General features: G+C 61.9%; 55 protein-coding genes (2 of these 55 cut by a window edge). 28 read left to right on the top strand and 27 right to left on the bottom strand.

The genetic code is table 11. The annotated features are described in order from the left end of the window. A protein-coding gene (locus tag GVL52_RS14580; protein ID WP_160008275.1) for a formate--tetrahydrofolate ligase crosses the window boundary here: on the top strand, positions 1-769 show its 3' end. Its footprint begins 911 nt before the window's first position; the window shows 769 of its 1,680 coding nt (coding positions 912-1,680); its start codon lies beyond the left edge, outside the window; the stop codon is at positions 767-769. Positions 770-833: 64 nt separating this feature from the next. On the opposite strand, the gene GVL52_RS14575 is transcribed toward GVL52_RS14580, so the two are convergent. Beyond that, the gene (locus GVL52_RS14575) at positions 834-1,760 is read right to left on the bottom strand and encodes an extensin family protein (protein WP_160008273.1); all 927 of its coding nucleotides are present in this window, start codon (positions 1,758-1,760) and stop codon (positions 834-836) included. Between the two features lie 283 nt (positions 1,761-2,043). Between GVL52_RS14575 and GVL52_RS14570 the strand changes: the two genes are divergently transcribed. The 8 genes from GVL52_RS14570 to queF all read left to right on the top strand — a co-directional run bounded on the left by GVL52_RS14570 (position 2,044) and on the right by queF (position 11,123). Continuing rightward, a complete protein-coding gene (locus tag GVL52_RS14570; protein ID WP_306440362.1) occupies positions 2,044-4,269 on the top strand; it encodes a TonB-dependent hemoglobin/transferrin/lactoferrin family receptor in 2,226 nt (741 codons plus the stop codon). 254 nt (positions 4,270-4,523) lie between these two features. Continuing rightward, positions 4,524-6,713 carry an anthranilate synthase gene (locus tag GVL52_RS14565; RefSeq protein WP_160008269.1) on the top strand — a complete coding sequence of 730 codons (2,190 nt, stop codon included), beginning with the start codon at positions 4,524-4,526 and terminating at the stop codon, positions 6,711-6,713. 151 nt (positions 6,714-6,864) lie between these two features. Beyond that, a complete protein-coding gene (locus tag GVL52_RS14560; RefSeq protein WP_244619175.1) occupies positions 6,865-7,530 on the top strand; it encodes a TIGR02117 family protein in 666 nt (221 codons plus the stop codon). Positions 7,531-7,647: 117 nt separating this feature from the next. After that, a complete protein-coding gene (locus tag GVL52_RS14555; RefSeq protein ID WP_160008267.1) occupies positions 7,648-7,887 on the top strand; it encodes a hypothetical protein in 240 nt (79 codons plus the stop codon). A 12-nt stretch (positions 7,888-7,899) separates the two neighbouring features. Further along, a complete protein-coding gene (locus GVL52_RS14550; RefSeq protein ID WP_160008265.1) occupies positions 7,900-8,586 on the top strand; it encodes a DUF2161 domain-containing phosphodiesterase in 687 nt (228 codons plus the stop codon). 201 nt (positions 8,587-8,787) lie between these two features. Next, entirely contained in the window at positions 8,788-9,507 is a 720-nt protein-coding gene (locus GVL52_RS14545; protein ID WP_160008263.1) for a hypothetical protein, read from the top strand. Between the two features lie 236 nt (positions 9,508-9,743). After that, positions 9,744-10,658 carry a CDF family cation efflux transporter EmfA gene (gene emfA, locus GVL52_RS14540; protein ID WP_160008261.1) on the top strand — a complete coding sequence of 305 codons (915 nt, stop codon included), beginning with the start codon at positions 9,744-9,746 and terminating at the stop codon, positions 10,656-10,658. Beyond that, complete coding sequence (gene queF, locus GVL52_RS14535) at positions 10,659-11,123, top strand: preQ(1) synthase (RefSeq protein WP_160008259.1); 465 nt, start codon at positions 10,659-10,661, stop codon at positions 11,121-11,123. A 59-nt stretch (positions 11,124-11,182) separates the two neighbouring features. Here queF and GVL52_RS14530 read toward each other — a convergent pair whose 3' ends face one another. Next, positions 11,183-11,983 carry a glycosyltransferase family 25 protein gene (locus GVL52_RS14530; protein WP_160008257.1) on the bottom strand — a complete coding sequence of 267 codons (801 nt, stop codon included), beginning with the start codon at positions 11,981-11,983 and terminating at the stop codon, positions 11,183-11,185. Between the two features lie 135 nt (positions 11,984-12,118). Continuing rightward, positions 12,119-12,952 (bottom strand): DUF2076 domain-containing protein, encoded by an 834-nt coding sequence (locus GVL52_RS14525; protein ID WP_160008255.1) that lies wholly within the window; start codon positions 12,950-12,952, stop codon positions 12,119-12,121. Positions 12,953-13,218: 266 nt separating this feature from the next. On the opposite strand from GVL52_RS14525, the gene GVL52_RS14520 reads away from it, so the two are divergent. From GVL52_RS14520 to leuA, 3 genes are all read left to right on the top strand, one after another. Then, positions 13,219-13,803, top strand: coding sequence for an ATP-dependent Clp protease proteolytic subunit (locus GVL52_RS14520; RefSeq protein WP_160008253.1), 585 nt, complete (start codon positions 13,219-13,221; stop codon positions 13,801-13,803). Positions 13,804-13,975: 172 nt separating this feature from the next. Next, positions 13,976-15,160, top strand: a complete 1,185-nt coding sequence (locus tag GVL52_RS14515) for a benzoate/H(+) symporter BenE family transporter (RefSeq protein WP_160008251.1) — start codon at positions 13,976-13,978, stop codon at positions 15,158-15,160. A gap of 323 nt (positions 15,161-15,483) precedes the next feature. Beyond that, the gene (gene leuA, locus GVL52_RS14510; protein ID WP_160008249.1) at positions 15,484-17,193 is read left to right on the top strand and encodes a 2-isopropylmalate synthase; all 1,710 of its coding nucleotides are present in this window, start codon (positions 15,484-15,486) and stop codon (positions 17,191-17,193) included. A gap of 75 nt (positions 17,194-17,268) precedes the next feature. Here the strand turns inward: leuA and GVL52_RS14505 are convergent, their stop codons facing one another. From GVL52_RS14505 to GVL52_RS14490, 4 genes are all read right to left on the bottom strand, one after another. Next, on the bottom strand, positions 17,269-18,111 hold the full coding sequence (locus GVL52_RS14505; protein ID WP_160008247.1) for an anti-sigma factor: 843 nt from the start codon (positions 18,109-18,111) through the stop codon (positions 17,269-17,271). A gap of 1 nt (position 18,112) precedes the next feature. Continuing rightward, complete coding sequence (locus GVL52_RS14500; RefSeq protein ID WP_160008245.1) at positions 18,113-18,619, bottom strand: sigma-70 family RNA polymerase sigma factor; 507 nt, start codon at positions 18,617-18,619, stop codon at positions 18,113-18,115. A 162-nt stretch (positions 18,620-18,781) separates the two neighbouring features. Then, positions 18,782-19,342: a M48 family metallopeptidase gene (locus GVL52_RS14495; RefSeq protein ID WP_160008243.1), complete on the bottom strand. Its 561-nt coding sequence runs from the start codon at positions 19,340-19,342 to the stop codon at positions 18,782-18,784. A 145-nt stretch (positions 19,343-19,487) separates the two neighbouring features. Beyond that, a complete protein-coding gene (locus tag GVL52_RS14490) occupies positions 19,488-20,396 on the bottom strand; it encodes a metallophosphoesterase (RefSeq protein ID WP_160008241.1) in 909 nt (302 codons plus the stop codon). Between the two features lie 116 nt (positions 20,397-20,512). Between GVL52_RS14490 and GVL52_RS14485 the strand changes: the two genes are divergently transcribed. After that, positions 20,513-20,956, top strand: a complete 444-nt coding sequence (locus GVL52_RS14485; protein WP_160008503.1) for an NUDIX domain-containing protein — start codon at positions 20,513-20,515, stop codon at positions 20,954-20,956. A gap of 32 nt (positions 20,957-20,988) precedes the next feature. On the opposite strand, the gene GVL52_RS14480 is transcribed toward GVL52_RS14485, so the two are convergent. Beyond that, a complete protein-coding gene (locus GVL52_RS14480) occupies positions 20,989-21,975 on the bottom strand; it encodes a glutathione S-transferase family protein (protein WP_160008239.1) in 987 nt (328 codons plus the stop codon). A gap of 273 nt (positions 21,976-22,248) precedes the next feature. On the opposite strand from GVL52_RS14480, the gene GVL52_RS14475 reads away from it, so the two are divergent. Together GVL52_RS14475 and GVL52_RS14470 are read left to right on the top strand one after the other, a co-directional pair. Continuing rightward, positions 22,249-22,749, top strand: coding sequence for a GNAT family N-acetyltransferase (locus tag GVL52_RS14475; protein WP_160008237.1), 501 nt, complete (start codon positions 22,249-22,251; stop codon positions 22,747-22,749). Positions 22,750-22,823: 74 nt separating this feature from the next. Beyond that, positions 22,824-24,137, top strand: a complete 1,314-nt coding sequence (locus GVL52_RS14470) for an MFS transporter (RefSeq protein WP_160008235.1) — start codon at positions 22,824-22,826, stop codon at positions 24,135-24,137. 55 nt (positions 24,138-24,192) lie between these two features. On the opposite strand, the gene GVL52_RS14465 is transcribed toward GVL52_RS14470, so the two are convergent. From GVL52_RS14465 to GVL52_RS14445, 5 genes are all read right to left on the bottom strand, one after another. Further along, entirely contained in the window at positions 24,193-24,660 is a 468-nt protein-coding gene (locus GVL52_RS14465; RefSeq protein ID WP_160008233.1) for an N-acetyltransferase, read from the bottom strand. Between the two features lie 102 nt (positions 24,661-24,762). Beyond that, positions 24,763-26,832 carry a hypothetical protein gene (locus tag GVL52_RS14460; RefSeq protein WP_160008231.1) on the bottom strand — a complete coding sequence of 690 codons (2,070 nt, stop codon included), beginning with the start codon at positions 26,830-26,832 and terminating at the stop codon, positions 24,763-24,765. Position 26,833: 1 nt separating this feature from the next. Beyond that, on the bottom strand, positions 26,834-29,644 hold the full coding sequence (locus GVL52_RS14455) for a DUF4159 domain-containing protein (RefSeq protein ID WP_160008229.1): 2,811 nt from the start codon (positions 29,642-29,644) through the stop codon (positions 26,834-26,836). Further along, positions 29,641-30,561, bottom strand: coding sequence for a DUF58 domain-containing protein (locus tag GVL52_RS14450; protein ID WP_160008227.1), 921 nt, complete (start codon positions 30,559-30,561; stop codon positions 29,641-29,643). The genes GVL52_RS14455 and GVL52_RS14450 overlap by 4 nt, the downstream gene beginning before the upstream one ends. A gap of 26 nt (positions 30,562-30,587) precedes the next feature. Then, the gene (locus GVL52_RS14445; RefSeq protein ID WP_160008225.1) at positions 30,588-31,598 is read right to left on the bottom strand and encodes a MoxR family ATPase; all 1,011 of its coding nucleotides are present in this window, start codon (positions 31,596-31,598) and stop codon (positions 30,588-30,590) included. Positions 31,599-31,760: 162 nt separating this feature from the next. Here GVL52_RS14445 and GVL52_RS14440 point away from each other — a divergent pair, with 162 nt between their 5' ends. From GVL52_RS14440 to GVL52_RS14430, 3 genes are read left to right on the top strand one after another with little or no spacing between them, the layout of a single operon-like run. After that, complete coding sequence (locus GVL52_RS14440) at positions 31,761-32,384, top strand: DUF1285 domain-containing protein (RefSeq protein ID WP_160008223.1); 624 nt, start codon at positions 31,761-31,763, stop codon at positions 32,382-32,384. Beyond that, positions 32,381-33,031, top strand: a complete 651-nt coding sequence (locus tag GVL52_RS14435; protein WP_160008221.1) for a CoA pyrophosphatase — start codon at positions 32,381-32,383, stop codon at positions 33,029-33,031. The genes GVL52_RS14440 and GVL52_RS14435 overlap by 4 nt, the downstream gene beginning before the upstream one ends. Beyond that, positions 33,028-34,281, top strand: a complete 1,254-nt coding sequence (locus GVL52_RS14430; protein ID WP_160008219.1) for a CCA tRNA nucleotidyltransferase — start codon at positions 33,028-33,030, stop codon at positions 34,279-34,281. Before GVL52_RS14435 ends, GVL52_RS14430 begins: the two co-directional genes overlap by 4 nt. A gap of 18 nt (positions 34,282-34,299) precedes the next feature. Here GVL52_RS14430 and GVL52_RS14425 read toward each other — a convergent pair whose 3' ends face one another. The 3 genes from GVL52_RS14425 to hemF all read right to left on the bottom strand — a co-directional run bounded on the left by GVL52_RS14425 (position 34,300) and on the right by hemF (position 35,923). Next, positions 34,300-34,485: a DUF1059 domain-containing protein gene (locus tag GVL52_RS14425; RefSeq protein WP_160008217.1), complete on the bottom strand. Its 186-nt coding sequence runs from the start codon at positions 34,483-34,485 to the stop codon at positions 34,300-34,302. Positions 34,486-34,645: 160 nt separating this feature from the next. Next, positions 34,646-34,906 (bottom strand): hypothetical protein, encoded by a 261-nt coding sequence (locus GVL52_RS14420; RefSeq protein WP_160008215.1) that lies wholly within the window; start codon positions 34,904-34,906, stop codon positions 34,646-34,648. Between the two features lie 102 nt (positions 34,907-35,008). Next, complete coding sequence (hemF, locus tag GVL52_RS14415; RefSeq protein WP_160008213.1) at positions 35,009-35,923, bottom strand: oxygen-dependent coproporphyrinogen oxidase; 915 nt, start codon at positions 35,921-35,923, stop codon at positions 35,009-35,011. Positions 35,924-36,105: 182 nt separating this feature from the next. Here hemF and GVL52_RS14410 point away from each other — a divergent pair, with 182 nt between their 5' ends. After that, the gene (locus GVL52_RS14410; protein WP_160008211.1) at positions 36,106-36,366 is read left to right on the top strand and encodes a hypothetical protein; all 261 of its coding nucleotides are present in this window, start codon (positions 36,106-36,108) and stop codon (positions 36,364-36,366) included. Positions 36,367-36,386: 20 nt separating this feature from the next. Here the strand turns inward: GVL52_RS14410 and GVL52_RS14405 are convergent, their stop codons facing one another. Together GVL52_RS14405 and GVL52_RS14400 are read right to left on the bottom strand one after the other, a co-directional pair. Continuing rightward, on the bottom strand, positions 36,387-38,033 hold the full coding sequence (locus GVL52_RS14405; protein WP_160008209.1) for a Na/Pi cotransporter family protein: 1,647 nt from the start codon (positions 38,031-38,033) through the stop codon (positions 36,387-36,389). Positions 38,034-38,239: 206 nt separating this feature from the next. After that, complete coding sequence (locus tag GVL52_RS14400; RefSeq protein WP_160008207.1) at positions 38,240-38,701, bottom strand: tRNA (cytidine(34)-2'-O)-methyltransferase; 462 nt, start codon at positions 38,699-38,701, stop codon at positions 38,240-38,242. Positions 38,702-39,083: 382 nt separating this feature from the next. Between GVL52_RS14400 and GVL52_RS14395 the strand changes: the two genes are divergently transcribed. Both GVL52_RS14395 and GVL52_RS14390 read left to right on the top strand, forming a co-directional pair. After that, positions 39,084-40,952 carry an ABC transporter ATP-binding protein gene (locus tag GVL52_RS14395; RefSeq protein WP_160008205.1) on the top strand — a complete coding sequence of 623 codons (1,869 nt, stop codon included), beginning with the start codon at positions 39,084-39,086 and terminating at the stop codon, positions 40,950-40,952. A 207-nt stretch (positions 40,953-41,159) separates the two neighbouring features. Next, the gene (locus GVL52_RS14390) at positions 41,160-43,037 is read left to right on the top strand and encodes a methyl-accepting chemotaxis protein (protein ID WP_160008203.1); all 1,878 of its coding nucleotides are present in this window, start codon (positions 41,160-41,162) and stop codon (positions 43,035-43,037) included. A gap of 127 nt (positions 43,038-43,164) precedes the next feature. Here the strand turns inward: GVL52_RS14390 and GVL52_RS14385 are convergent, their stop codons facing one another. Next, on the bottom strand, positions 43,165-43,407 hold the full coding sequence (locus tag GVL52_RS14385) for a hypothetical protein (protein WP_200847823.1): 243 nt from the start codon (positions 43,405-43,407) through the stop codon (positions 43,165-43,167). A 162-nt stretch (positions 43,408-43,569) separates the two neighbouring features. Here GVL52_RS14385 and GVL52_RS14380 point away from each other — a divergent pair, with 162 nt between their 5' ends. Next, positions 43,570-45,438: an ABC transporter ATP-binding protein gene (locus GVL52_RS14380; protein WP_160008201.1), complete on the top strand. Its 1,869-nt coding sequence runs from the start codon at positions 43,570-43,572 to the stop codon at positions 45,436-45,438. An 88-nt stretch (positions 45,439-45,526) separates the two neighbouring features. Here GVL52_RS14380 and GVL52_RS14375 read toward each other — a convergent pair whose 3' ends face one another. Beyond that, on the bottom strand, positions 45,527-46,465 hold the full coding sequence (locus tag GVL52_RS14375) for an endonuclease/exonuclease/phosphatase family protein (RefSeq protein ID WP_160008199.1): 939 nt from the start codon (positions 46,463-46,465) through the stop codon (positions 45,527-45,529). 286 nt (positions 46,466-46,751) lie between these two features. Here GVL52_RS14375 and petA point away from each other — a divergent pair, with 286 nt between their 5' ends. Genes petA through GVL52_RS14360 form a run of 3 tightly spaced genes read left to right on the top strand, consistent with a single transcriptional unit; the run spans position 46,752 to position 49,514 of the window. Further along, on the top strand, positions 46,752-47,330 hold the full coding sequence (gene petA, locus GVL52_RS14370) for a ubiquinol-cytochrome c reductase iron-sulfur subunit (RefSeq protein WP_160008197.1): 579 nt from the start codon (positions 46,752-46,754) through the stop codon (positions 47,328-47,330). Between the two features lie 13 nt (positions 47,331-47,343). Continuing rightward, positions 47,344-48,621, top strand: coding sequence for a cytochrome b N-terminal domain-containing protein (locus GVL52_RS14365; RefSeq protein WP_160008195.1), 1,278 nt, complete (start codon positions 47,344-47,346; stop codon positions 48,619-48,621). Between the two features lie 26 nt (positions 48,622-48,647). Continuing rightward, entirely contained in the window at positions 48,648-49,514 is an 867-nt protein-coding gene (locus GVL52_RS14360; protein WP_160008193.1) for a cytochrome c1, read from the top strand. Positions 49,515-49,572: 58 nt separating this feature from the next. On the opposite strand, the gene GVL52_RS14355 is transcribed toward GVL52_RS14360, so the two are convergent. Beyond that, on the bottom strand, positions 49,573-49,974 hold the full coding sequence (locus GVL52_RS14355) for a type II toxin-antitoxin system PemK/MazF family toxin (RefSeq protein ID WP_244619174.1): 402 nt from the start codon (positions 49,972-49,974) through the stop codon (positions 49,573-49,575). Beyond that, positions 49,895-50,248 carry a hypothetical protein gene (locus tag GVL52_RS14350; protein ID WP_160008189.1) on the bottom strand — a complete coding sequence of 118 codons (354 nt, stop codon included), beginning with the start codon at positions 50,246-50,248 and terminating at the stop codon, positions 49,895-49,897. The genes GVL52_RS14355 and GVL52_RS14350 overlap by 80 nt, the downstream gene beginning before the upstream one ends. 183 nt (positions 50,249-50,431) lie before the next feature. Here GVL52_RS14350 and GVL52_RS14345 point away from each other — a divergent pair, with 183 nt between their 5' ends. Then, positions 50,432-50,974, top strand: coding sequence for an adenine phosphoribosyltransferase (locus GVL52_RS14345; protein ID WP_160008187.1), 543 nt, complete (start codon positions 50,432-50,434; stop codon positions 50,972-50,974). A 15-nt stretch (positions 50,975-50,989) separates the two neighbouring features. Here the strand turns inward: GVL52_RS14345 and GVL52_RS14340 are convergent, their stop codons facing one another. Continuing rightward, a complete protein-coding gene (locus GVL52_RS14340) occupies positions 50,990-51,454 on the bottom strand; it encodes a MaoC/PaaZ C-terminal domain-containing protein (RefSeq protein ID WP_160008186.1) in 465 nt (154 codons plus the stop codon). Further along, positions 51,451-51,921, bottom strand: coding sequence for a MaoC family dehydratase (locus GVL52_RS14335; protein WP_200847822.1), 471 nt, complete (start codon positions 51,919-51,921; stop codon positions 51,451-51,453). Before GVL52_RS14335 ends, GVL52_RS14340 begins: the two co-directional genes overlap by 4 nt. A gap of 81 nt (positions 51,922-52,002) precedes the next feature. On the opposite strand from GVL52_RS14335, the gene GVL52_RS14330 reads away from it, so the two are divergent. Next, the gene (locus tag GVL52_RS14330; RefSeq protein WP_160008184.1) at positions 52,003-53,088 is read left to right on the top strand and encodes a hypothetical protein; all 1,086 of its coding nucleotides are present in this window, start codon (positions 52,003-52,005) and stop codon (positions 53,086-53,088) included. 23 nt (positions 53,089-53,111) lie between these two features. Here GVL52_RS14330 and ychF read toward each other — a convergent pair whose 3' ends face one another. Then, complete coding sequence (ychF, locus tag GVL52_RS14325) at positions 53,112-54,215, bottom strand: redox-regulated ATPase YchF (protein ID WP_160008182.1); 1,104 nt, start codon at positions 54,213-54,215, stop codon at positions 53,112-53,114. 193 nt (positions 54,216-54,408) lie between these two features. On the opposite strand from ychF, the gene clpS reads away from it, so the two are divergent. Beyond that, the gene (gene clpS, locus GVL52_RS14320; RefSeq protein WP_160008180.1) at positions 54,409-54,720 is read left to right on the top strand and encodes an ATP-dependent Clp protease adapter ClpS; all 312 of its coding nucleotides are present in this window, start codon (positions 54,409-54,411) and stop codon (positions 54,718-54,720) included. Positions 54,721-54,722: 2 nt separating this feature from the next. Here the strand turns inward: clpS and GVL52_RS14315 are convergent, their stop codons facing one another. Next, the gene (locus tag GVL52_RS14315; RefSeq protein ID WP_160008178.1) at positions 54,723-55,175 is read right to left on the bottom strand and encodes a GNAT family N-acetyltransferase; all 453 of its coding nucleotides are present in this window, start codon (positions 55,173-55,175) and stop codon (positions 54,723-54,725) included. A gap of 2 nt (positions 55,176-55,177) precedes the next feature. Further along, positions 55,178-55,805, bottom strand: partial view of an aminoacyl-tRNA hydrolase gene (gene pth / locus GVL52_RS14310; RefSeq protein ID WP_160008176.1) — the 3' portion only. The gene runs 116 nt beyond the window's last position; 628 of the gene's 744 nt are visible here — the last part of the coding sequence; its start codon lies beyond the right edge, outside the window; the stop codon is at positions 55,178-55,180.

Below are 55,805 nucleotides of genomic sequence, written 5' to 3'. Positions count from 1 at the left end.
CGGGGCCGATCTCGGGGCGGAGAAATTCTTCGACATCAAATGCCGCAAGGCCGGGCTGAAGCCGGATGCCGCGGTGATCGTCGCGACGGTGCGTGCGCTGAAGATGAACGGCGGCGTCGCCAAGGGCGAACTCGGCCGCGAGGACGTCGCGGCATTGACACGCGGCTGCGCCAATCTCGGGCGGCATGTTGCCAATGTGCGCAAATTCGGCGTGCCGGTTGTCGTTGCCATCAACCACTTCGTCTCGGACACCGATGCGGAAGTGCAGGCGGTGAAGGACTACGTGGCGCATCTCGGCGCCGAGGCCATCTTGTGCCGGCACTGGGCGGAAGGCTCTGCCGGTATCGAGGAGCTCTCCAGGAAAGTGGTGGAGATGGCGCAGTCGGGTGCGGCCAAATTCGCGCCGATCTATGCCGATACCATGCCGCTGATGCAGAAGATCGAAGAGGTTGCGGCGCAGATCTACCACGCCGGCGAGGTGACGGCGACCAAAGCGGTGCGCGACCAATTGAAGATCTGGGAAGAGCAGGGCTACGGCCACCTGCCGGTCTGCATCGCCAAGACGCAGTATTCGTTCTCGACCGATCCGAACCTGCGCGGGGCGCCTGAGGGCCATATCGTCTCGGTGCGCGAAGTGCGGCTGTCGGCCGGCGCCGGCTTCGTCGTCGTCATCACCGGCGAGATCATGACCATGCCCGGCCTGCCGAAATCACCCGCTGCCGAGCGGATCCATCTCAATGAGCAGGGTTCTATAGAGGGGCTGTTCTAGGGGGCGGAAGTTGATTCAGCGCGTTCAGAACCTGATTCCGCGACTGGTGACAACGCACTGAAAATCAATGGCAATATCGGTATCCGCCCTTGCGTTCGAGGACATCGAGGTGGAAGTGGGTTTCGTGGGCGGCGTCGCTTTCGGGGTCCAGTACGGTGGTGAAATAGAGGCAGCCGGCTGCGCTGACGGTGCGCTGGAAGGCGCCGACCAAGGTCGAATCCTCGCGCCTCGGCTTGACCGATATGTCCTCACCCTTCTCGAAGCTGAAGCTGGCGATATCGACCGCGTTGCCGCGGGCATGCTCGGAGATCTTGCCGGTTTCGGCGCTGTTGCGCAGCCGGCAGATATAGGAGGAGGCCTGGTTGATGGTGGTGATCCTGCCCTGATCCTTCGCTGCGATCGCGGCGGCCGGAATGACGGTGCCCTGCATCCAGCGGGCCAGCGCCAGCGCGACCGGACAACGGAAAACCGCATCCGGCTTCAGCTTGATACCGGGAAGCGCCTCGGTGACCTTGATCGGCTTGTCGATGCCGCAGCCATTGCCGTCATTGATGCGGGAGAGATCGGTGAAGACAACGCCGAGGCTTTGAAGTTCCTTGACGCATTCGGAGTGATCGGCATCGCTTTCCGGCTCGATGGTCAGGTGCTGGGCCTCGAGTGTCTGCTTCGAGGGCAGGTTCGGTCCCTGCATCTGCGGTTTGGCCGTGTCTGTTTCCTTGTCCTTGTCCTTGTCCTTGCCCTTGTCCAGGTCGGTGTCTGGCTTGTCTTTGGGTGCATCGGCCGGCTCAGCCTTTGCATCCGGGGCGGTGTCCGACGCCGGTTTGGGCTGCGGCTTCGGCGCGACATCGACGTTTGCGGGGTCGGTTACCTGTTGCTCGGCGGGCTTCACCTCCGGCTTCGGACCGGTTTCCGGCAACGCTGCGCCGGTCAGTATGGTCAGGCAGGCAAGCACTGTCGCGACTTGAGAAATCTTCCGCACGCATCCATCCATCGTTTCATTCCAGCGGAAGGACAACGTATGGGAGCAGATTTCGTTGCAATTTCGCAACGTTGATCGTCATCGTCAAAACATGACTAAATAAATCATGATATCTCGCGCAGATATATTGACAACCACACTCATGTTTTTTATGCGGCAGGAAGAAGGCGGAATTTTTCGCCGTGACGCCTAGCCAGCCCCTCCAAACGCAGATGCGTGAAGACCAGCCAGCCCGGTACATTTTTCACATGAGGGGTTGTTTATGGTTATCCGATATTGGCGTTCGGCGCTTCTGGTGAGCGCTGCTTTTATTGCCTGGCCTGTTGCACAGGCGTATTCGCAGAGTGCACCAGCCACAACGACTGCCGCGGCGGCAGCTGATGATGGCGGCACGACGCTGCAGAAAATCGTCGTCAAGGGCAAGCGCGTGATGAATGCCGGGGATGTTGCAAACACGCCGCTTGCAACGGAGACCAGCGAGGCCACGCTGGAAGCAAAACAGGTCCGGAGCATCGAAGATTTTGGTCGAGCGATCGATCCGGGTGTGAATTTCAACCGCTCGACCAACAGCGTCAATATTCGCGGCCTTGAGGGTAATCGTGTTGCAACGCTGGTCGATGGTATCCCGCTGACCTATTTTAGAGACGGCGCGCGTGGAACGAGTGGTGGGACGGACAGCTTTGACTTCTTCTCGCTGACGACGGTTGATGTGGTGAAAGGCGCCGACTCCAGCCGTATTGGCGGCGGTGCGATGGGTGGTGCGCTTCTGTTGCGTACGCTCGAGCCTGCTGACCTGATCGGGGAAGGTAAGGACTGGGGCGGCAAGGTCGGAACTGGTTATGACAGTACCGATAACAGCTGGTTCAACGGCGCAGCCGTGGCCAAGCGTGTCGAGAACACCTCGATCATGTTCCTTGGCAGCTACAAGAAGGGCCATGAACGCGAGAACCAGGGCACCGTCGACACCTACGGCGCGACCCGCACGAAGGCAAATCCTGCGGATTACGACCAGTACAACATGCTGTTCAAGTTGCGCCAGGAAACGGATTCCGGCCACACGTTCGGATTTACCGCAGAGCGCTTTCGCTTCGACAAGGATACCGACCTGATGCAGGGTCAAACGCCGACGGGCAACTACCGTCCCGGCAACTATTCCTCCGGCGAGCTCAACGAACGTACCCGCGTTTCTCTCGATTACGAATATGAGGCTCCGAGCACTGACGGATTGATCGATGCCGCGCAGGCGACGTTCTACTGGCAGAAGCAGGAGCGGATGCTCAGCACCGATGCCTATCGCTATACCAGTGTGCCGGGCGTGTACCTGCGCCAAAACAGCATGGATGAATCCGGCTTCGGCTTCAACGGCTACATCGACAGCGGCTTCAAAACCGGAATGGTCGATCACGTCCTCACACTCGGAGCGACTGCGTTCATCTCGCAAGCGGGCCAGTATTCTGCGGGCGTCGATTCCTGCCCGGCGTCGGCACCTTATACCGGGCTCTATGCAGCTTGCTCCAACCTCCACACCAACCAGTCGGACATGCCCGACGTGGATAGCAAGGATTTGAGCATTTTCGTCCAAGACCGCATGACGCTGGGCGACAGCGGATTTTCGCTGACGCCGGGCCTTCGCTTCGATTGGTATGATCGTAATCCGCAGGATACACCCGCTTACACTGATAGTCCGCTGGGGCCGTCCATGCCGCGCGGATCTCAGGATAGCGCACTCTCGCCCAAGCTCTTGGCGGAATACGAACTCAGCGATAACGTCACTCTCTTTGCGCAATGGGCAATGGCGTTCCGTGCGCCCACGACAAACGAGTTGTACCTCACCTACGGCGGCGTCGGCACTTACCTGACGGTCGGAAATCCTGACCTTGAGCCCGAGACCAGCAACGGTTTCGATGTCGGTGCACGCTTCGGCGATGAGGACCTGGGTGGCTCCGTCAGCCTGTTCTACAATCGCTATCGCAACTTCATCGACACGCGTGCCCTTACCACCGCTGAAGCAATGGCCATCGGTTACGACCCGGCCGACTATGGTAACAATGTCAGCGGTTATCAGAACGTGGCTCGTGCGCAGATCTCGGGTGTGGAGATTGGTGCCCACCAGCAGTTCGCCAATGGCTTCAATGTCCGCGCTGGCCTTGCCTATACCCGCGGCATGAACCTGATTACGAACAAGGAGCTCAACTCCGTCGCGCCGCTTAAGGGAACAATTGGTCTCGGCTACGCTGCGGAACAATGGGGCGTCGATGCCCTGTTTACAGCCGTTGCCGGCGTGTCGGACAAATCGACCGCAACCTTCAAGGCCCCAGGCTACGGCATCGTTGATCTGACGGCATGGTGGGAGCCGGAACAGATGAAGGGTCTGCGCATCAACGCTGGCGTCTACAATGTGTTTGACCGAACCTATTTCGACGCATTGAATCTGAAGACGACAACGGTGTCTGCAGCAACGCGCGACTACTATTCCGAGCCAGGCCGCACGTTCAAGATCTCGCTGAACCAGCGGTTCTGATCCAAAATCAGCGAAAGGGCGGCCAGGTGCCGCCCTTTTTCATTCCCGCATTAGCCTCTTGCGCTCATCCTCATCTCACGCTAACAATTCCGCCCATGAACATGTCCTTGAACATCGCAATCTGGTGGTGGGCTCGCTAAAGCGGCCTCGACCAATCGTGTTTAAAGACGACGATGAGCCGCCCGGAGAAAACCAGGCGGCTTTTTTTGTTTTCAAGGCTGCCTGTCATCCGGGCCCGATAACGGAGTGGAACAATGGTAACGATCCTGCGGGATGACGGAGCTGAGATATACGAGACCAAGGGTGGCATCACGGTCACCCGGCAGCGCCGGGCAATCCCCTATGGCGATGCGGTCTCGTCCTACATCGACAAGCTCGACGAGCGCCGCGGCGCGGTGTTTTCGTCGAACTACGAATATCCGGGCCGCTACACCCGCTGGGATACCGCTGTCGTCGATCCGCCGCTCGGGATTTCCTGCAATGGCCGCGATGTCTGGATCGACGCCTATAACGAGCGCGGCGAGGTGATCCTCGGCTTCGTCATCGAGCGCCTGAAGACGATTTCCGATCTGGTGCTCGGCGCTTCGACACCGCGGCGGCTCGATCTGACCGTGAAGACGCCGGAGCGCGCCTTTACCGAGGAGGAGCGTTCGAAGATCCCGACGGTGTTCACGGTGTTGCGCGCCGTCACCGATCTGTTCTATTCGCAGGCCGATGCCAGCCTCGGGCTCTACGGTGCCTTCGGCTACGATCTGGCCTTCCAGTTCGATGCGATCAATCTGAAGCTGGTGCGCCCCGCCGATCAGCGCGACATGGTGCTCTATCTCCCGGACGAGATCCTTGTGGTCGACAATTATTCGGCCAAGGCCTGGATCGACCGCTACGATTTTGAGAAGGGCGGGATGACCACCGAAGGCAAGGCGGGGGATATTCCGGCCGAACCGTTCCAGCGCACCGACACCATTCCGCCGAAGAGCGATCACCGCCCCGGCGAATATGCCGAACTGGTGACCAAGGCCAAGGAAAGCTTCCGCAAGGGCGACCTGTTCGAGGTGGTGCCCGGGCAGAAGTTCATGGAGCGCTGCGACAGCAAGCCGTCGGATATTTCCAAGCGGCTGAAGGCGATCAACCCGTCGCCCTATTCGTTCTTCATCAACCTCGGCAACCAGGAATATCTGGTCGGCGCGTCGCCGGAGATGTTCGTGCGCGTCTCCGGTCGCCGGATCGAGACCTGCCCGATCTCGGGCACGATCAAGCGTGGCGAAGACCCGATTGCCGATAGCGAGCAGATCTTGAAGCTGCTGAACTCGAAGAAGGACGAGTCGGAGCTGACCATGTGCTCCGACGTCGACCGCAACGACAAGAGCCGCGTCTGCGAGCCCGGCTCGGTGAAGGTCATCGGTCGCCGACAGATCGAGATGTATTCGCGCCTCATCCACACGGTCGATCATATCGAGGGCCGCCTTCGCGACGACATGGATGCGTTCGACGGGTTCCTCAGCCACGCCTGGGCGGTCACTGTCACCGGTGCGCCGAAGCTGTGGGCGATGCGCTTCATCGAGGGCCATGAGAAGAGCCCGCGCGCATGGTATGGCGGGGCGATCGGCATGGTCGGCTTCAATGGCGACATGAACACCGGACTGACGCTTCGCACCGTGCGGATCAAGGACGGGATTGCCGAGGTCAGGGCAGGGGCGACGCTGCTCAACGACAGCATTCCCGATGAAGAAGAAGCCGAAACCGAACTGAAGGCGTCTGCCATGCTTTCCGCCATTCGCGATGCCAAGGCCGGAAATTCCGGCAAGGCAAGCCGCGACGTCGCTGCCGTCGGCAAGGGCGTCAAGATCCTGCTGGTCGATCACGAAGACAGTTTCGTGCACACGCTGGCCAATTATTTCCGCCAGACGGGGGCGACGGTTTCGACCGTTCGCTCGCCAGTGGCCGAGGAGATCTTCGATCGGCTCGATCCGGATCTGGTCGTGCTGTCGCCGGGGCCTGGCAATCCGAAGGATTTCGATTGCAAGGCGACGATCAAGAAGGCGCGGGCGCGCAACCTGCCGATCTTCGGCGTCTGCCTCGGTCTGCAGGCGCTCGCGGAAGCCTATGGCGGCGAACTCCGGCAACTGGCGGTGCCGATGCATGGCAAACCGTCGCGCATCCGCGTGCTGGAGCCCGGCCTGGTGTTTTCAGGTCTCGGCAAGGAGATAACGGTCGGCCGCTATCACTCGATCTTTGCCGATCCTTCGACGCTGCCGCGCGAGTTCATCATCACGGCGGAAAGCGATGACGGCACGATCATGGGTATCGAACATGCCAAGGAGCCGATCGCCGCGGTGCAGTTCCATCCGGAATCGATCATGACGCTCGGTGGCGATGCCGGCATGCGGATGATCGAGAATGTGGTGGCACATCTGGCCCGCAAGGCCAGCACCAAGGCGGCCTGAGGCTGATTGGCCTGGGGCTGGTTGGCTGAAAGGTTTCTCTTCTCCCCACCGGGGAGAAGAGGTCCGTGGGCGCTTTGCGCGACGAGCCGCTTGAGGGGAAGCGAAAGCCCCTTGCCGGAGGATTGGAGCGCGTAACGTCGTGGTCTTGAAAGTGATCAAAGCTATCGCAGGGGCCATTCTGCTCGTCGCTGCGATCGTCATCGCCGGCATCGTCGTGCCGCGACCTTTGTGGCGCTCCGATGCTGCTGATAGCGGAACGACAGCCTACCGGTTTCTGGTGCTCAGCAACCCTATTCACACCGACCTCGCTTTGCCTATCGATGCGGAGACGCTTGCCCGCTTCGCATTCCTGCGCGATGCCGGGCTCGATATCGACAATCCGAATGTGCGCTACATCGTGATCGGCTGGGGCGGGCGCTCGTTCTACACCGAGACGCCGACATGGGCAGATCTGAAGCCGATGCCGGTCCTGAAGAGCTTTACGCTCGACAGTTCGGTGATGCATGTCGGGCTGGCCGGCGATATTCCGCTCGATCATCCGGCCGTGAAGCCGATCAGCGTCAGCAGCGAAGGCCGCGAGCGGTTGATGGGCTTTGTCGAGGGCAGCTTTTCAGGCGCGGCGGGCAAGCCGGTAGCGCTCGGGATATCCTATGGCGAGGATGACGCGTTCTTCGAGGCCGATGGCTATTTCAACGCGCTGGTCGGCTGCAATACGTGGACGGCGGCGGCGCTACGGCAGGCGGGGTTGACGACCGGATGGTGGACGGCATTGCCGCCGATGCTGACGCTTTCACTGCGTCTGCATGGTGAGACGTAAGATTCCGGTGCGATTATGGGCTGCCTTGGTGGCTTCTGGCGGAGCGGTGCAGAGTTCGGTTGACTTCTTGGTGCAAATCAGAACGTTTCAGGAACGATCAATTCGGGAATGCCGCTCGTGTCCAATGGTGAAAAGTTTATCGTGATCCCTTACCGCAAGAACCGCGGCAATCTGGTTCCCGGCGAAATGCGCCAGGCATCGAACCCGATCAGCGCGGAAAAGATCGCGACCTCGATGTCGGAGCGCTTTATCGGCGTTGCCGCCTATGCCGTGATGGTGGACGAGGAAACCGGGGATATGTCGTCGCCGCGGCTGCTGGCGAAATTCGGCGAGATTGCCGAACTCAATCCGACCTGAGCCGTCGTTTTCATGGAGACGTCGCTTTATCTGCCGGTCAAAGCCTTTCTGGAGGCGGCGGGCTTTGTCGTCAAGGGTGAGATCGGCAGCTGCGATGTCGTGGGCCTCAGTGACGGCGATCCGCCCGTGGTGGTGGTCTGCGAACTGAAGCTGTCGTTCAATCTCGAGCTTATCCTGCAGGCGGTCGATCGGGCGGCGATCTGCGACGAGGTGTGGATCGCGGCGCGCGTTTCGGCCAAGGGGCGGGGACGAGAGTCTGACAAGCGCTATCGCGATCTCTGCCGGCGGATGGGCATCGGCATGCTCGGCGTTGCCGATAGCGGCGAAGTCAGCGTCATCGTCAGTGCCGTGTCGCCGATGCCGCGCACCAATCCCAAGCGCCGGACGCGGCTGGTGAAGGAACACAAACGGCGCCAAGGCGATCCTGTTCTCGGCGGCGGCTCACGGGCGCCGATCATGACGGCCTACCGACAACAGGCGCTGGCCTGCGCGGCGCTGCTCGCCCAAGGGCTGGTGCGGCCGCGCGACATGAAGACGGTGGCGCCGCAGGCGGGCAGGATCATGCTCGACAATGTCTATGGCTGGTTCGAGCGGCAGGGCAAGGGTGTCTATGCGTTGAACGAAGCGGGCGAGGCGGCCCTGCTGCGCTGGCCGCAGACGGTGGTGGTTGCTGGCGATGTGGGTGAGAGCGGGGAGTAGGCGCGCGGCTACTTCGACCGCGGGCGAGTTGGTTTCCTGATCATGCCGAAGTCGGGAAAGCGCTGCGCTTTGCGTTTAAATTTGCTGACCACAGGCATTCGGGCCGGTTTCGGCCCTTACGGACATTGATGCCCCTCCACGCGCGTCCACTGGACGTCACCATAAACCCGCGTTAAAGCGCAGTATTTTACAGGGGGTCCTATGCAGCGATCATTGATATTTTCGATTATTTTTTCAGTAAGCGTCACCGTTATCGGCCTTTGGCCATCTTCAGGCAACACTGCCGATCGTGCGACACCGGAGAAAGCGATTTCTGCCCATATCGACGCCATCGCCCATCAAGACTTCAAAGCCGTCATTGCTACCACCACTGTGGACAAAATGAGTGCGCAGTCCGACTTCGTCGCTGCTGCAAGCCGACTTCAGATGCTCAGCGCTTCGTACCCCATGCCACCCACCGACCCGCTCTTTGTTGACATCAACAGAGCAAAGTTTACCAGCCAGATATCTGAGCAGGTTCAGCTGCTGATCTACGGCCTGATGACCACAACTGATTTCGTCAATAGCAGCACCGTTCGAGTTGATGCAGCTGGCATTAACGGTTTCGTCGATTCATTACGTGCCGATCGGCTCAAAGGTCTTTCGCTTTTGAAAATCGGCATTCCCAACCCCAGAATCATGAACAGCAAAATGCATCAGGCCAATATGGCTTTGCTTGCCGGTAACAATGGTGCCGATGAAATGACCGAGCGGGTTGCCCTGCTTTCGTTCGAGGGAAGCCAGTATGCGATTGGCTTCACCGTCCTGCGATATGGCGACGACTGGGCCATACTCTCGCAAACTTCAATCGCGGCCGCCACCAGCAGCTTGGGGAAACCAAGACGCATGTCGTCTGCAGATTTCGATGAAATGCTCCGCTAATCGTAGACCTGACGATCGCTTGTGGTGCAATCTGGCCTGTTTTGCGTTCCAACGCTTGCGTGCCGTCCACGCCCCGCCACTTCCACTTTGACAAATCCCCATTTCTGGCCCATATCCCCCGCAACAGCCGCCTGCGCGATTTTCGCGCGGGCGGTTTTGCGTTTGAATGGCATTGTTTCTGCAATTCGTTCGCATCCGCACTGGCACGACAGACTTGAACTACGCAGGGGGTAGATATGAGCGAACAGGGCAATCTTACGGTTCGGCGGCTGGCATTCTGGGGCATCCCGATGTCGCTCGGCGTCATGGGCCTGAAGATGGTGGCCTGGTGGGTGACCGGTTCAGTGGCGCTGCTTTCGGACGGGCTGGAATCGACGGTCAACGTCGTTGCCGCCTTCATCGCCTTCTTCGTCATCCGCTATGCGCAGAAGCCTGCCGATCACGACCATCCGTTCGGCCACCACAAGGCGGAATATCTGTCGGCGGTCACCGAGGGCGTCCTTATTGTCGTCGCGGCGCTGCTGATCGTCAACGAGGCGGTCGGGCATCTGTCTGATCCGCGCATGCTGGATGCGCCGGTGCTGGGTCTGTCGATCAATTTCGCGGCGGGCGTGATCAATGCGGTGTGGGCCCGGCTTTTGATCAGGACCGGACGCACGTATCGTTCGGCGGCGCTGACGGCCGATGGCCAGCACATCATGTCCGATGTGGTGACGTCGGTTGGCGTGCTGATCGGCCTGCTTTTGGCACTTGCCACCGGCTATGCGATCTTCGACCCGATCCTTGCCATTCTCGTTGCCATCAACATTCTCTACCAGGGCTGGAAGGTGATCTCGCATTCGATCGGCGGGCTGATGGACCAGGCAGTCGAGCCGCATGAGGAGATCGCCATCAAGGATGCGATCGCCACGCATGCGACGGGATCGCTCGGGGTGCACGACCTGAAGACGCGCCGCGCCGGCGCCGTCACTTTCATCGATTTTCATCTTGTCGTGCCAGCTGCGATGTCTGTAAGGCAGGCGCACGATATCTGCGATCGCCTTGAGGATGCCATTCGTGCCGTGCATCCGGGCTCCAGCATCGCCATTCACGTCGAGCCGGAGGGCGAAAAGGCCCACGGCATCCGCGTCAAAGTCATCAAGGAGGCATGAATGCCCAATACCGACGTATCCAGCCTGTCCATGCTGGGCCAGCAGACCGAAGCCCCGACATCGCCCGAGACGGCGGTGCTGGAAAAGGTGCCGTCCAACCATGCCGGGACCGAGTATGTGGTGCGCTTCACCGCACCCGAGTTCACCTCGCTCTGCCCGATGACCGGGCAGCCGGACTTTGCCCATATCGTCATCGATTACATCCCGAACGAATGGTTGGTGGAATCGAAGGCGCTAAAGCTGTTCCTGCATTCGTTCCGCAATCACGGCGCTTTCCACGAGGACTGCTCGATCTATATCGCCAAGCGGCTGGTCGAACTGCTCGATCCGAAGTGGCTGAGGATCGGCGCCTACTGGTATCCGCGCGGCGGCATTCCGATCGATGTGTTCTGGCAGACCGGCAAGCCGCCGGAAGGCGTGTGGCTGCCGGATCAGGGTGTGGCGACCTATCGCGGTCGCGGCTGAGGGCTTGATTTCAGACAACGGCGGCGATGACCTCTTATCGCCGCCGGTTGCCGATCCGATCAGTCTGCTGATCCGGCGGGGTCGAGCGAAAACTTCGCCTTGTCGATCTCGACGGCACGCTTCTCGCTGCGGAATGCACCTCTCAGCAGATTTCGCGCCTTGATGGCTTCGAGCCAGAGCCGCAGCAGATGCTTGCGCTGCCTGCCTTGCGGGCGAAACGTGTCGTCATTGGCCATGCGCAAGAACACCGGCTTGTCGGAATGCTCTTCGAGAAAGCGCTGCTGGATCACAGGTGCCGGTTCGATCTGGTAGGCTTTCAGCCAGGCGCGGTGCCAGAAGAAAGCGTCGATCAGTGAATAGCGCTTGGTATCCTCAAGCATTCTTGCGGCTGCCTCCGGGCCGATGATGTAGGCAGCGAGGCCGAGGCGGTTCTGGAAGACGCGGCTGGCCTTGAAGCCGGCCTTGGCGTCTGCCCAGAATGGCGATTTGCCGAGGATATGTGGCAGCGGCACGAATTCGAGATCGTAGACGCAGTTCCAGTCGTCGTTGCGGGCAGCGATGGTTTCCATCACCTCTGCGATATCGCTCGACAGCACAGCGTCGTCTTCGAGGATCAGCGTCTTTTCCTTGCGCTCGACAACGGCTTTCCACGCCATTCTGTGTGAGGTGAAGCAGGCGATGTCCTGGCGCAGTGTCGGGCTCGGCCAGCCGTTGGCGGCCTGTTGGCAGTCTTCGGCGGAGAGGTCGCGGGCTTCGAAGGCATCGAGGAACTGATAATCCAGCCCGAGCTTCGTCATCTGCTGCGATTGAAAACGCCGTCTCTTGTCTTCGGCTATGCGGCTGATGATGAGGGTCTTCACTGCTGTCTCGCCTGCTCCGGAATTTTGGCGGACCTTATCTGGCAGCCTGGGCCTTATCAATGCGTGCGCAACGGCGCCCACCGAAACCTGGCATGGACAACGATCCGGCGGTCGCCGGATCGTTGGCTGTCGGCATCAGGCGTTGAAGCTGTCGTCGTTGCCGAAATCCGGCTGGTCATCGAAGCCGTCATCGCTGTTGTCGTAGTCCGCCTGCTGCAGACCGGCGTCGTCGTTGGTGTTGTCGTTATTGTCGGCGACCTGCTGGTTGTTGCCTGCGTCTTTGCCAGCGTCATTGTCTGCCTGCTGCTTGTCGCCGTCATTGTTGTAATAGTTGTTGATGACGGTTTCCTCCGTCGGCGCGCTGGCCGGCGTGGCGCCCGAACCGAGGCCGAGCGACGACATGTGGTTGCCGAAGATGCCGCTCAGCGAATTGGCAAGCAGCATGCCGCCGGCAACACCGGCCGCGGTTCCAAGTGCGCCCTGGAGGAAGCTGCCGCCGGCCGATGGTGCCGAGGCCTGCTGGCTCCACGGGCCGGATGGCTGCTGCTGCTGCATGGCGCGCGGGGCGGTATCGAAACCCTGGTTCTGCTGGATCTGCTGGCGCGGTGCTGCGCCCCAGGGGCCGGCATTGTTGCCGGAAGAGGGCGGGGACGGTTGCGGCGGCTGCGGTGGCTGGCTGCTGCCGAAGATCGAAGAGAGGAAGCCGCCGCCCTGTTCGGCCTTGTGATTGTCGCTCTGTTCGGCCTCGAGCTGGTGGACGCGCGCTTCGAGATCCTTGATGTGGCTGGCTGCGGCCTCCAGACCCTTTTCCTGAACGATGACGGCCTGGGCCAGATAATAGGCGGCGTAGGGCTGTTCGCGGGTGCTCTGATCGACCAGCGTCTCGGCATCGCGGTCGCGCGGGGTGGCGGCTGCGGTGCGGACACGGTCGAACAGGGAGGTCAGGAGCTGGCGTTCTTCGGGTGACATGGGCTGTCTCCTTGAATGCATGCCGGGATTGCATGCGTGGATTGTGCAGGGCATCTGCCGTGTGAATGACGTAGGAACGGATTGAGACTTTTCAAAGCCTGGCAAAGTTACATTTCAGTAAGTCCGTGTCAGTAAGTCCATGTCAGTAAGTCCGGGACCCCTAACCATATCTTCACCCGTTCCGTGGCTTGTCTTTTTCTCGCATTGTTTTACGCATTGAGTCGCACTATGTGCGGGGAACCCGAATTTACGTGAGAGAGGTTCGAATGAACGACGAAGACCAGGACGACAAGACGAAGGAACTGCCGCTCGGCAAGGAAACGGAGGCGAACCTTTTCAAGTCGCGTTCCATCTTCATTTATGGACCGATCAACCAGGAACTGGCGCAGAAGGTCTGCTCGCAGCTGGTGGCACTTGCCGCAGCCAGCGATGACGACATCCGCATCTACGTCAACTCGCCAGGCGGTCACGTCGAGTCGGGCGATTCGATCCATGACATGATCAAGTTCATCAAGCCGAAGGTCTGGATGATCGGGACCGGCTGGGTGGCTTCCGCAGGTGCGCTGATTTTCGTCGCAGCACCGAAGGAACGTCGCCTTTGCCTGCCGAACACCCGCTTCCTGCTGCACCAGCCCTCCGGCGGTACGCGCGGCATGGCGTCTGATATCGAGATCCAGGCGCGTGAAATCATCAAGATGAACGAGCGCCTGAACAAGATCATGGCAGCCGCAACCGGCCAGACCTACGAGAAGATCGCAGCCGACACCGACCGCGACTATTGGCTCTCTGCAGAAGAAGCCAAGACCTACGGTCTGGTTTCGCGCATCGTGACGTCGCAGAGCGATATCTGATCGCATGAGATGAAGGCGCCCTTGTCTGCCGGATGGCAGGCGAGGGCGCTTTTTTTGTTTGTGGACCACGGCCCTGCCATCTCTCTGGAAGGCCAGATAGCGCGTCATCTGGCCTTGCGGCCGGCTTTACGATACGGCTCCATGCAGCCTTTCTCGTCGCCAGAGTGCATCCATGCTCAAAGACTTTTCCGTCCAGGCCCTGTTCATGGGCGTTCTCACCGCTTTCGTCGGTTTCGCCAGTTCCTTCGCCGTGGTCTTGCATGGCCTGCAGGCGGTTGGTGCCACCGAGGCGCAGGCTGCGTCCGGGCTGATGGCGCTGTCGATTTCGCTCGGGCTTTGCGCCATCGTGCTGAGCGCCACGACGCGGCTGCCGGTCAGCATGGCGTGGTCGACACCGGGCGGCGCGCTGCTGGCCAGCACCGGGGTGGTCGAGGGCGGGTTCAATGCGGCGGTCGGGGCGTTTATCGTCTGCGCGCTGCTGATCGTCATCGCCGGCCTGTTCAAGCCGCTGGGGCGGGCTGTTGCCGCCATCCCGGCGCCGCTCGCCAATGCGATGCTGGCGGGGGTGTTGATCGGGCTCTGCTTTGCGCCGGTGAAGGCGATCGGGTTCAATCCGCTGCTCGGACTGCCGATCGTGCTCGCCTGGATCGTCGTTGGTGCCTTCAAACGGTTGTGGGCGGTGCCGGCTGCACTGGCGGCCTTCGTGCTGGTGGTGGTGGTCGGCGTCGATGTCCCTGTCGGGGCACTGGCAACGGTGAAGCAGTCGCTGGTGCCGACGGTCGAGTTCGTCATGCCGGTGTTTAATCTTCCAGCCTTCATCTCGATCGCGCTGCCGCTGTTCATCGTCACCATGGCGTCGCAGAATATTCCGGGCATCGCGGTGATGAAGGTCAATGGCTATCAGACCAGACCGGGGCCGCTGTTTGCCTCCACCGGCTTCTTCTCGCTGCTGTCGGCGCCGTTCGGCGGCCATGCCGTCAATCTGGCGGCGATCACTGCGGCGATGTGCGCCGGGCCCGACGCCCATCCCGATCCGAAGCGGCGCTACTGGGCAGTGCTGGTCTGCGGCATCTGCTACCTCATCCTCGGGCCGCTTGCCGGTGCGGTGACCGCCTCGGTGGCGCTGGCGCCGCCGATCCTGATCCAGGCGGTGGCCGGTCTGGCGCTGGTCGGTGCCTTCTCCGGCTCGGCGATGGCGGCGTTCCAGGCGCCCGAATCGCGCGAGGCGGCGGCGATCACGTTTCTGGTGACGGCCTCGGGTGTGTCGTTCGGCGGAATCTCGGGTGCGTTCTGGGGCTTGCTGGCGGGCGGGCTGATGATGGCGCTGTCGCGTTTCGTGCAATTGAGGAAAAAATAGACGGGGACTTGCCAGTTTTCTGCGCTGCGGCTATACACGCTGGCATGAAGAACACGGGCATCATGATTTCTGAGCAGATTGCACGCGGGCGCATCGCGCTCCGTGACAATACGCGCGCCCTGACATCGCTTCTTCTTCTCGGCCTTACACGCGGTTGCCGGGTCCGTTGAGGAGCGCCCGGCGGCCCAAAGCCCGCCCGGCCATAGCTCCTCTCGACTAATCCCAAAAATCGATAACCGGACACTTTGCACCGGATTCGTCATCGCCAACAGGCAGGCCATGCGCTATGACGCGGCTAGATGACGGGAATAGGAAGAGAAGACATGGACACGAAGACCCGCTCCCACGGCATGCCTGATGCAGCGATGAAATATCGCGCTTATCCGCAGGTCAACATTCCCGATCGCACATGGCCGACAAAGACGCTGACCACCGCGCCGATCTGGTGTTCGGTCGACCTGCGCGACGGCAACCAGGCCCTGGTCGACCCGATGGGTCACGACCGCAAGGCGCGGATGTTCCAGTTGCTGCTCGACATGGGTTTCAAGGAAATCGAGATCGGCTTCCCGTCGGCTTCGCAGACCGATTTCGACTTCGCGCGCTGGTGCGTCGAGCAGGGCAATGTGCCTGACGACGTGTCGCTGCAGGTTCTGGTGCAGTGCCGCCCCGAGTTGATCACCCGTACCTTCGAAGCGCTCGAAGGCGCCAACCGTCCGATCGTGCATTTTTATAATTCGACCAGCGAATTGCAGCGCCGCGTGGTGTTTGCCAAGGACGTGCAGGGCATCAAGCAGATTGCCGTCGATGCCGCCAAGATGATCTCCGACATGGCTGCCAAGGCGGGCGGCGGTTATCGCTTCGAATATTCGCCTGAGAGCTTTACCGGCACAGAGCTGGATGTGGCGCTGGAAATCTGCAACGCCGTCATTGCCGAGATGAAGCCGACGCCCGACAACAAGCTGATCATCAACCTGCCGTCGACCGTCGAGATGGCGACGCCGAACGTCTATGCCGACCAGATCGAGTGGATGTGCCGCAATCTCGACAATCGCGAGAACCTGATCATCTCGCTGCATCCGCACAATGACCGCGGCACCGGGATTGCCGCCGCCGAACTGGCCTTGCTGGCCGGCGCCGACCGCGTCGAAGGCACGCTGTTCGGCAATGGCGAGCGCACCGGCAATGTCGATGTCGTCACCATGGCGCTGAACATGTTCACGCAGGGTGTCGATCCGAAGCTCGATTGCTCTGATATCGAGCGGATGAAGGACGTGTTCGAATATTCGAACCAGATGCCGATCGGCGATCGCCATCCTTACGTCGGCGAGCTGGTCTATACCGCCTTCTCCGGCTCGCATCAGGATGCGATCAACAAGGGCATGAAGGCGATCAAGGTCGCCAACCATCCGGTCTGGGAGGTGCCTTACCTGCCGATCGATCCGCAGGATGTGGGGCGTTCCTATGAGGCGATCATCCGCATCAACTCGCAGTCCGGCAAGGGCGGCATCGCCTACATCCTGCAGCAGGATTACGGGCTGAACCTGCCGCGCAACCTGCAGGTCGAATATCGCGAGGAAATTCAGCGGATCACCGACGAAGAGGGCAAGGAATTGCCGTCGAAGCGGATCTACGAGCATTTCATCGAACGCTACGTGACGCAGCCGAAGGGCCGCATCAAGTTCGTCGATCACCACACCTTTGCCGATCCCGAGCACAAGGGCGTTCGCGTCGTTGCCGCCGAGATCACCGACAATGGTGTGACCAAGCAGATCGAGGGCCGGGGCAACGGCCCGATCGACGGCTTCATCAATGCGCTGTCGTCTTATCTCGGCATCGAGATGTCGGTGCAGGATTATTCCGAGCATTCGCTGCAGCATGGCTCGAATGCGGCCGCCATCTCCTATGTCGAGACGGCTTATCCCGGCGGCAAGATTTTTGGCGCCGGCATCAGCACCAATATCGTCGGTGCGTCGCTGGAGGCAATCGTTTCGGCTGCCAACCGCGTGCTCGACATGAAGGCTGACAAGGCCTGATCGTTTGAATGACAAAAGCAGGCGTCGGTTGCGGCGCCTGCTTTTTTGCTGATTTCGAGTATCGTGGTCGCCGGGTCAGATCGCGGTGGCGATCTCCATCGCCAATTGGCTGAGCGAGGCTTCCGACGAGGGGCCGACCAGCACATAGGAGGTTCCGGCATTGTGCCAGGTGACCAGACCGATCTCGTCGCGGATCGTTTCCTTGAAATCCTCGGTATCCTCGGGCTGGTTGTCCTTGCGGAAGGCAATGGTCGCCAGATCGCCATCGGCGCTGGTGTAGATCAGTTGCCCGACCGGACGGCCGTTGGCCAGCACGACGCGCGCACCCTGGAAGGTCCAGCCGTCGGAGACGAGATCGGGCACACGGAAGGCGACGCCGACCGATGTTGTCAGCCAGGTGGATATCTCTTCTGCCTGCGAAGCCGGCACCTCGACGATGTGGCGCGGCTGGCGGGCGAGCAGCCGCTGGATGGAAAGGATGTCACCCAGCCAGTCATTGGCATTGGCCGCTGATGCCGCGTCTGCCGCTTGGGTGGCGAGCGTCGCATTGTGGCTTTCGGATACGAGATAGCCGATGCCGCAGCCGGCGATGAAGAGGAAGACGGCGGCCGCGAATGCCTGTGGTCCCGATGGCGTCAGCTTCAGGGACTGGCGCGACAGCCGCGGTGCGACAGGTGCCTTTGGTGGCTGTACGCTCTTGATTGCGCGCACCAGCGCCAATGGAACCGGTTCCTTCAGGATGTCGTCGAGCCGGCGCTTGCCGAAATCGGTGCCGTGGCGCAGTTTGTCGTAGATCCGCCTCGCACCGTCATCCGTTGCCAGCCGCTGTTCGAGCTCGTGCTTTTGCTCCGGCGTTGCCTCGCCGTCGAGGAGGGCGGTCAGCTGGGCATCGAGCGGCAGTTTCTTGAAATCGAGCAAATCAGTACCTGTTGCTATAGTCGTCCGCGAGGCTGGCGAAGTGCATCCTTGCCTGTGCCAGCTGCGAGACTATGAGGGTGGGGGCGACGCCCATGACATCGGCGGATTGCTGGTAGGAATGGCCCTCGATGACCACCAGCAGGAAGGCGCTGGCAATGCCGTCCGGCATCTGCGCGATCATCTGGTGGATGGCATCGGAGTCCATCACCGTGGACCGGTCGCGCACGGCGTTTCGGATGTCCGTGACGTTGGTGCGCTGGCCCGCGTGCGGCTTGCGCTTGCGGTTGTCCTCGGCCCATTGCTGGCGCAGCAGCGTGTAGACCCAGCTGTCGAGCCGGCCTTCTCCCTGCCATTGATTGCTTCTGGCAATCGCACGCTGACAGGCTGCCTGGACCAGTTCGTCGGCACCGGCTGAATCGCCCGCGAGAGTCATCGCGAACCGGCGCAACCGGGGCAGAAGACCCACTAGGTCACGTCTGATATCGATGCTCGTCACGGGTTGACGCATGGTGTTTCCAAGGTGATTGGCTGGTATCGGGAAGCGGTATCCGGCCGAATGCGATTTTGATCGTCTCTGTGTCCTTTATGAAACAATTAGCCGTTGCTGCGCAAGCAGGACGCCACTTATCTCACGGGTTCCCAAAGCTTTTTTCGGGCGGACCTATCTCTCTCAATAGGTCCGGTAGCCATTCAGGGATTGAAGCAGCGAGCGGTAGGCCCAGCTGTCTTCGCCGCCGCGGTCGCGGATCTCGACCAGCTGGACGCGTGCTGCCTGAACATCACCCTGTTCCATCAAAGCTTGTCCCATGTATGACCGCGCCAGAATATAGTTCTCGTCGGCCTGCAGGGCCTTGCGGTAATAGGACATTCCGAGATCCATCCGGCCCGCCTTGCGGTTTGCGTAGCCGAGATAGTTGAGGATGCGGGGATCGTTCTGGTTGTCGGCGAGGCGCAGAACCGTGATGGCATTGTCATACTGGCCGGCATAGGAGAATTCACGGGCGGCCTTGTAGAGGTCGTCGTCGTTGAAGCTGCTCTTCTTCGGCTTGACGCATTCCTTCTTGGTCTTGTCCCACATCTTGCCGTCGGCGCATTTGGTGGTGGTCTCGGTCTTCGGCGGCGGCTTGGTTTCGTCGCTCTCATCACCGGCGGCAAAGGCGGGGGCAGCAAAGGCGAGGGCGAGACAGCCGGCCAGGGCCAGACTGCGAAACGGAGGAGGCGTGGATCGCATGCGGCAACTCCATGAAAAAAGCGCTAATATACGAAGTGTACGCCTAGATTGAGAAATACCAAGGGGGCGCGGCGCAAGTTTTCGGGTTTTCTGGTGTCTTCGCGCAATGAATCAACGTGTCGCCCAACTGATTCCGCAAACGGGGCTAAAGCCTGAAAATATCGACGCTTTCCGGATTGATGTCATCGCCTGACGGGCTGAGGCTGAAGCGTTCGCCCTTGAGGCTCCATGCGCCCGGCGAACCGTCGATGCTGAAGAGGTTGTAGGCGGCCGCGGGCTTGGAACCACCGGGGCCCTGCGAGCCGGAGGCGATGCCGACGACTGGTACGGGACCGGTCTGGCCACGCAGCCAGTGGACGGTGTTGAGATGGGTGTGGCCATGCAGCACGAGCTCGGCGCCGCCGGTGGAGATGACGGCGGCGAAGCGGCGGATGCCGATCATCCGCTTGTGGAAGGACGTGGCACCGCGGATCGGCGGATGGTGGATCATCACGACACGGAAGAGGCCGGCTTCGCCGGCGGCGCGCAGCATGTTGACGGTCTCGCGGGCCTGCCGTTCGCCGAAGAAGCCGCTGGCGGCAAAGGGGGGCGTGGCGACGGCCGTCGAGCAACCGATGATCGCGACTTTGCCGCGCACGCGCAGATACGGGAAGATGTGCTTGCCTTCCTGCCATTCGGCAGGAGCGAGATCGCCGTGGACGTTGTCGTACCAGGCGCGCATCGATTTTTCATAGGCTCCGGGCACATAAGCGTCGTGATTGCCTGGTACCACCGACGTGTTGGCGGGATCGCCGAATTCGCGCAGCCAGCTTGCCGCGGCGCGGATCTCGATGCCGCTGGCGAGGTTCACGAGATCGCCTGTTATTGCCAGGTGATCCGGCTGTTTGTCGCGGATGTCGTCGAGCAGCAGATCCAGCGTGCCGCCGAAAAGGTGCTTGCGCCGATTTCGATGCCAGTTCACAAAGCCGGTAATACGCTTGGAAAACAGTTCGCGGAACGAAAGATGGGGCAGCGGACCGAGATGGACGTCTGAAATGTGCGCGAGCTTGAACATGGGTGCACACATAGCTCACGACGGCATTAATTCAAACATATCTCGTCGCACATCTGCTTGAACGGATTGATGGAATTGGAAGAAGCTTGAAGGAAATCCGCCACTGGCAGTCGCGCATGCTGATGCGCGTGGTGCATATCTACTTCGCGCTGGCGCGCGGGATGACGATGGGCGTGCGTGCTGCCTGCTTCGATGCAGAGGGGCGCGTTTTCCTGGTGCGGCACAGCTACGTGCCCGGCTGGCATATGCCGGGCGGCGGGCTGGAGCGCAACGAAACCGCCGAAGAAGGGCTGATCAAGGAACTGCACGAGGAAGGCAATCTGAAGGTTATCGGGGTGCCTGAACTGTTCCAGGTCTATTTCAATACCTCCGCCAGCCGCCGCGATCACGTGGTGTTCTATCGCGTCACCGTCGAACAGACGGCGCCGCGGTTGCCGGATCGCGAGATCGTCGAATGCGGCTTCTTTGCACCCGACGCGCTTCCCGAGGGCACGACGGCGGCAACGCACCGCCGGCTTGCCGAGCTTTCCGGAGAGCGGCAGCCCGATCATTTCTGGTAGGGCTTGCCGCTTTCACGCCAATGGCTGCGTTATCAGGCTGCCGCGCGTTCGCCGCGGCCATGCGGGCGATCGAGATCGAGCAGCGGACCATCGGGCACGATGCCGGTCGGATTGATGGTCTTGTGGCTGCGATAATAGTGATCCTTGATGTGCGCGATGCTGACGGTCTCCTTGATCCCCGGCACCTGGTAGAGATCGCGCAAATAGGCCTGCAGGTTCGGATAGTCGGCGATGCGGCGGATGTTGCACTTGAAGTGGCCGACATAGACCGGGTCGAAGCGCACCAGCGTCGTGAACAGCCGCCAGTCGGCTTCCGTTACCCTGCTACCGAAGAGATAGCGGTCCTTGCCGAGGCGCTCTTCCAGCATATCCAGCGTTTCGAACAGCTTGGCGACGCTTTGCGAATAGGCATCCTGGGCCGTTGCGAAGCCGGCCTTGTAGACGCCGTTGTTGACGGTGTCGTAGATCACGGCGTTGAGGTCGTCGATGTCGGTACGCAGCTCCTCCGGATAGAAATCGGCGGTGGACCCCGTCAGGCCGTTGAAGGCGGTATTGAACATCCGGATGATTTCGGAAGATTCGTTGCTGACGATGGTGTTGGTCTTTGTGTCCCAGAGAACCGGTACGGTGACACGGCCGGAATAATGCGGATCGGCCTTCACATAGATGTCGGAGAGCGCCTTGGTGCCGAACAGCAGGTCGCCGGTGGCGCCACCGCCGACCTTGAACTCCCAGCCCTTTTCCAGCATCAGCGGATCGACGACCGAGACCGAGATCAGCTCTTCGAGCTTCTTCAGCTTGCGGAAGATCAGCGTGCGGTGCGCCCAGGGGCAGGCCAGCGAGACGTAGAGGTGATAGCGGCCGGCCTCGGCCTTGAAGCCGCCGCTGCCCGTTGGGCCGGCACTGCCGTCGGCCGTGATCCAGTTGCGGAACTGCGAGGCGGCGCGCTTGAAATGGCCCTTGGTTTCCTTGGTGTCGTACCAGACGTCCTGCCAGACGCCATCAACCAGCATACCCATCGTGTTGATCCTTCAATTCTTTCGTTGGAACTGTAGATATCGCAGTCGGCGGCGTTTTGCAGTGTGGCAAAGATTGAACAGTGCGTCACAACGTTTTCGCGGCATTATTTTTCTGTTGGACGACGGAATTTTTTCCTGCTATCGGCCTTTTCACGATTTCAGGAACCCGATTTGATGTTTGCACCCAGAAACCTGCGACGACGCTGATGCTCACGAACGCCTGAAGGCGCGCTCGCGAACCCATCACTCTGTCTATCCGGTTTCTGTCTCATCATGCACAAGCACGATCTGGTTTATCTCACTGAGGACGCGTCGCACGACGCTGCAATCGAACACATCAACGAAGAAGCATTCGGCCCCGGCCGGCATACACGTGCCGCTGCCCGCATTCGCGAGCAGGGGCCGCACGACCTGTCGCTGTCCTTCATCTGCGCCGATGATGGCGAGACGATCGCATCGGTCAGGATGACGCCTGTGATGGCTGGCGGCGTTCCCGGCCATCTGCTCGGGCCGCTGGCCGTGCGCCCGTCGCACAAGAACCGCGGTATCGGCCGCGAGTTGGTGCGGATTGCGGTGGAGGCTGCCCGGCGCAAGGGGTCCGAGGCCATCATCCTCGTCGGCGATCCGCCCTACTATGGCCCGCTCGGCTTCGAGAAGGTCGCCTACAACGCGCTGACCTTTCCCGGTCCCGTTGATCCCGGTCGGGTTCTGGTCGTGCCACTCGGGGACGAGACGCACGCCCGGCTGAAGGGCACAATCGGCTGGCGCAAATAGGCTGCTTGCTTTACTGAATCTCTGCAGTTTCCTGCGCTTTGCGTGATCTTTCAGAGGCTTGAGGGGAAGTAGGCATGGCTCGTATTTCAATCGACGAGGCTCTGGATCGGGCCGGAACCGGCGCCTTTCAGCGCAGGCTTCTGGGGATTTTCGGTCTCGTCTGGACAGCCGACGCCATGCAGGTGCTGGCCGTCGGCTTCACCGCGGCTTCGATCGCGGCCACCTTCGGGCTGACGGTGCCGCAGGCGCTGCAGACGGGCACACTGTTCTTCCTCGGTATGCTGATCGGCGCCTACGGCTTCGGCCGGCTGGCCGACAAGGTCGGGCGGCGGCGCGTGCTGATCCTGACGGTTGCCTGCGATGCCGTCTTTGGCGTGCTGTCGATCTTCGCACCGAGCTTTGCGGTGCTGCTGGTGCTCCGGTTTCTGACCGGTATCGCCGTCGGCGGCACCTTGCCTGTCGACTATGCGATGATGGCGGAGTTCCTGCCGGCGAAGAGCCGGGGTCGCTGGCTGGTGGCGCTCGAAGGGTTCTGGGCGATCGGGACGCTGATCGTGGCACTTGCCGCCTGGGCTGCGAGCGTTGCCGGTGTGCAGGATTCATGGCGTTATATTTTCGCGGTGACGGCGATCCCGGCGCTTCTGGGGTTGGGGCTGCGCTTCTTCGTGCCGGAATCGCCGCTCTATCTGCTGCGCAGCGGCCGGTTGGAAGAGGCGAAGACGACGGTCAACCGGGTGCTGGCGACCAACGGCAAGCCGGCGCTCGGTTTCGAGGAGGAACTGGTGTCCGCACCGCAGGGCGTATCCGAGGGGCTGTTTTCCGGTGGGCTTCGCCGCCGTAGCCTGCTGATCCTGGCGATCTGGTTTCTTGTTTCGGTGTCCTATTACGGCGTCTTCACCTGGATGCCGGCAAAGCTTGCCGGCGACGGCTTCGGCTTCGTGCGCGGCTATGGCTTCCTGGTGTTCGTGGCGCTGGCGCAGGTGCCGGGCTATGTGCTGGCGGCCTACGGGGTCGAAGCGTGGGGGCGCAAGCCGACGCTGGTGGGGTTCTGCCTGCTTTCGGCGTTGGGGTGCCTGCTATTCGTCGTCTCGACCAGCGATATGATGGTCGGCGCGTCGCTGCTGATCATGAGCTTTGCGCTGCTTGGTACATGGGGCGCGCTGTACGCCTATACGCCGGAGCTCTACCCAACCTCGGTGCGCGCCACCGGCATGGGGACAGCCGGCGCCATGGCGCGGCTCGGCGGGCTTGTCGCGCCATCGCTGATGGCGCTGGTGGTGTCCGAAGGGCTGGGCGTGGCGATCGGGTTGTTTGCGGGGTTCCTGGTGATTGCCGCGATTGCGGCCGTTGTGATCGACTCGGAGACGCGGCAGGTGTCGATCGCCTGATCTTCCGGTCTGATCGATTGCTGTCGCGGGTGCAGAGGTGCCCGGGAGCATGGCGTCAAAAACGCTTCTCCAGCCATGTCATGGAATGATCGCCGGAGAAATCCTTGAGCGAGCCGACCGGGGTAAACCCCTGGCGGATATAGGCACGCAGCGCCTGCGGGTTCATGGTATCGATATAGGCGCCGATGCAGCCGCGGGCACGGGCCTCGCCTTCAGCGAGTTGCAGCAACTTTCCGGCCATCCCCTGACCACGCATTTCGTCGGGCACAAACAGCATTTCAATATAGAGCCAGCCGCGGGCGGTGTAGCCGGTCAATCCGCCTGAGATGTTGCCGTCGGCGTCGCGCAGGCGGATCGCCACGGACTGGCGGCCGCTGGGACCGAAGGTGGCGATGTTGTAGGCGATCAGCTTGTCGGCGATTGCCTTGCGGTCCTTCTTCGACAGGACCGTGGTGACCTTCAATGCTGCGTGTTTGGGCTTCGGCTTGGACGTCTTGGGTCTGGTTGTGTTGGGGTTGGTCATCAGCTGCGCTCGAAACGGCCGCGCAGAGATTGCGCGGCTCGTTCTAGCGGATAGCAGAATCCCGAGTTTCCGTTAAGCCTCGGCCGACCTGTCTCGAACCGCCTACCGCCCCTCGCGCCACCACATGGCGCCGAAGGCGAGCAGCAGGATGCCGACGCCGGCGAAGCCTGCGAACAGCGGCAGGGTGTTGATTCCCTTCAGCACCGTCTCGTTCGTCAGGCGGATCTGCATGCGGTCGTTGTCGGCAACGCGGATCTGGCCACGCACCGGCAGGATCGGCGGGATGGTGATGGCGCCGTCGGCATCCGATACCCGGGTGACCAGACCCCTGGTCTTGTCGGTGATCGGCTTCAGCGCATCCGGTGTCGAGATCATCGCCTTGAACTCCGGCGCATCGACGGCGCCGACGTGAACCAGTGTGGTCATGTCGCCATTACGGATCTCGAACAGGCCGATCTCGTCCATGCGCTTGTCGGCCTTGTAGAGACCGGGCTCGGATTGGGTCAGCGGCAGCGTTTCGGTCTTGCCGGAGGGGTAGCGCACGGTGGCGTTGCCGGGATTGTCGCCGATGGTCTGGCGGGTGATTTCGAGCGTGCGGCCGGAGGCGCGGGCGGTGAGCGCCTCTTCCTCGAGCGCCGGTTCCTTCATCAGCCAGTGGGCGACGCGGCGATAAAGCGAGACGTGCGGCCCGCCGCCTTCGAAGCCGCGAGCCCAGAGCCAGCCCTGATCGGAGAGCAGCATGGCGACGCGGCCCTGTCCGGCGCGGTTCAGCACCAAGAGCGGATTGTTGTCGGCGCCGACCATGACGGTCTCGCCCTGCGGCGGCTCGACGCCGACGCTGCGGAACCAGCGGCCCCAATGGGGCGGCTCGTCGGCGGAGCCGTCGAGGCCGCGGGTGACCGGGTGTTTCTTGCCCTCGTCGGAGAGGCGCGGATAGAAGGCCTTCTCGATCATCTGGCCGGTGGGGGCGGCGGGCAGGACGGATGACAGCGGCGTCAGCGCGATCGAGTCCTGGCCGGCATGTTCGGGGCCGGCGGCAATCAAGAGCGCACCGCCGTTTTCGACATACTGGGCGATGTAATCGTAATAGAGGATCGGCAGGACGCCGCGGTGCTGGTAGCGGTCGAAGATGATCAGGTCGAAATCCTTGATCTTGTCGACGAAAAGCTCGCGGGTCGGGAAGGCGATCAGCGACAGCTCGTTGATCGGCGTGCCGTCCTGCTTTTCCGGCGGACGCAGGATGGTGAAGTGGACGAGATCGACGGAGGCGTCGGATTTCAGCAGGTTGCGCCAGGCGCGCTCGCCGGCATGCGGCTCGCCGGAGACCAGCAGCACGCGCAGGTTCTCGCGGATGCCGTCGATGACGTGGACGGCGCGATTGTTGGCCTGGGTGACTTCGCCGGGCAGGGTTGCGACCGAAAATTCCAGCACGTTGCTGCCGCCGCGCTCGACCTTGAAGGAGAAGGGCGTGTCCTGGCCGGGGGTGGCCTGCAGCGTGGCGATCTCGTTGCCGTTCAGCTTGACGGTGACGTCTGCGGTGCCGCCTGGGCTCGGGCCGTCGTCGAAGACGCGCAGCACCAGCTGCTGCTCCTCGTTGACGATGCCGAAGCGCGGCGCCTTGATGACCTCGATGCGGCGGTCGAATTCCTTGGCCTTGCCGGTGATCAAGCCGTGGATCGGGGCGTCGAAGCCGAGCGCCTGGTTGACGCCGGGAACGTCGTGGACCTGGCCGTCGGTAAGCATGATGGCGCCGCCGATGCGGGCGGGCGGAACGTCGGCGACGGCGGCCGAGAGCGCGTTGAACAGGCGCGTCGAGGGGGCGTCGGAATCCTCTGGCTCGGTGGCATCGACATAGCGCGGCTCGACATTCGGGAAGCGGGCAAGACGATCCTTGAGCGCGGCCAAGGCCTCGTCGGTCATCTTGATGCGCTCGGGCGTCTGCTGGCTCTGGCTGCGATCGACGATGACGGGGACGATGGTCGAGAGCTGCTCGCGGTCCTCCTGCATCAGCAGCGGGTTGGCAAGCGCCGCCAGAAGCGCCAGCGCCGCGATGCTGCGGACCCAAGCGCCACGCACGCCGCGGAAGATGGCGAGCGCTGCAATGGCCAGCACGAGAACCGTCAGGCCGGCAAGCAGCGGCCAGGGAATGAAGGGTGCGAAATCAACCGTCATGTCACTGTCCCAGCCGTTCGAGAAGCGCGGGGATGTGGACCTGGTCGGTCTTGTAGTTGCCGGTGAGCATGTACATCATGATGTTGACGCCGCTGCGATAGGCGTATTCGCGCTGGGCTTCGTCGGGCGGGACGGTCGGCAGCAGAGGCGTGCCGGTCTCGTCCACGGCCCATGCGCCGGCGAAATCATTGCCTGTGATCAGGATCGGCGAAACGCCGTCGGCAGTCGCCGCCGACTTGGCGTTGGTCGAGCGATTGTCCTGCCGTGCCTCGATCCACAGCGGGCTGCCGGCATAGCGGCCGGGGAAGCTGGAGAGCAGGTAGAAGGACTTGGTCAGCACGTGGTCGGAGGGGACCGGTTCGAGCGGCGGAATGTCGAGATTGGCGAGGATCTGCTGCAGCCGTTCGCCATTGGCGCTGCTGGCGCTGCCACCGAGGTCGAGCGAGCTGAACTGGTCGCGGGTATCGAACAGCACGGTGCCGCCGGAGCGCATGTAGGCGTCGATGCGGTTGATCGATGCGGCGGATGGCATCGGTGCGGTGGCCGAAACGGGCCAGTAGATGATCGGGTAGAAGGCGAGCTCGTCCTTGGTGAGGTCGAGGCCAACGGGCTTGCCCGGCTCCAGCGTGGTGCGGAAGGTGAGGAATTCGGTCAGGCCCTCAAGGCCACGCTCGGAGATGCGATCGACCTCCGGCTCGCCGGTGACGACATAGGCGAGGTGGGTGTTGTCGAGGCGCTGGAAGATCTGGTCGTCGCCGGGCTTGCTGTCGTCGGCGCGCGACTGGCCGGGCTGGACGAGGAAGGCGGCGCTAAGGGCGACGGCGATGAGTGCCGCGGTGCGGGCGGCGGGGCGCAGGCGCGAGAAGGCGCCGCCCATGAACATCACGATCAGGCTGTCCGCCAACAGCAGCAGAAAGGCCAGCAGGAACAGCGACGGCTTGGCCGACCATGTCTCGCCGCCGATCAGCCCTTCGCGCACCAGTGTCACGCCAGAGGCGTCGATCGGCTTCAGTTCGGTGTTTGCGGGCAGGACGTTCAAGGCGGTGAACCCTTCCTCGGAGCCGTAGAGGCCCGGTGGATTTTCGAAGCCGGCGACCGGGGTGGCCTTGGCGTTGGGGATCAGCGGCCGGGCAGCGCCGGTCTCGGTGGTCAAGGCGCCCTTGGCCGTCAGCAGGCGGAAGGGGGGAAGAGCCTCGGCCGTGGTGGCGCCGGATTCGGAGGTGACGCCGCCGGAGCGCGACAGCTGCACGAGGCGGCGGAGCATCTCGACGAAATTGCCTGATATCGGCAGGTCGGACCATGTGGCCTCGGCGCTGACGTGGAAGAGGACGATGCGGCCGGCATTCATCGGCTTCATCGTCACCAGCGGCGTGCCGTCGGCAAGGCTGGCCCAGGTGCGTTCAGCAAGGTCGGGGGTTGGTTCGGCCAGCACCTGGCGCTTGATGGTGACATCGGTCGGGCGCGGCATGCCGGCAAAGGGGCCGAAATTCGGGAACTCGGCCAGTTGCTGGGGCTCGGCCCAGGAGAGCGCGCCGCCGAGCGAGCGTTCGCCCTGGCGGAGCGTCACCGGCACCAGCGGATCGTCGGCGGGGGCAGCGGCAAGGCGCGGACCGGCAAAGCGAATCAGCGTGCCGCCATTGTTGATCCAGCGCTGCAGCGGCTCATAGGTCTCCTGCGGCAGGCGGCCGATGTCGGCCATGACGATGACGGAAGGATTTTGCGCCAGAAGATCGGGGATCGAGGTGGCGAGGTCGGGGGCGTTCGGCTCGATCAGGTCGGCGTAGGGCTGAAGCGCGCGCTGGATGTAATAGAGCGGCGACAGCAGCGGCTGGAAGCTGTCGCTGGCCTCGCCCGACAAAAGCACGACGCGGCGGCGCTTGAAGCCGTCGTCGAGCAGGTGGACGGCGCCTGCGGTGGCATGGTTGTCGACGCTGACGCGGGCGAAATCGTTGCGCATCTCGAAGGGGGCGGCAATCGAGCCTGTGGCGACCGACTGGCCGGGTTGGAATGACACCGAGCCCGCGGCAATGGCGCGGCCCTGCGCGTCCTGCGCCGTCAGCGGCAGGGTTGCGGCAAGCGCGCCGTCGAGGCGTGTGGCGGTGACGGTCATCGAATCCGCGGCGTTGTTGGCGGCGGTGATGGCGACGGTCTGCGTGGCGTCGCCTGAGATCAGCCGCAGCTGCGCCGGCAGCAAATCGGAAAGCTGGCGGACGGTGGCGTCGTTGTCCCTGGAGGCTGCACCATCGGTGAGGAAGGCGAGGGTGCCGGGGTGGGCGCCATTCAGTGCGGCGCGCAGGGCTTCGAAGGCGCGCTGGCGATCAGGCACCAGCGGCTGCGGCTCGGCGGCGCGGAGTTTTTCGCGGGCGACGGCGGCGGTGCCGGCGACGGCATCGTTGGTCGAGTCTGCGGTGAAGGCGATGGCGACGGGGGTGCCTGCGGCATCGGCGTCGTCGATCAGGGCGTCTGCGGTCTGGACGCGACGTTCCCAGTCGGGTGCTGTCGCCCAGCCGTTATCGACGAAGAGGACCAGCGGGCCACCCGATGCGATCGAGCTGGTGCGCGGGTTGAACACCGGGTCGGCGATGGCGAGGATGACGGCGGCGGCAAGCAGCATGCGCAGCAGCGTCAGCCACCAGGGGCTTTGCGACGGGGTCTCCTCGCGCTTCAGCACGGTGGCGAGGATGCGCAGCGGCGGGAAGACTTCGGTCTTCGGGCGTGGCGGGGTGAGGCGCAGCAGCCACCAGATGACCGGCAGCGCGACCAGCGCGCCGAGGATGGCGGGGTAGGCGAAGGCGAAAGGTAGGGCGTTCACAGCTGGCCTCCATGGGTGGCCTTGCCCGGCATGCCGGACAGATGCATGTGGACGGCGACCAGCGCCTCGGAGGCGAGGTGATCGGTGCGGTGACTGACGAAGGTCCAGCCGAGATGGCGCAGGCTCTGGCCAAGCGCATCGCGACGGTCGAGATAGGCGCGGGCGTAGGCCTCGCGGATGTTTTCGGCGCGGCCGGAGGTGAGCTTGGCACCTGTCTCCGGGTCGGTGAATTCGGTTCGGCCGCTATAGGGGAACAGCTCTTCGGCGGGATCTGCGACCTCGATCACGTGGCCGCGCATGCCGCGCCGGGCCAATGGGCCGATGCGTGACATGACGGCTTGCGCGTCATCGAGGAAATCGCCGATCAGCACCAGATCGCTCCAGCCGCGGATCATCGAGGTGTCGGGCAGGCCGCCTGTCAGCGGCGCGTGCATCAGTGCGACGGCCAGCCGTTCGGCGGCATTGCGGGCGGAGATCGGCTCCATGACGCCGGGGCAGCCAACGCGTTCGCCGGAGCGGGCAAGGATTTCGGCCAGCGCCAGCATGATCACCAGCGCCCGGCTTTCCTTGGAAACGCTGCCGAAGCTCGATTTGAACATCATCGACGGCGACATGTCGGCCCAGAGCCAGATGGTGTGGGCGGCCTCCCATTCGCGGTCGCGGATATAGGTATGATCGTCGCGGGCGGAGCGGCGCCAGTCGATGCGCGACAGGCTTTCGCCCTCGCTATAGGGCCGGAACTGCCAGAAATTCTCGCCGATGCCGCGCTTGCGGCGACCGTGCCAGCCGGCAATCACGGTGTTGGCGATGCGTTTGGCTTCCACCAGGCAATCCGGCAACAGGCTGGCGCGCTGCCTTGCTCGTGCAAGGGCATCGCTGCCTGGGGTCGGAGTGACGGTCTGTCCGATCGATGCCACGCGTGAGGCTTCCCTAATCTGTTTCGTTAGCCCTTGGCCTGCTTGACCAGCCCGGCGATGACGTCGCGGACCGACATGCCTTCGGCACGTGCCGCAAATGTCAGCGCCATGCGGTGCTGCAGGATGGGTTCGGCTAGTGCGTAGACATCATCCAGAGACGGGGCGAGGCGGCCTTCGTAAAGCGCGCGGGCGCGGGCGCAGAGCATCATTGCCTGGCCGGCGCGCGGGCCGGGGCCCCAGGCGACGTTCTTGTCGGTTGAGACGTTGCCCTGGCCGGGGCGGGCCGAGCGGACGAGGGCGAGGATGCCATCGACCACCTTGTCGCTGACCGGCATCTGGCGGATCAGCGTCTGGATATCGACCAGGCGCTCGGCATTCAGCACGGCTTGCGGCTTGGTTTCGCTGAGGCCAGTCGTATCCAGCAGGATCTGCCGTTCGGCGGCGAGTTCGGGATAGTGGACATCGACCTGCAGCAGGAAGCGGTCGAGCTGGGCTTCGGGCAGCGGATAGGTGCCTTCCTGCTCCAGCGGGTTCTGGGTAGCCAGAACGTGGAACGGTGACGGCAGGTCGTAGCGCTGGCCAGCCACGGTGATGTGGTACTCCTGCATCGCCTGCAGCAGCGCCGACTGGGTGCGCGGCGATGCACGGTTGATTTCGTCGGCCATCAGGAGCTGGGCGAAGACGGGGCCCTTGACGAAGCGGAAGGAGCGGCGGCCGCTTTCGTCCTGGTCCATCACTTCGGAGCCGAGAATATCCGACGGCATCAGGTCCGGGGTGAACTGGATGCGGTTGGCGCCGAGGCCGAGCACTTCGCCGAGGGTGGTGACGAGCTTGGTCTTGGCAAGGCCGGGGACGCCGACGAGCAGCGCATGGCCGCCGGAGAGAACGGCGAGAAGCGTATTCTCGACGACGCTCTCCTGGCCGAAGATCACCTTGGAGACCTCTCCCTTGATCGTGGCGATATCGGCAAGCGCTTTCTCGGCGGCGGCGACGATCGCCTTTTCATCGAGGGGGGCTTCGGTCTTCATCATACCCATCAGGCATCTCTCCAGCGGCTGATATCATTCATCGCGAATCGTCGGACTTTTACACGTGTGCCTCATACCCGATAGAGTTATGAAGATGTTGCGGGCTGACAAGTTCGTTTCGAATGACTATCTCGTGACATTCTTGGGTTAAGTGCAAACCGGGACGGAACAATGGCAGCCGAAGATATCAAGGCGACGACCGATGCGGCAGATCTGGCCGCATTGATTTCGCGCGCCGCTGGTGACACCGGCGACGGAAAACGCGGCCTTCCGCCGGTCGAAAAATGGAATCCGCCGTTCTGTGGCGACATCGACATGGAAATCCGCGCCGACGGGACGTGGTTCTACATGGGAACGCCGATTGGCCGGGCGCCTCTGGTGCGGCTGTTTTCAACGGTGCTGCGCAGGGATGATGACGGCAAGACATATCTCGTAACTCCTGTGGAAAAAGTCGGCATCCGTGTGGTCGATGCGCCTTTCGTGGCCGTGGAGATGAATGCGTCCGTCAGGGACGGGCAGGCACTGCTTACCTTCCGCACCAATGTCGGCGATGTTGTCGAGGCTGGCAAGTCGCATCCGCTGCGCTTCGTCATTCATGGGGATAACAAGGAATTGAAGCCGTACCTGCATGTGCGCGGCGGTCTTGAGGCGCTGGTGTCGCGGGCGGTGATGTACGAACTGGTGGAGCTCGGCGAGACCTTGGACGTCGATGGCGTCGCTATGTTCTGCCTGTGCTCCGATGGCGAGCTATTTCCTGTCATGCCGGCGAGCGAGCTGGACGCATTGTCGCGATGACCGATGGGATGCCAGATCGCCGGGCGCTCTATTCCGCCGCCGAATTCCGCCGGCGGGCACTGCACCAGATGGGTGGCCCTGTGGACGTGTCCTGGCGCGATCATGGCGACCATATCCTCAATCCGGAGATCGTCGCCGAGGTCGAGACCTTCAAGCTGCGCGATGCGGCGGTGCTGGTGCCTGTCATCGACGACGGCGACGAGGCGCATGTGATCTTCACGCTGCGCACTTCGACGCTGCGCAAGCATTCCGGCCAGATCGCCTTTCCCGGCGGCAAGATCGACGGCGAGGAGGAGACGCCGGAGCAGGCGGCGATGCGCGAGGCCGACGAGGAGATCGGGCTGAAGGGTCCTTTCGTCGAGACGGTCGGGCGGTTGCCGGTCTATCTCGCCTCGACGGGTTTTCGGATCACGCCCGTGCTGGCGGTGGTGCAGCGCGGCTTCGATCTCAAGCTCAATCCAGACGAGGTGGACGATGTTTTCGAAGTGCCGCTGTCGTTCCTGATGGCGCCCGGCAATCATATCCGCGACAAGCGGGTGATCGACGGGCTCGACCGGCATTTCTACCGGATGCCCTATGAAACGCGGATGATATGGGGCATCACCGCCGGCATCGTCCGCACGCTTTATGAAAGGCTATACGCATGACCAACCTTGCTCACGCAGCATGGTTCAACGACCCGGCGCTGAAGCGCGTCTTTGCTCTGCTCAACGCCGATGGCGGCGAGGGCCGCGTGGTCGGGGGCGCCGTGCGCAACAGCCTGATGGGACTTGATGTCAGCGATATCGATGTGGCGACGAGCTTGACGCCCGATGTGGTGATCGAGCGGGCAAAGGCTGTCGGCATCAAGGCGGTGCCGACGGGTGTCGAGCATGGTACGGTGACGCTTGTCATCGATCGCAAGCCGTTTGAGGTGACGACGCTGCGCGCCGATGTCGAGACCGATGGGCGCCGCGCCAAGGTGGCGTTCAGCACCGACTGGCAGACGGACGCCGAGCGGCGCGACCTGACGATCAACGCGCTCTATGTCGACGAGCACGGCGAGGTGGTCGATCTGGTTGGTGGGCTGGCTGATCTCGAGAAGCGCAACATCCGCTTCATCGGCGATGCCGCGACGCGAATTTCCGAGGATTATCTCCGCGTCCTGAGGTTCTTCCGCTTCTTTGCCTATTACGGCTCCGGCCGACCGGATGCAGACGGGTTGCGGGCCTGTGCGGCGGCGCGCTCGAAGCTCCAGACATTGTCGGCCGAACGCGTTTGGTCTGAGATGCGCAAGTTGCTGTCTGCCGACGATCCGGGGCGGGCGCTGTTGTGGATGCGGACGGTGGGAACGCTGACCGAGATCCTGCCGGAAACGGAAAAGTGGGGCATCGATGCGATCCCGGCGCTTGTCGCCACCGAGCAGGCGCTCGGCTGGAAACCCGATCCACTGCTGAGGCTGGCATCGATCGTGCCACCGGATGCGGCCCGATTGGCGGCGATGGCGGAACGGCTGAAATTCGCCAATGCCGAGGCGGCGTTCTTCAAGACTTGGGCGAATGCTGCCCCCGTCAACGACGAGATCTCGGCTGCAGCGTTCGAGCGGTTGCTCTATCGGAATGGTGCGGAGGGTATCGTCACGCGCATAAAACTCGCGCTGGCGGTGGCACGCGGCAAGGCGGAAGACGACATGAAGGAAATGGCGCGCTCGGCGCGACTGAACAAGCTGCTCGATCATGCAAAAAGATGGGTCAAGCCGGCATTTCCTGTGAATGGCACCGATGTGATGGCCAAGGGCATTCCATCGGGCCGGCAGGTCGGCGAGACGCTGTCAACGCTGGAAAATCAGTGGGTTGAAGAGAACTTCTCCTCCGACCGGGCGGCACTGCTCGCCCGGCTCGATGGTCTCACCAAATAATCAGGCCGAATCCAACAATCAGGCCGCGTGCGCTTCGTTGCGGATGCGGGCCTTGATGTTATCGACCATGTTTTCGCGGATGACGGTTTCGCCATGCGCGGATTTCATGTGTTCCACGGCGCGGCGGACGACTTCAGCGTCGTCGCTTGCGCGTGTATGCCAGCTGCATCCGGGGACCAGCGATCCACATTCGAAAAGTCTCATCGTCTCCTCCTGACTTGGATTCTTCTCATCACGCCCGGCGCGCATTTTGGCGTCGTCAGGCGTGTCTATGGGAATGCCCGAGCGATCAGAAGGTTCCGGCCGGGCGCCGCACCGGCCGGTTCGATCGAAGCTTTCGCTTCATCCCGGGCCCAGCCTCCGATTATTCGGGCATGGCCCAGGCGCGGAAGCAATCCGTGGGGGCACGGTTGTCCTGGCCATCGGCCAGACGTGCCATCTCCTCGGGAGACCTGCCGCCGGCGAGCTGAAGCTTGACCTGTTCCACAAAGCAGGAAAGGGGCAAGTCCGAGCCGCTTTTCGCTTTTAACGCCTCGGCGAGCCTGTTCAGCAGCTCTGGCGTATCGATGGGGCGGGATGGGTCTTGGACACCTGCCGCTGCTGGTGTTCCACTTTGTATCGTCATTACAATCCTCCTCCGATTGTTACGCGCGTACATCTATAAATTGGTATCGGGTCCGCTGCTTTAAAAGGCTCTCACGCGCATTTTACCGATCTTTCCTCCCGGTTACGGCCAGCGAACGGTAGGGGGCAGTGATGAGAGAATGGACTCGACATTCCCGCCCGTTTTCAAGCCGAAGATCGTGCCTCGGTCATATAGCAGGTTGAACTCGACATATCGCCCGCGACGAATCAATTGTTCGTCGCGATCAGCCTCTGTCCACTGTTTATTGAAATTGGAGCGGACGATCCGTGGATACACCATCGAAAATGCGCGGCCGACGTCGCGAGTGAAGGCGAAATCGGCGTCCCAGCCGCCGGCTTCCTCGCTCGAATGCAGCCAGTCGTAAAAGATGCCGCCGGTGCCGCGTTGCTCGTTGCGGTGCTTCAGGAAGAAATACTCGTCGCACCATTGCTTGTAAGCGGGGTAATGAGCGACGGCGGTATGGCTGCGGCAGGCGATTTCCATCGCCTTGTGGAACAGCCTCGTATCCTCGTCCTCCTGGGTGCGGCGACGGTCGAGCACCGGCGTCAGGTCGGCGCCACCGCCGAACCAGCGGCTGGAGGTGACGACCATGCGGGTGTTCATGTGCACGGCGGGGACGTTCGGGTTCACCGGATGGGCGATCAGCGAAATGCCGGAGGCCCAGAAGCGCGGGTCGTCCTTGGCGCCGGGCATCTGGGCGCGCAGGTCGGCGCTGAACTCGCCGTAGACGGTGGAGGTGTGGACGCCGACCTTCTCGAAAACGCGGCCTTCCATCATCGACATGCGCCCGCCGCCGCCTGCGCCGCTTTCACGGCTCCAGTCCTTGGCGACGAAACGGCCGGGTTCACGGTCGGACAGCGGACCGGTCAGTTCGTCCTCGATGGCTTCGAAGGAGGCGCAGATGGTGTCGCGCAGGCTCTCGAACCAGCTGCGTGCCGCTTCCTTCTTTTGCTCGATATCCGCGGGCAGGCCGATCGGAAGGTCGGGTCGTTCCATGTCTGTCGTCTCCGGTATGCCCGCATCAGGGATGCGACTCTTGTCGTAATGATGATTGCCCCTGATAGCAGGTCGCCCGGCCTCTCGCCAACCGCAGGAAAAGAGGGGCTTGGGGCGCCCTCAGATTCGACTCGCAAATTGAGAATTTCGATACTACCTTTTGGTTTCAGAGGGAGATTTATATGGCAAAGATCCCAGGATCACCGTCGTTTGACGGCTTGAAGCGAAGGATTGCGACACACCGGGCCGAGGGCACGCTGCGCAAGAATGATCGCTTCGTGCGACAGACCTATTGCCTGGCCGTTCTGGATGCCCGCGCCAAGGCACGCGAATGGTTCGACGAATATCCGAAAGCCGCGTACTGGACCGAAGTCGAAAGCTGGAGACAGATCGACAATGACCAGATCGAGTTCACCATGCGCCGGCTTCCCTCGGCCGACTGACGGCTGTTCAGCAGGCCGGTCTATTCAGCCGCTTTGCGCAGGCGGCTTTCGATCAGCAGGCCGCTTTCATCGAGTATGGGATGGGCGACGGAGACGATGTGGGCGTTGATGCGCTTCAGGTCGCGCAACATGTCGAGATGCAGCGAGCTGGTCTGCAGGCTGTCGGCACGGCCGTCGCGCAGGCGCTCCAGATGGCGCTCGGAGGATTGCTTCTCCATGCGGCGCACCTCGACCTTCACCTCCATCAGCTGCCTGGCCAGATTGAAGTCGCGGGTGACGAAGATGGTCTGGGCGATGCGCAGGTTATCCAGCGTCAGGTGGAACAGCTTGCTGAGTTCGCCATAGCCGTCCTCCGAGAATTTTAGCCCGAGCGAGACCTTCTTGGCGACCTGCGGCAGCAGGCCCTTCTCGATGATATCGCCGATGTGCTCGAGATTGATGGCGTAATCGATGATGACGATCGAGCGGCGGCCGTCCTCCTCACTGAGACCACCGCGGCCGAGCTTGGAGAGGTAGATCTTCACCTCCTGCTGCAGGCTATCGACGCGCTGTTCGAGCGCCGGGATCTCCGTCAGCTTCGACATGTTGTTGCGCTCGAAGGCATCGCCGGCGCGCTGCAGCATGCGCTCGATCAGGTCGCCGACGCCGAGCACTTCGCGGGTGGCGCTGGCGAGTGCGACGACGGGCGTCGAGAGTTCCTGCGGGTCGAGATATCTGGGGGCATTGTCGGTCTGGGCATCATCGGGCACCAACTTCAGCATCAGCTTCGAGAGCAGGCGGGAGAAGGGCCAGGCCAGCGCTGCGAGGATCAGGTTGAAGCCGAGATGGGCATCCACGGGGAGCTTGGCCGGTGCCAGCGGTAGTGTCTCGAGCAGATCGGCGCCGTAACCGGCCAGGGGCAGGGCAATCAGGCAGCCGATGCCGCGCACGATCAGATTGCCCATCGTCACGCGCTTGGCGGATGCCGGGCCGGACAGCGAGGCAATCACCGGGGGAATGGCGCCACCTAAATTGGCGCCGAGCACCAGCACGATCACGAGGCCGGCAGACAGGATGCCTGTCGAGGCCAGCGACAGGATCAGCACGACGGCAGCAAGGCTTGATGACGAGATGAAGGCGATGCCGGCGGCAAAGGCCAGCGCTACGGGCCAGGCGTTGTCGAGCAGGCCGATAAAGGCCGACAGCGCCGGCGACTGGCGCATCGGTTCGGTGGCGCTGCTGAGCAGATGCAGCGACAGCAGCATCAGGCCGATGCCGATCAGCGCCTGACCACCACCCTGGCGCGCGGTCGAGGCGCCGCGGTAGAGCACGATGCCCGTGAGAATGACCAGCGGCGACAGCCACTCGATGCCGGTGGCGACGATCCAGGCGGTGACGGCGGTGCCGACATTGGCGCCGAGCAGCACGATCTGCGCCATGCGGGGCTTGACCAGTTCGCGCTCGACGAAGGACGACACCATCATCGCGGTTGCCGTCGAGCTCTGCAGGGCAATGGTGGCGACGAAGCCGGACAGGAAGGAGCGGACGCTGCTCTTGGTTCCTGAGGCCAGCCCGGTCCGCAGCCGGGCGCCAAAGGCTCGCGACACGCCATCCTTCACCTGAGCGAGGCCGAACAGCAGCAGGGCTACGGCACCGAACAGATTGATCATGACGATTGTGGATTCCATGCCGTCTTGTCTTCTTTTATCTTTTGGCACCTTCGCCGAGGCGCAGTTTTTCGAATCTGAAGTGAAGCCAAATCATTGAAATCGTGGCTCTTGGCCTGATTTTTTGATTGCCCGGCTAAAAACTATACGCCGGTCCGGCAATTTCACAACGCCGTTCGCGACATATTGCGCGGCTGAACCGGCATTTGTGCGGCAGATGACAAAAATCAAGCCCAGACGGTCTGCCGCATTGCTTCTCCTGCGATCATCGCGGCTGACACGGCGATGTTGAGCGAGCGCTGGCCTTCGACCATCGGCACCAGAATGCGGGCGTCCGATTTGTCGTGGACATGGTCCGGAACGCCGGCGCTTTCGCGGCCGAACAGCAGGATGTCGTCGGGGCGAAACTGGAAATCGGTGTAGCGGCCGGATGCCTTGGTGGAGGCGAGCACGAGGCGGCGGCCGGTGGTCTGGCGCCAGCTTTCGAATTGGTCGAAGTTGACATGGCGGGTCAGGGCTGCTGCGGCGATGTAGTCCATGCCCGCGCGTTTCAGGTTGCGGTCGGAGATGTCGAAGCCGGCCGGTTCGATAATATCGACGGCAAAGCCGAGGCAGGCGGCGAGCCGCAGAATGGTGCCGGTGTTGCCTGGAATGTCAGGTTGATAGAGCGCTACTCTGAGGTCTGCCATGGTCGATGCCGTGTGATCCGTGTTGTGCAGGCACAGGTATTGCAACTGTGATTTTAGCGCAACAGTCGTGATTTTGGGCCGAATGTTCGGTTTTATGGCAATTCGGGGCTGGAATATTAGTCAATTTCGCGTTATTGGTGCATATCTTCAATCGCCAACAAGGGAGCGCCAAGATGAAAACATTGCTGCATGTGTGCCTCCCGTCCGCAAATATGCGACTTGTGGCGATCCGACGCTCCTGAGGCGTCCTTCTTTCCTGAATTCCCATTTCTAATCCATTGCGCGGCCGGCTTGGCCTCGTCCCTTGAACGTCCGGTTCCCATATGAGCTGTTGCGCCCAGGCGCCGGCCGGGACCGGAACGCTGAAGTTCGGAGCACTTTGATGTTTGGCTGGTTTGAACAGCGTCTCGATCCCTTTCCCAGCGAGGAACCTACGGTTCCGCCGAAGGGGCTGTTTGCCTTCTGCTGGCACTACACCAAGCCCGCGGCACCCTGGCTTGCCGCGATGGCTGTGCTGACGATGCTGATTGCCGTCGGCGAGGTGGCGCTGTTCCAGTTCCTCGGCAATATCGTCGATTGGCTGACGCATGCCGATCCTGCGACCTTCATGCAGACCGAAGGCCACAAGCTGATCTGGATGGGCGCGCTGATCCTGATCGGCCTGCCAATGGCTGCGGTGGCGGATTCCGTCATCATGCACCAGGTGCTGATCGGCAACTATCCGATGAGTGCGCGCTGGCAGATGCACCGGTTCCTGATGCGTCACAGCATGACCTTCTTCGCCAACGAGTTCGCCGGACGCGTGGCTACGAAAGTGATGCAGACATCGCTTGCCGTGCGCGAGACGGTGATGAAGATCCTCGACGTCTTCGTCTACGTCATCAGCTACTTCATCTCGATGATCGTGGTGATTGCGGCTGCCGACTGGCGGCTGATGATCCCGATCCTCGCCTGGCTCGGCGTCTATGTCGCCATCGTTGCCTACTTCGTGCCGCGGCTGCGCAAGATTGCCGCGACGCAGGCGGATGCGCGTTCGCTGATGACCGGCCGCGTCGTTGACAGCTACACCAACATCGCGACGGTGAAGCTGTTTTCGCATGCGGGCAGGGAAGAGACCTATGCCCAGGAGGGCATGGACCAGTTCCTGCAGACCGTGCACCAGCAGATGCGCAAGGTGACGATGTTCCATGCATCGGTCTACATCAACAACTGCGTGGCGCTGGCGGTGATCTCGGGGCTGTCGATCTGGTTCTGGCTGAATGGCGGGATTTCCGTCGGCGCCATTGCCATCGCCATCGGTCTCGCCATGCGCGTCAACGGCATGTCGCAGTGGATCATGTGGGAAGTCTCGGCTTTGTTCGAGAACATCGGCACGGTCTATGACGGCATGGAGATGATGACCAAGCAGCACGACATCCTGGACAAGCCGGGTGCGCTGCCGCTTGCCGCCAAGAAGGGTGCGATCCATTACGACCGGATCGGCTTCCACTACGGCAAGGGCAAGGGGATCATCGACAACCTGTCGCTCGACATCAAGGCGGGCGAGAAGGTTGGCCTGGTCGGCCGCTCCGGCGCCGGCAAGACGACGCTGATGAACCTTTTGCTGCGCTTCTACGATCTGGAAGGCGGTCGCATCACCATCGACGGGCAGGACATCGCGCATGTCTCGCAGGAGAGCCTGCGCGAACTGATCGGGGTGGTGACGCAGGACACGTCGCTGCTGCATCGCTCGATCCGCGACAACATTTCCTATGGCCGTCCGGATGCAACGGACGCCGAGGTGATCGAGGCGGCCAAGCGGGCGAATGCCTGGGAGTTCGTCGAAGGTCTGGTCGACATGCATGGGCGCAAGGCGCTCGATGCGCAGGTCGGCGAGCGCGGGGTGAAGCTCTCGGGTGGCCAGCGGCAGCGTATCGCGATTGCCCGCGTGTTCCTCAAGGACGCGCCGATCCTGGTGCTCGACGAGGCGACCTCGGCGCTCGATTCCGAAGTGGAAGCGGCGATCCAGGAGAACCTGTTTGCGCTGATGGAAGGCAAGACGGTCATCGCCATCGCCCACCGCCTGTCAACGCTGACCGAGATGGACCGGCTGATCGTGCTCGACAAGGGCAAGATCATCGAGGCGGGCTCGCATCCTGATCTGGTGCGGGAGGGTGGCGTCTATGCCGATCTGTGGAACCGGCAGTCGGGCGGCTTCCTTGCCGATCATTCAGAGGACGACGGCACCCACAAAGAGGCTGCGGCAGAATAACGCACGCCGCCCGCCCCGCCATCGGTCGGGGCGGGCTTCGAAAAATGTCGGGAATGCAGGCTTTCGAGCGTTTGACGCGCTTGGACGTCGATGTCGTGGTGCGGAAATGCTGAAGAACACGTCATAGTGGTAAGTTTTTATTTAGTGAGAACTGGCACAAGGGTTTCATCGATTTAATCATTTTTTGAAACATTTCAGGTGTCCCTCATGAACTCTCTCAAGATCAAGGTTTTAATACCAACTCTTTTTGTCTTCATCGTCATCATACTGATCGCCCAGGGCGCGGCCGGCATGCGGTCGGTGTGGCAGCTCAATGGCCAGGCCAACAGCATCAGCGTGCGGATGGACAAGTCGCTGATGATCGCGGAGATGGAGCGCCGGATGTCCGACGTCCGGCGCCTCTACCTTGCGACGTTCGCCGCCACCAGCGATGAGGAGCAGAAGAATCTCCTGGCTCAGATCAAGGCGGCCACCGCGGCCCGTGAAAACGCGATCGCGACGTTTGAACATGCGCAGTCGTCCGGCCCGCGGCCGCGGTTCGAACAGCTCAAGACCATTATTGCGGATTACGACAAGCTCGGCGACCAGTTCGCCGAGCTTGTCGTTGCTGCACGAAGCAACGATGCCAAAGCCGTCATCGAGAAGATGACGCCGAAAGGCAACGATGCCGGCGATATCCTGCAGGGCATGATTGCCGACAACCAGGCCGCTGCCGGCAACGACAAGAAGACTGCGGCCGACACGACGGAGTTCGTGACGATCGCGACCATCGCCGGAGTGATGATCGCCGTCCTTCTGGCGATCGGTGCGGCGGTTCTAAGCCTTGTTCGCGTCACGCGTCCGATCGGGGCGATTACCCAGTCGATGAATGCGCTGGCGGCGGGCGACAACCAGGCTGGCATTCCCTACGCCGGTCGCCGTGACGAGATCGGCGAGATGGCCGCCGCCGTTTCCGTCTTTCGCGAGAACGCGCTGGAGCGCGAACGTCTGGCGCGCGAGACAGAAGCCAATCGCTCGATGAGCGAGCGCGAGCGGATCGCGCGCGAGGAGCAGAAGGCCCGCGATGCGGCAGACGTCTCCTTCGCCGTCGATAATCTGGCGCGCGGGCTGAAGAGCCTTTCGGACGGCGATATGACCTTCCGGCTTGAGCAGGGCTTTGTCGGCAAGCTTGAGCAGTTGCGCACCAACTTCAACGAATCGGTCGGCGGGTTGCAGCGGGTGTTGCGCGCGGTCGGCGAGAATGCCCGGATGATCGATTCCGGCGCCAACGAGATCCGCGCAGCCGCCGATGATCTGTCGAAGCGTACCGAGCAGCAGGCAGCCTCCGTCGAGCAGACGGCGGCGTCTCTGGAGCAGGTGACGACCGCGGTCAGGGATTCGGCTGCCCGGGCCGGGGAGGCCGGGCAACTGGTTGAAAATACCCGCAGCGGCGCTGAACGCTCCGGCGAGATCGTGGGGCAGGCCGTGGCAGCCATGGAGGCCATCGAAACCTCCTCGAACGGGATCTCCAACATCATCGGCGTGATCGATGACATTGCCTTCCAGACCAACCTGCTGGCGCTGAATGCCGGCGTTGAAGCGGCACGCGCCGGTGACGCCGGCAAGGGCTTTGCCGTTGTGGCGCAGGAAGTGCGCGAGCTGGCCCAGCGCTCCGCAAATGCCGCCAAGGAGATCAAGGCGCTGATCACCAAATCGAGCCATCAGGTGCGTCAGGGGGTGGAGCTTGTCGGCGAGACCGGCCGGCAGCTTGCCGTGATCGTCTCCGAGGTCCAGTCAATCAACAGCAACGTCTTGGCCATCGTCAGCACCTCGCGCGAACAATCTACCGGCCTCAGCGAAATCAATGTCGCCGTCAACCAGATGGATCAGGGCACTCAGAAAAATGCGGCGATGGTCGAGCAGACGACGGCTGCCACCCATAGCCTGGCGCGAGAAGCCGCCGCGCTGATCGAACTTCTGGGGCAATTCAGGCTCGGTGAAGGCCAAGATGCTGCGATCCGTGTCGCTTCGGAGGCGCGCCACCAGCCGATCCATTCGGCCGCCCGCGCGCTCGGCGCTCGGGTTGCCCGCGCCTATGGCGGCTGACAGGCGGTGACAACCAGCTGGTCGGAATTCCGGCCGGACACGGATTTGTACGAGACGTAAAACTGAAAACGCCCTCCCTGGGATATCGGGAGGGCGTTTTCTTGTTGGTCGGGCTTCCGGGCACTGCTCAGTGCCGGTCGGCGGAAAGGCTGTCTGCCCAGTCGATGATCCTGTGGCCTTCGACTGCCATGCTGCTGGCGAAGGCGATGGTACGCAATGCCATCAAGCGGCGTTGTTCTTCGCCGTCGATCCATGCGGCAATCGCTTCCGCGACGATCTGATCACATGTTACATCAAGGTGTTCGATGACTGCGTCGAGCTTTTCCGCCAAAGGCAATGGAATACTCGACACGAGTGTCCTGTTTTGCATTGTGGCCGTCTCCCGTGAAATCCCAGGCTACTCCGACATTGTGGCGGGACATGTCCCAATCAACGACGATGCCGCCGAAGTTACCAATCATTACGAAAATATAAGGCTGGTCCGGCGGGAGGATTCCTTTCCCGATCCGGCAGATAAGCCTATATCGCAAATATGCTTCTAAATCGACTCTTTCATGCCTTCGAAACCTGGATCGATCCGTTCCGACCGCGCGACAACATTCAGCCGCCGCGATCGACGCTCGGGTTCATCGCGTTTTATATCGGCCAGGCCAAAGCGCCGTTCATCGCCATGCTCGTTCTGGGCGGGATGTCGGCGGCGATCGAGGCGGCGCTGTTCTGGTTCGTCGGCCGCGTGGTCGATATCCTTGCCAGCATCAAGCCCGATGTCGGCTGGAACGGGCTGCTGGCCGCGCATGGCTTCGAACTGTTCGGGATGCTGATCCTGATCGGCATCGTTCGCTTCATCGTCCAGCTTCTGATTGCGCTGGTCGATCAGCAGGTGATCACGCCGGGCTTCTACAATCTGGCGCGCTGGCAATCCTATCTGCACGTCTCCCGCCAATCGCTGTCGTTCTTCCAGAGCGATTTCTCCGGCCGCATCGTCACCAAGGTCTGGGGCGCGGGGCAGGCGACCGGCGATCTGGTGACGTCGCTGATGGAGAGCGTCTGGTTCGTCGGCATTTATGCGGCGACGACGCTGGTGCTGGTGGCGCGGCTCGATATCTCGCTGGCAATCGTGGTGTTGTGCTGGCTGATCGCTTTCGGCGTGCTGGCCCGCTACTTCGTGCCCCGCATCCGCCGGCATTCGCGCGATACGGCCGAGGCCGGCTCGATGCTCAACGGCCGGATGGTCGATGCGTACAGCAATATCCAGACGCTGAAGCTGTTTGCCCGCGACGAGGAGACCGACCGCTACATGCGGCAGGGGTTCGACGTTTTTCAGGAAACGGTGCTGCTGTTCACCCGGTTCATCACCGGCGTGCGCGCCTCGATGGCGCTGCTGTCGGGCATCATGATCGTGATGATGGCGGGGCTGAGCGTGCATCTGTGGCTGCAGGGGCTGATCAGTGCCGGTGCCGTTGCGTTTTCGCTGGCGCTGGTGCTGCGATTGAACTTCCTGCTCGGCCGGTTGATGACGCAGTTCAACGGCATCATGCGCAATCTCGGCACCATCCAGAATTCGGCCGAGCTGATCTCCAAGCCGCTTGGCCTGGTCGATCGTCCGCATGCGCCGGATCTGGCGATTGTCCATCCCGGTATCCGCTTCGAGGACGTATCGTTCCATTACGGCAAGGGCAGCGGCGTCATCGATCATTTCTCGCTGACGATCCAGCCCGGCGAAAAGGTCGGCATCGTTGGCAGGTCCGGGGCGGGGAAGTCGACGCTCGTCAACCTGCTGTTGCGGCTTTACGATCTCGAGGGCGGGCGGATATTGATCGACGGGCAGGACATCGCCTCCGTACGGCAGGAATCGCTGCGCATGCAGATCGGCGTCGTCAGCCAGGACACGTCGCTGCTGCATCGCTCGGTGCGCGACAACATCCTGTTCGGACGACCGGACGCCGGCGAGGCAGGCCTGATCGAGGCGGCGCGGCGTGCCGAAGCGCTTGGCTTCATCGATCGGCTGGAGGACCAGCAGGGGCGCAAGGGTTTCGACGCGCATGTCGGCGAGCGTGGGGTGAAGCTTTCGGGCGGTCAGCGGCAGCGGATCGCCATTGCCCGCGTGATGCTCAAGGATGCGCCGATCCTGGTGCTCGACGAGGCGACGTCGGCGCTCGATTCGGAGGTGGAGGAGGCGATCCAAGACAATCTCAACCAGATCATGGATGGCAAGACGGTTCTGGCGATTGCACACCGGCTATCGACGATCGCGGCGCTCGACCGGCTGGTTGTCGTCGATAGGGGCCGGATCATTCAGGAGGGCAGCCACGAGGCGCTGCTGCGCGATGGCGGGCTCTATGCGGAGCTGTGGGCGCGGCAGTCGGGCGGATTCCTGGCCGCGGATCTGGAAGAGGCGTAGCCCGATCGCCCTTGTCCTGACAGAAACCTTCTCCGGCAGATTGTCTCAATGACTCTATAGCCCGGGAAGTCTGTCGGCGGGCCGACGTTCAGCGATCGATGGCGATCTCGGCCATGAGGCCGAAGTGGTTGGAGCCGTCGTTGTCTTCGATCTGCGTCACCGCGGTGAGCCGCAGCGGCGGGCGGGCCAGGACGTGATCGATGGCGATGCCGATCTTGCCTGCCTTGATCGGCCAGGTGGAGGGTTCTGGAAAGATCGTGTTCAGGCCGGATGTCCGGACGAAGTCCTGGATATGCGGATCGATGATGGCCGAATTGAAGTCGCCGGCCAGCAACAGCGGTCCGTCGATTGCGGCGACAATATCCTTGAGGTCGCCGAGTTCATCGACCTGGAAATCGTCGAAATAGGGTTTTGCCAGGTGAACTGACACGAAATTCACCCTGGTCCCGGCGAAATCGATCGCCACCTGCACGAGACGGTTCGGCCATAGATCGCCGATGCTCCTGACCGACTGGTCGAGAAACGGCTGTTTGGCAAAGATCAGCGTGTCGCACCCATCGGTGCCGACGCCGCAGCCTATGTGGTAAGGATAGGTTTTGGACAGGCGGGGGATTTCCGACTTCAGCGGCGCCGCCTCGAGGATATTGACCACATCGGCGCCGGACGCGAGCATGGCGTCGGCGATGCGGGCGCCGTTTTCGAAATTGTCGTTTTCGATGTTGAAGGACATCAGCCTGAGGATCGGTCGAGATGTAGCGGCGGCTGCGGCTGGCGCCGCCTCAAACGCCTTCAGCATCAAGATGCCGTGGCCGAGCAGGACGACAGCCACCGTCACCAGCATGTAGGCATACCAGTGGCGCTTGACGAGCAGCAGGATGAGGCTGGCGGCGAGGGCGGCTAGCGCAAAGTGGACCTGAAAGCTATAGATGAGCGCAAGCAGCCAAGTGTGCGTTACATAACGCAAAGAGATCGCCGCAAGCAGCAGTGAGACGAGAACACTTCCCACGCAGAATAAAGTGTGTCTCATTGGCTGGCACCGGGCGTGAGCGAAGAATATCGAGGCGGCGTATCACGGCCCCCGATATGTTGCAACGCAGCACTGTTGCAACGGCGCGATTGTCCTAAAGAATCAACTGTCAAAGCCCGCGACATTGTGCCCACATCCCTTGCCAAGGCTGGACATAATTTGCGATCAATAATAGAACGCGCCTTAGTGGGTGGGGAATCTATGTTCGAATTTTGTCATGACAGATTCGTCGCCTTGGAGGGATTGCGCGGAAATTCCGCGAAATTTGGGCAGAGGATGTTAAGCCGTGAGCGAACACGAAACGACAGGCGGGGTCTCTAGCGAGCCCACACGCCGTGATTTCCTTTATCTAACCACGGGTATGGCAGGCGCCGTCGGCGCCGTTGCGGTCGCCTGGCCGTTTATCGACCAGATGCGCCCCGATGCTTCTACGCTCGCACTGGCTTCCATCGAAGTGGACGTTTCGAGCCTCGAGCCCGGCATGTCGCTGACCGCCAAATGGCGCGGCAAGCCGATCTTCATCCGCAACCGTACACCTGAGGAAGTGAAGGCTGCGGACGAGGTGCCGATGTCCGAACTGAAGGACCCGGTTGCGCGCAATGCCAATCTCACGGCCGACGCTCAGGCAACGGGTGTCGATCGTTCTGCCGGCAAGGACAAGGAAAACTGGATCGTGATGATCGGTTCCTGCACCCATCTCGGTTGTGTTCCGCTCGGCCAGGCCGGCGAGTACAACGGGTGGTTCTGTCCCTGTCATGGGTCGGTCTACGATACGGCCGGCCGCATACGGAAAGGCCCGGCACCGCAGAACCTCGCGATTCCGACCTATTCGTTCGTTTCCGATAAAAAGATCAAGATCGGTTGAGGGGGACTGATTCATGAGTGGCCATTCCAGCTACGAGCCATCAACCGGCCTCGAGAAGTGGATCGATGCACGCTTGCCGTTGCCTCGTCTCGTCTATGACAGCTTCGTTTCCTATCCGGTTCCACGCAACCTGAACTATGCCTACACCTTCGGCGCCATGCTGTCGGTGATGCTGATCCTTCAGATCCTGACAGGCGTCGTGCTTGCCATGCACTATGCGGCGGAAACGACGGTGGCGTTCAACTCCGTCGAAAAGATCATGCGCGACGTCAACCATGGCTGGCTGCTGCGCTACATGCATGCCAACGGCGCATCGTTCTTCTTCGTCGCCGTCTATCTGCACATCGCCCGCGGCCTCTATTACGGTTCGTACAAGGCACCGCGCGAAATCCTCTGGATCCTCGGCGTGCTGATCTACCTCTTGATGATGGCGACCGGCTTCATGGGCTATGTTCTGCCCTGGGGTCAGATGTCCTTCTGGGGTGCTACCGTCATCACCGGCTTCTTCTCGGCGTTCCCGCTGGTCGGCGAATGGGTGCAGCAGTTCCTGCTCGGCGGCTTTGCGGTCGATAATCCGACGCTGAACCGGTTCTTCTCGCTGCACTATCTGCTGCCGTTCGTGATCGCCGGCGTCGTCGTGCTGCATATCTGGGCACTGCATGTCACCGGCCAGACCAACCCGACGGGCGTCGAGGTGAAGACCAAGACCGATACGGTCCGGTTCACGCCCTACGCGACGCTGAAGGATGCGCTCGGCGTCTCGGTGTTCCTGCTGGTTTACGCCTATTTCGTCTTCTACCTGCCGAACTTCCTCGGTCATGCCGACAACTACATTCCGGCCGACCCGTTGAAGACGCCGGCGCATATCGTTCCGGAATGGTACTTCCTGCCGTTCTACGCGATGCTGCGCTCGATCACCTTCAACATCGGCCCGATCGATTCGAAGCTCGCTGGCGTGCTCGTGATGTTCGGCGCGATCATCGTGCTGTTTTTCCTGCCTTGGCTGGATACCTCCAAGGTGCGCTCGGCCGTCTATCGCCCCTGGTACAAGATGGCTTACTGGCTGTTCGTGATCAACGCGATCATCCTCGGCTGGCTCGGTTCGCAGCCGGCGGAAGGCCTCTACACCACCATCTCGCAGATCTGTACGCTGCTTTACTTCGCCTTCTTCCTGGTTGTCATGCCGGTGCTTGGTCTCGTCGAGACGCCGCGCCGGTTGCCGAACTCGATCACGGAAGCGGTGCTGGAAAAGCGCAACAAGTCTGTCGCGGCCGAAGCGGCCAAGGCATGAGCGGGCGGCGAGAGGGAAAACACACGATGAAAAAGCTTGTTGCAAGCATACTGTCACTCGCCGTCGTCAGCTGTCTCGGGACTGCAGCTTTTGCAGAGGACGCAAAGCCGGCAGAACACCACGAGGCGGCAACGCCCCACTATCCGCTGAAGGAGCCGAAGGAGGTCGAGTGGAGCTTCGCCGGTCCGTTCGGTACCTATGACAAGGCACAGCTTCAGCGCGGTCTGAAGGTCTACACGGAAGTCTGTGCGGCCTGTCATTCGATGAATCTGGTGCCGTTCCGCAAGCTCAGCGATCTCGGCTACTCGGATGCCCAGGTCAAGGCGTTCGCGGCCAATTACGAAGTCCAGGATGGCCCGGACGCTGCCGGTGACATGTACACCCGCAAGGCGGTTCCATCCGACTACTTCCCGTCGCCATTCGCCAATGCGCAAGCGGCGGCTGCGTCCAACAACGGCGCTGCCCCGCCCGATTTTTCGCTGATTGCCAAGGCGCGCGAAGTGGAGCGCGGTTTCCCGCAGTTCGTCTTCGACATCTTCACGCAATATCAGGAGGGTGGGCCTGACTATATCCACGCGCTTCTGACCGGTTACGAAGCGCCCCCGGCAGGCTTCCAGATCTCGCAGGGCCAGCATTACAATCCGTACTTCCATGCAGCCGCAGTTCTTGCCATGCCGCCACCGCTGTCCGATGGCCAGGTGACCTATGACGACGGAACGGCCGGTACGGTCGATCAGTATGCCAAGGATGTCGCCTCGTTCCTGATGTGGGCCGCAGAGCCGCATCTGGTCGAGCGCAAGCACACCGGCTTCATGGTCATGGTGTTCCTGCTGATCTTCACGGTGCTGATCTACCTGACGAAGCGGTCGGTGTACTCAAGGAAGGAACACTGAGCGCTGGCTCGGACGTGATGAAAAGGCGGCTCCCGGGCCGCCTTTTTTATGCTGACGGTCAAATCAACATGTTGGCGAATTCCCGTTCGCAGGCGAGGCGATCCAGTGGACCGAGCGCGCCAAGGTGGCGCAGGATGAGATCGTTTGGCACTGTCGTCAGCCGCCATCTGACAACGCAGGCAACGGGAAGGTTTGCGGTCTGGAGATCGCCGAGAAGGATGTCGCTCGGCCAACTGCTTGCCTTGGCGGTTGTGATCATCGCCACGACGGTTGCCTGGTTTGTCACATTGAAGCTTCTGCCCGAGAGGACAACAACTGGCCTGCGTTTGAGGATCGGGATGTCTGCGAAAGGGAAGGGGACAACGACCGTATCGTAGCGCTTACAGATCACGGAAAGCCTCTTCGTCCTCGGGGCTTTGCCATTCGGGGAAGAGTTTGGTGACCGAGGCGAGGTAATCATCGGCAACGACCACCTCGCGGACGTTCAGCAGGTCGCCGCGACGTGCTTTGTACCAGCCATTCCAGACATCCTTCATGCTGCCGTGCGGACGGATGCCGTCGGTGCGACGGCCGTCGGAGCCGGTCTTCATGCGTTTCCACCGGCCGATAACGCCATCGACTTCAAGGCTGACCTCTTCGTCGTCCTTCAGCGTCTGCAAGCGGCCAAGGAGATCAGACCCCTCGATATGTTTAAACCAGATTGCAAAATCGGTTATCTTCACCTTTGGCTGCATGGGTATCCGCCTTTGCCGGTGATATCTTTAATACCCCCATCATACCCCTATGCCTGAGTGGATCAATACCGCAGGCATGCCCATGGAATTGTCGCTGATGCGACGAAACTTGCTATGGACAATCCGGCGTTCGCAGATCAATTTGCGCGCAGAATCTTCAATGAACAAGGCGTTCCTCTGCCAATGGCTTATGTTGAAAACGATCTCGTCAAATCGATCCGCTCCATCCCCGACTATCCCAAACCCGGCATCATCTTTCGCGATATCACGACCTTGCTCGGCGATGCGCGTGCCTTTCGCCGTGCAGTCGATGAGCTGGTGCAGAACTATGCGGGGATGAAGGTCGACAAGGTTGCCGGGATGGAAGCGCGCGGGTTCATTCTCGGCGGTGCCGTGGCACATCAGCTGTCTGCAGGCTTCGTGCCGATCCGCAAGAAGGGCAAGCTGCCGCATGAGACGGTGCGCATCGCCTATAGCCTTGAATATGGCGTGGACGAGATGGAAATGCATGTCGATGCGGTGCAGCCGGGCGAGAAGGTCATTCTCGTCGACGACCTGATTGCCACCGGCGGCACGGCTGTCGGGGCGACCAAGCTGCTGCGGCAGATTGGCGCCGAAGTGGTGTCGGCCTGCTTCGTCATCGACCTGCCGGATCTTGGCGGTCGCGCCAAGCTGGAGGAGCTCGGCGTCGATGTGCGGACGCTGGTCGAATTCTCCGGGCACTGATGATCAGGCCGGTCCCTATTCGAACTCGATGACGCTGCTTTCGAAGCGGATGACCGGGGCACCGGCGACGTAACCTTCGCAAAGGATGGTGTTGAGGATACGCCCCGGCCGCGAGGCAAGCGACCGGCTCTCCAGCAGGGTAACGGCGTAATCGACGGTTTCATCGACAAAAACAGGCCGTATCCACTGCAGGTTCTTGAAGCCGGCGGCGGGGCCGAGCTTCGGGGGGGCGTGCCCTTCGCGGGCCAGCCTTTTGCTTTCGGCGATCCAATAGGCGACGAAGGTCGTCATCCAGCCGGCACACGTATGCCAGCCGGACGCGCAGAGGCCGCCGAACAGGCTTTCCTTGGCTGCCTGCCTGTCGATATGGAAGCGCTGCGGATCGAAGCGGGTGGCGAAGTGGATGATGTTCTCCTCGGTGAAGCCGTAGCTGCCGATGTCGGTCTTTTCGCCGATCGCGTAGCGTTCCACCATTCTCATATTCTTGTCTCCGCCTGCTGCCGCATCCGGAACATGATCGAATTTTCGGAGACGCAGACCAGTTCACCGCGCTGGTTTTCGACCTCGTGGCGGAACTTGACGATGCCGATGCCGGGGCGGGAGCGCATCGGGCGTGCTTCGAGTACGGTCGAATGGCCGGAGATCGTGTCGCCTGCCAGCACAGGCCTTCGCCATTCCATGATATCGATGCCCGGCGCGCCTTCGGATAGCGAAGCGAGCAGATAGCTGTCGGTCATCATCCGCATGAACATGGCCGAGGTGTGCCAGCCGGAGGCCGCGAGGCCGCCGAGAATGCTGGCGCGCCCGGCTGCCTCATCCAGATGCATCGGCTGCGGGTCGAACTCGCGGGCGAACTCGATGATTTCCTCGGCCGGCACTGCCTTCGGGCCAAGCATGAAGCGACGGCCCGGATGGAAATCCTCATAGGCCAGGATCAGATCGGACAAATTCGTCTCCGCGTCATAGGCGTTTCACCACGATTACAATAGCATGCGGCATGACTCAACGATTCCTGCGAGATTTCTGATATGTCCGAACTGAAGTTGATCCTCGATGAGGCCGAGCGGGAAGGGATCATCCCGACCCAGGTGGCCGATCGGCTTCTGCCATTTCTGATTGAGCGCGGCGTCAAGGCCGAGAACAGGTCTGCGGTCCGTCGCGGGGAGATGGAGGCGTTTTCGGATACGGAGACGCCGAGTTTCGTGCGCGGCTTCCACGATGTGCTGATCACTATCGGCATCGTCGTCGCCCTGGCGGGGCTCTGGGGCATTGCCTCGATCTATGCGGTGCTGCCTGCGATCATCGTCCTGGCGGAAATCCTGGTGCGCCGCCAGAGGCTGGCATTGCCGGCGGTGGCGCTGACCATTGCGCTGGCGGTCTGGACGGGTTTCGTCTCGGCGGTCCTGCTGCAGGGCTCGCCACAGATCATCGGGCTTGGCGACAACAATGAGGGGCTGCAGTACACGCTGGCTTTTCCTGTCGTTCTCGGCCTCTTCTACCTGCTCTACCGCATCCCGCTGGCACTGGCGCTGGCGATCATGGGCGCGCTGGTGGTGCTGCTGCAACTGGTGCTGCGCTTGCTCGGATGGCTGACCGGCGACCCGCTGTTTGCGCTCAATCATGCCGGCGTGCTGTCGATGATGGCCGTGGTCTGCGCGGTCGGGCTGTTTGCGCTGGCGATGCGTTTCGATCTCAAGGATCCGCTTCGCCTGACGATCAATGCCGACATTGCCTTCTGGCTGCATCTCGGCGCCGCACCGGCGCTGCTCTACAGCGTCATCTCGCTGTCCGATTTCGGCGGCAGGGGGACGCTGGCCGGGCTGGAAACGGTGTCGATGCGCACGCCTGTGGTGGTGGTGACGGTGGCGGCGCTGATGCTGATCGGCCTGATCATCGACCGGCGCGCATTCGTCACATCAGGGCTGGTATCGTTGGGAGCGGCGCTCTACGGCATCTTTCGCCAGGGCAATGCGCAGGTCGATACCTACGTGTTCATCACGCTTCTGACGGTCGGTATCATCGTGTTGGTGATCGGCACCGGCTGGATGCCGCTCAGGCGCTTCGTGATGCGCCTGCTGCCTGCCACGATGCAGGCGAGACTGCCGCCCGCGTAGGCGACAGTCTTGTTCATTGTGTCTCAGGTGTTGAAGCGGAAGTGGATGACGTCGCCGTCCTGGACGACGTATTCCTTGCCTTCGTCGCGACCCTTGCCGGCTTCCTTGGCGCCGACTTCACCCTTGAAGGCGATGTAGTCGTCGAAGCCGATGGTGAAGGCGCGGATGAAGCCGCGTTCGAAGTCGGTGTGGATGACGCCGGCAGCGGCAGGCGCCTTGGTGCCGCGGACGATGGTCCAGGCGCGGGTCTCCTTGGGACCGACGGTGAAATAGGTGATCAGGTCGAGCAGGTGATAACCGGCACGGATCAGGCGGTCGAGACCGGCTTCTTCAAGGCCGAGAGCCGAGAGGAATTCCTTGGACTCCTCTTCCGGCAGCTGCGCCACTTCGGATTCGATCGCGGCCGAGATGATGACGCATTCGGCGCCCTGTTCCTTGGCCATGACGGCCACGGCCTTGGTATGGTCGTTGCCATCGACAGCATCGCCTTCGGCGACGTTGCAGACGTAGAGAACCGGATGCGACGTGAGCAGATTGAGGCCCTTGAGAACCTCGATGTCCTCGGCTGCCAGCGACTTCAGCAGGATGCGGGCCGGCTTGCCTTCGTTGAGGAGCTTGATGACGGCTTCCATGACCGGCAGCTGGGCCAGCGATTCCTTGTCCTTGGAAGCGGCACGCTTGCGGGTCTGCTCGACGCGGCGTTCCAGGCTTTCGAGGTCGGCGAGCATCAGCTCGGTCTCGATCGTGTCGGCATCGCCGACCGGATTGATCTTGCCTTCGACATGGGTGATGTCGTCGTCTTCGAAGCAGCGCAGCACGTGCACGACGGCATCGACTTCGCGGATATTGGCAAGGAACTTGTTGCCGAGGCCTTCACCCTTGGACGCGCCGCGCACGAGGCCGGCGATATCGACGAAGGAGATGCGGGTCGGGATGATTTCCTTCGAGCCGGCGATCGCTGCAAGCTTCTGCATGCGCGGATCGGGAACGGCGACTTCACCGGTGTTCGGCTCGATCGTGCAGAACGGATAGTTAGCCGCCTGCGCCTGCGCCGTCTTGGTCAGCGCGTTGAAGAGGGTGGACTTGCCGACATTCGGCAGACCGACGATACCGCATTTAAAGCCCATGGCCTGAAACCTGCTGTTCTTGAATTCCTTGGCCGTGCGTATGGGGTAAAAGCCGCCTCCGGGTCAAGCTTTTCGAGCATATCTCTCGTGATCAAAGCCGGTTTCGCTTGAAAGCTGCGCTTGCAGTGCAATATAATCAGCGGGCTGAGCGTACGCTCGCTCATTTCCCTGTCATCAACGGATGGATTGCCCGATGAGTGACAACGACGCTGGCCTGAAGCCAAAAGTGAAGTCGAAACCGAAGCTGGATCGACCGAAGCTCTACAAGGTCATTCTCGTCAATGACGATTTTACGCCGCGCGAATTCGTGACTGCGGTGCTGAAGGCCGTGTTCCGGATGAGCGAAGAGACCGGATACCGGGTGATGCTGACGGCGCACAAGCTCGGCAGTGCCGTGGTCGTCGTCTGCGCGAAAGACATCGCCGAGACCAAGGCCAAGGAAGCGACGGATTTCGGCAAGGAGGCCGGGTTTCCGCTGATGTTCAGGACCGAGCCGGAGGAGTAGGCTCAAGGGCGGCGGATCTGGAAGCCGGTCTTGTCCTGCGTAAAACCGCAATTCTCGTAAAAGCGCAGCGTTGCCGGGTCTTGCGATCCGCTCAGCAGCATCACCTTGTAGCAGCCGGCATCCCATGACGCCTGGATGGCATGTGCGATCAGCGCTCCAGCGTAGCCGCGCTTGCGGTAGTGCGCTGCCGTGATGACGTTTTCGATCAGCGCGTAGGACGCGCCTTGTCTGGTCAGGTTGGGAATGACGACCAACGTGACGGAGGCGGCTGCGGTGCTGCCGGCAAAGCCGATGAAGACCTGCATTCCCGGGTGGCCGAGCATAGCTTCGAAGCGGGCTTCGGCGGATATTGAGTCCATCACGGGATCTGCAGGGTTGAGTTCGCGATAGAGTGCCAGAAGGCCTGCGAGGTCGCGCTGTTCGGCGGGTCGAATGGTGAGGGAATGTTCCGTCACCGTTACTCGCCCTTGTTGCCGAACATCTTCTTCAGCATTTCGGCCATCGGTCCGGTGGTCGGCAGCTTCTTTGGTTGGGCGCTGTTGCGGGCCTGGTGAATGTGCGACTTGCCTGCGGGCTTGTCGGTGGCCTGCTTGGCGGCTGGCTGCGTCTTCTGCGGCTTGTCCTCGTCGGCCTTGCCGCCGACGGCGAGCGCCAGCTTGTTCATCAGCTGCGAATCTTCATTTCTCACCAGCATCTCGGCATTGTCGGCCAGGGCTTCGAGCATCGGCTCAAGCCAGGTCCGATCGACCTTGGCGAAATCGCCGAGCACGTAATGCTGCACCAGATCCTTGTTGCCGGGATGGCCGATGCCGAGGCGCAGGCGGCGGTATTCCTTGCCGCAATGGGCGTCGAGCGACTTGATGCCGTTGTGGCCGCCATGGCCGCCGCCGGTCTTGATGCGGGCCTTGGCGGGCGCAAGATCCAGTTCGTCGTAGACGGCGACGATGTCGGAGGGCTGCAGCTTGTAGAAGCGCATCGCCTCGCCGACGGATTCGCCCGACAGGTTCATGTAGGTCTGCGGCTTGATCAGCAGCACCTTCTCGCCTGCGATCTCGCCTTCGGAGATCACGGCCTTGAACTTCTTC

Source organism: Rhizobium sp. 18055 (assembly GCF_902706285.1).
Taxonomy (GTDB): Bacteria; Pseudomonadota; Alphaproteobacteria; order Rhizobiales; family Rhizobiaceae; genus Rhizobium.
This window is presented reverse-complemented; position numbering and strand designations above follow the sequence as displayed.

Bases quoted from the DNA above. Each gene is read 5' to 3' on its own strand.
- ychF (WP_160008182.1), bottom strand. From the start codon at position 54,215: ATGGGCTTTAAATGCGGTATCGTCGGTCTGCCGAATGTCGGCAAGTCC.
- GVL52_RS14330 (WP_160008184.1), top strand. From the start codon at position 52,003: ATGTCCGAACTGAAGTTGATCCTCGATGAGGCCGAGCGGGAAGGGATC.
- GVL52_RS14395 (WP_160008205.1), top strand. From the start codon at position 39,084: ATGTTTGGCTGGTTTGAACAGCGTCTCGATCCCTTTCCCAGCGAGGAA.
- GVL52_RS14515 (WP_160008251.1), top strand. From the start codon at position 13,976: ATGCTCAAAGACTTTTCCGTCCAGGCCCTGTTCATGGGCGTTCTCACC.
- GVL52_RS14500 (WP_160008245.1), bottom strand. From the start codon at position 18,619: ATGCGTCAACCCGTGACGAGCATCGATATCAGACGTGACCTAGTGGGT.
- GVL52_RS14445 (WP_160008225.1), bottom strand. From the start codon at position 31,598: ATGGGTATGATGAAGACCGAAGCCCCCCTCGATGAAAAGGCGATCGTC.
- GVL52_RS14355 (WP_244619174.1), bottom strand. From the start codon at position 49,974: ATGATTACCTCGCCTCGGTCACCAAACTCTTCCCCGAATGGCAAAGCC.
- GVL52_RS14420 (WP_160008215.1), bottom strand. From the start codon at position 34,906: ATGACGATACAAAGTGGAACACCAGCAGCGGCAGGTGTCCAAGACCCA.
- GVL52_RS14435 (WP_160008221.1), top strand. From the start codon at position 32,381: ATGACCGATGGGATGCCAGATCGCCGGGCGCTCTATTCCGCCGCCGAA.
- GVL52_RS14480 (WP_160008239.1), bottom strand. From the start codon at position 21,975: ATGGGTATGCTGGTTGATGGCGTCTGGCAGGACGTCTGGTACGACACC.
- GVL52_RS14405 (WP_160008209.1), bottom strand. From the start codon at position 38,033: ATGGAATCCACAATCGTCATGATCAATCTGTTCGGTGCCGTAGCCCTG.
- GVL52_RS14400 (WP_160008207.1), bottom strand. From the start codon at position 38,701: ATGGCAGACCTCAGAGTAGCGCTCTATCAACCTGACATTCCAGGCAAC.
- GVL52_RS14410 (WP_160008211.1), top strand. From the start codon at position 36,106: ATGGCAAAGATCCCAGGATCACCGTCGTTTGACGGCTTGAAGCGAAGG.
- GVL52_RS14425 (WP_160008217.1), bottom strand. From the start codon at position 34,485: ATGAGACTTTTCGAATGTGGATCGCTGGTCCCCGGATGCAGCTGGCAT.
- GVL52_RS14550 (WP_160008265.1), top strand. From the start codon at position 7,900: ATGGAGACGTCGCTTTATCTGCCGGTCAAAGCCTTTCTGGAGGCGGCG.
- GVL52_RS14390 (WP_160008203.1), top strand. From the start codon at position 41,160: ATGAACTCTCTCAAGATCAAGGTTTTAATACCAACTCTTTTTGTCTTC.
- GVL52_RS14365 (WP_160008195.1), top strand. From the start codon at position 47,344: ATGAGTGGCCATTCCAGCTACGAGCCATCAACCGGCCTCGAGAAGTGG.
- GVL52_RS14465 (WP_160008233.1), bottom strand. From the start codon at position 24,660: ATGACCAACCCCAACACAACCAGACCCAAGACGTCCAAGCCGAAGCCC.
- GVL52_RS14340 (WP_160008186.1), bottom strand. From the start codon at position 51,454: ATGAGAATGGTGGAACGCTACGCGATCGGCGAAAAGACCGACATCGGC.
- GVL52_RS14475 (WP_160008237.1), top strand. From the start codon at position 22,249: ATGCACAAGCACGATCTGGTTTATCTCACTGAGGACGCGTCGCACGAC.
- GVL52_RS14440 (WP_160008223.1), top strand. From the start codon at position 31,761: ATGGCAGCCGAAGATATCAAGGCGACGACCGATGCGGCAGATCTGGCC.
- emfA (WP_160008261.1), top strand. From the start codon at position 9,744: ATGAGCGAACAGGGCAATCTTACGGTTCGGCGGCTGGCATTCTGGGGC.
- GVL52_RS14565 (WP_160008269.1), top strand. From the start codon at position 4,524: ATGGTAACGATCCTGCGGGATGACGGAGCTGAGATATACGAGACCAAG.
- GVL52_RS14545 (WP_160008263.1), top strand. From the start codon at position 8,788: ATGCAGCGATCATTGATATTTTCGATTATTTTTTCAGTAAGCGTCACC.
- clpS (WP_160008180.1), top strand. From the start codon at position 54,409: ATGAGTGACAACGACGCTGGCCTGAAGCCAAAAGTGAAGTCGAAACCG.
- GVL52_RS14485 (WP_160008503.1), top strand. From the start codon at position 20,513: ATGCTGATGCGCGTGGTGCATATCTACTTCGCGCTGGCGCGCGGGATG.
- GVL52_RS14470 (WP_160008235.1), top strand. From the start codon at position 22,824: ATGGCTCGTATTTCAATCGACGAGGCTCTGGATCGGGCCGGAACCGGC.
- GVL52_RS14350 (WP_160008189.1), bottom strand. From the start codon at position 50,248: ATGCAGCCAAAGGTGAAGATAACCGATTTTGCAATCTGGTTTAAACAT.
- GVL52_RS14360 (WP_160008193.1), top strand. From the start codon at position 48,648: ATGAAAAAGCTTGTTGCAAGCATACTGTCACTCGCCGTCGTCAGCTGT.
- GVL52_RS14380 (WP_160008201.1), top strand. From the start codon at position 43,570: ATGCTTCTAAATCGACTCTTTCATGCCTTCGAAACCTGGATCGATCCG.
- queF (WP_160008259.1), top strand. From the start codon at position 10,659: ATGCCCAATACCGACGTATCCAGCCTGTCCATGCTGGGCCAGCAGACC.
- GVL52_RS14575 (WP_160008273.1), bottom strand. From the start codon at position 1,760: ATGGATGGATGCGTGCGGAAGATTTCTCAAGTCGCGACAGTGCTTGCC.
- hemF (WP_160008213.1), bottom strand. From the start codon at position 35,923: ATGGAACGACCCGACCTTCCGATCGGCCTGCCCGCGGATATCGAGCAA.
- GVL52_RS14430 (WP_160008219.1), top strand. From the start codon at position 33,028: ATGACCAACCTTGCTCACGCAGCATGGTTCAACGACCCGGCGCTGAAG.
- leuA (WP_160008249.1), top strand. From the start codon at position 15,484: ATGGACACGAAGACCCGCTCCCACGGCATGCCTGATGCAGCGATGAAA.
- GVL52_RS14520 (WP_160008253.1), top strand. From the start codon at position 13,219: ATGAACGACGAAGACCAGGACGACAAGACGAAGGAACTGCCGCTCGGC.
- GVL52_RS14490 (WP_160008241.1), bottom strand. From the start codon at position 20,396: ATGTTCAAGCTCGCGCACATTTCAGACGTCCATCTCGGTCCGCTGCCC.
- GVL52_RS14460 (WP_160008231.1), bottom strand. From the start codon at position 26,832: ATGACGGTTGATTTCGCACCCTTCATTCCCTGGCCGCTGCTTGCCGGC.
- GVL52_RS14375 (WP_160008199.1), bottom strand. From the start codon at position 46,465: ATGAGACACACTTTATTCTGCGTGGGAAGTGTTCTCGTCTCACTGCTG.
- GVL52_RS14495 (WP_160008243.1), bottom strand. From the start codon at position 19,342: ATGCGATCCACGCCTCCTCCGTTTCGCAGTCTGGCCCTGGCCGGCTGT.
- GVL52_RS14525 (WP_160008255.1), bottom strand. From the start codon at position 12,952: ATGTCACCCGAAGAACGCCAGCTCCTGACCTCCCTGTTCGACCGTGTC.
- GVL52_RS14385 (WP_200847823.1), bottom strand. From the start codon at position 43,407: ATGCAAAACAGGACACTCGTGTCGAGTATTCCATTGCCTTTGGCGGAA.
- GVL52_RS14345 (WP_160008187.1), top strand. From the start codon at position 50,432: ATGGCTTATGTTGAAAACGATCTCGTCAAATCGATCCGCTCCATCCCC.